The 47,917-nt window shown below is 40.3% G+C and carries 41 protein-coding genes and 2 pseudogenes; 33 read left to right on the forward strand and 10 right to left on the reverse strand.

Annotation, left to right across the window (positions count from 1 at the left end):
• Positions 1–179: 179 nt before the first annotated feature.
• A complete protein-coding gene (locus HYG88_RS11310; RefSeq protein ID WP_081399880.1) occupies positions 180–695 on the forward strand; it encodes a DUF2238 domain-containing protein in 516 nt (171 codons plus the stop codon).
• 25 nt (positions 696–720) lie between these two features.
• Here HYG88_RS11310 and HYG88_RS11315 read toward each other — a convergent pair whose 3' ends face one another.
• Positions 721–1,923, reverse strand: a complete 1,203-nt coding sequence (locus HYG88_RS11315; protein WP_005160478.1) for an MFS transporter — start codon at positions 1,921–1,923, stop codon at positions 721–723.
• A 121-nt stretch (positions 1,924–2,044) separates the two neighbouring features.
• Between HYG88_RS11315 and HYG88_RS11320 the strand changes: the two are divergent.
• Together HYG88_RS11320 and HYG88_RS11325 are read left to right on the forward strand one after the other, a co-directional pair.
• Positions 2,045–2,227, forward strand: a pseudogene (locus HYG88_RS11320) (transposase); the annotation flags it as partial.
• Positions 2,228–2,316: 89 nt separating this feature from the next.
• Positions 2,317–2,451 (forward strand): annotated as a pseudogene (locus HYG88_RS11325) (IS5/IS1182 family transposase); the annotation flags it as partial.
• Between the two features lie 105 nt (positions 2,452–2,556).
• On the opposite strand, the gene HYG88_RS11330 reads toward HYG88_RS11325, so the two are convergent.
• Positions 2,557–3,717 (reverse strand): cupin domain-containing protein, encoded by a 1,161-nt coding sequence (locus HYG88_RS11330; protein ID WP_005160475.1) that lies wholly within the window; start codon positions 3,715–3,717, stop codon positions 2,557–2,559.
• A gap of 203 nt (positions 3,718–3,920) precedes the next feature.
• Here HYG88_RS11330 and dnaX point away from each other — a divergent pair, with 203 nt between their 5' ends.
• The 19 genes from dnaX (at position 3,921) to HYG88_RS11425 (ending at position 24,203) form a co-directional block, all read left to right on the forward strand.
• On the forward strand, positions 3,921–6,005 hold the full coding sequence (dnaX, locus tag HYG88_RS11335) for a DNA polymerase III subunit gamma/tau (protein ID WP_178883127.1): 2,085 nt from the start codon (positions 3,921–3,923) through the stop codon (positions 6,003–6,005).
• Positions 6,006–6,193: 188 nt separating this feature from the next.
• Positions 6,194–6,832, forward strand: a complete 639-nt coding sequence (locus HYG88_RS11340) for a VWA domain-containing protein (protein WP_005160472.1) — start codon at positions 6,194–6,196, stop codon at positions 6,830–6,832.
• 30 nt (positions 6,833–6,862) lie between these two features.
• Positions 6,863–7,504, forward strand: a complete 642-nt coding sequence (locus tag HYG88_RS11345; RefSeq protein WP_005160471.1) for a TerD family protein — start codon at positions 6,863–6,865, stop codon at positions 7,502–7,504.
• A gap of 29 nt (positions 7,505–7,533) precedes the next feature.
• Positions 7,534–8,169 (forward strand): VWA domain-containing protein, encoded by a 636-nt coding sequence (locus HYG88_RS11350; protein ID WP_004799339.1) that lies wholly within the window; start codon positions 7,534–7,536, stop codon positions 8,167–8,169.
• 34 nt (positions 8,170–8,203) lie between these two features.
• On the forward strand, positions 8,204–9,259 hold the full coding sequence (locus HYG88_RS11355) for a TerY-C metal binding domain-containing protein (protein ID WP_005160469.1): 1,056 nt from the start codon (positions 8,204–8,206) through the stop codon (positions 9,257–9,259).
• A 35-nt stretch (positions 9,260–9,294) separates the two neighbouring features.
• Positions 9,295–11,133 (forward strand): PP2C family serine/threonine-protein phosphatase, encoded by a 1,839-nt coding sequence (locus HYG88_RS11360; RefSeq protein WP_005160468.1) that lies wholly within the window; start codon positions 9,295–9,297, stop codon positions 11,131–11,133.
• Positions 11,126–12,655 carry a helix-hairpin-helix domain-containing protein gene (locus HYG88_RS11365; RefSeq protein ID WP_005160466.1) on the forward strand — a complete coding sequence of 510 codons (1,530 nt, stop codon included), beginning with the start codon at positions 11,126–11,128 and terminating at the stop codon, positions 12,653–12,655. Before HYG88_RS11360 ends, HYG88_RS11365 begins: the two co-directional genes overlap by 8 nt.
• The gene (locus HYG88_RS11370; protein ID WP_005160465.1) at positions 12,652–13,713 is read left to right on the forward strand and encodes an ATP-grasp domain-containing protein; all 1,062 of its coding nucleotides are present in this window, start codon (positions 12,652–12,654) and stop codon (positions 13,711–13,713) included. The genes HYG88_RS11365 and HYG88_RS11370 overlap by 4 nt, the downstream gene beginning before the upstream one ends.
• Positions 13,714–13,756: 43 nt before the next feature.
• A complete protein-coding gene (locus HYG88_RS11375; RefSeq protein ID WP_004682417.1) occupies positions 13,757–14,896 on the forward strand; it encodes a phosphoribosyltransferase domain-containing protein in 1,140 nt (379 codons plus the stop codon).
• Positions 14,889–15,710 (forward strand): HAD family hydrolase, encoded by an 822-nt coding sequence (locus HYG88_RS11380; protein ID WP_004682412.1) that lies wholly within the window; start codon positions 14,889–14,891, stop codon positions 15,708–15,710. Before HYG88_RS11375 ends, HYG88_RS11380 begins: the two co-directional genes overlap by 8 nt.
• Positions 15,694–16,860, forward strand: coding sequence for a cysteine protease StiP (stiP, locus tag HYG88_RS11385; protein ID WP_004682411.1), 1,167 nt, complete (start codon positions 15,694–15,696; stop codon positions 16,858–16,860). Before HYG88_RS11380 ends, stiP begins: the two co-directional genes overlap by 17 nt.
• Positions 16,860–17,744, forward strand: a complete 885-nt coding sequence (locus HYG88_RS11390) for an HpcH/HpaI aldolase/citrate lyase family protein (protein ID WP_004682410.1) — start codon at positions 16,860–16,862, stop codon at positions 17,742–17,744. The genes stiP and HYG88_RS11390 overlap by 1 nt, the downstream gene beginning before the upstream one ends.
• Before the next feature lie 25 nt (positions 17,745–17,769).
• Positions 17,770–18,981: a TerD family protein gene (locus HYG88_RS15390; protein ID WP_005160462.1), complete on the forward strand. Its 1,212-nt coding sequence runs from the start codon at positions 17,770–17,772 to the stop codon at positions 18,979–18,981.
• An 80-nt stretch (positions 18,982–19,061) separates the two neighbouring features.
• Positions 19,062–19,640: a TerD family protein gene (locus HYG88_RS11400; RefSeq protein ID WP_005160461.1), complete on the forward strand. Its 579-nt coding sequence runs from the start codon at positions 19,062–19,064 to the stop codon at positions 19,638–19,640.
• 58 nt (positions 19,641–19,698) lie between these two features.
• Entirely contained in the window at positions 19,699–20,778 is a 1,080-nt protein-coding gene (locus HYG88_RS11405) for a DUF475 domain-containing protein (RefSeq protein ID WP_005160459.1), read from the forward strand.
• A 73-nt stretch (positions 20,779–20,851) separates the two neighbouring features.
• The gene (locus tag HYG88_RS11410) at positions 20,852–21,427 is read left to right on the forward strand and encodes a TerD family protein (protein ID WP_004682404.1); all 576 of its coding nucleotides are present in this window, start codon (positions 20,852–20,854) and stop codon (positions 21,425–21,427) included.
• 87 nt (positions 21,428–21,514) lie between these two features.
• Positions 21,515–22,834: a VWA domain-containing protein gene (locus HYG88_RS11415; protein WP_005160455.1), complete on the forward strand. Its 1,320-nt coding sequence runs from the start codon at positions 21,515–21,517 to the stop codon at positions 22,832–22,834.
• 12 nt (positions 22,835–22,846) lie between these two features.
• Positions 22,847–23,563 (forward strand): TIGR00266 family protein, encoded by a 717-nt coding sequence (locus tag HYG88_RS11420; protein ID WP_004682400.1) that lies wholly within the window; start codon positions 22,847–22,849, stop codon positions 23,561–23,563.
• Positions 23,564–23,621: 58 nt separating this feature from the next.
• Positions 23,622–24,203 (forward strand): TerD family protein, encoded by a 582-nt coding sequence (locus HYG88_RS11425; protein WP_005160453.1) that lies wholly within the window; start codon positions 23,622–23,624, stop codon positions 24,201–24,203.
• Between the two features lie 51 nt (positions 24,204–24,254).
• Here HYG88_RS11425 and HYG88_RS11430 read toward each other — a convergent pair whose 3' ends face one another.
• Entirely contained in the window at positions 24,255–24,695 is a 441-nt protein-coding gene (locus HYG88_RS11430; RefSeq protein WP_004682398.1) for a thioesterase family protein, read from the reverse strand.
• Positions 24,692–25,852: an iron-containing alcohol dehydrogenase gene (locus HYG88_RS11435; protein WP_034602699.1), complete on the reverse strand. Its 1,161-nt coding sequence runs from the start codon at positions 25,850–25,852 to the stop codon at positions 24,692–24,694. The genes HYG88_RS11430 and HYG88_RS11435 overlap by 4 nt, the downstream gene beginning before the upstream one ends.
• A gap of 181 nt (positions 25,853–26,033) precedes the next feature.
• Here HYG88_RS11435 and HYG88_RS11440 point away from each other — a divergent pair, with 181 nt between their 5' ends.
• From HYG88_RS11440 to HYG88_RS11460, 5 genes are all read left to right on the forward strand, one after another.
• On the forward strand, positions 26,034–26,546 hold the full coding sequence (locus HYG88_RS11440) for a low molecular weight protein-tyrosine-phosphatase (protein WP_005160449.1): 513 nt from the start codon (positions 26,034–26,036) through the stop codon (positions 26,544–26,546).
• A 16-nt stretch (positions 26,547–26,562) separates the two neighbouring features.
• Positions 26,563–27,597, forward strand: coding sequence for a UDP-N-acetylmuramate dehydrogenase (gene murB, locus HYG88_RS11445; RefSeq protein ID WP_005160447.1), 1,035 nt, complete (start codon positions 26,563–26,565; stop codon positions 27,595–27,597).
• A gap of 8 nt (positions 27,598–27,605) precedes the next feature.
• A complete protein-coding gene (locus HYG88_RS11450) occupies positions 27,606–28,739 on the forward strand; it encodes a YdcF family protein (protein WP_178883128.1) in 1,134 nt (377 codons plus the stop codon).
• A 1-nt stretch (position 28,740) separates the two neighbouring features.
• Entirely contained in the window at positions 28,741–29,769 is a 1,029-nt protein-coding gene (locus HYG88_RS11455) for an alpha/beta hydrolase (protein WP_005160442.1), read from the forward strand.
• 228 nt (positions 29,770–29,997) lie between these two features.
• Positions 29,998–31,170, forward strand: a complete 1,173-nt coding sequence (locus HYG88_RS11460) for an MFS transporter (protein ID WP_178883129.1) — start codon at positions 29,998–30,000, stop codon at positions 31,168–31,170.
• Position 31,171: 1 nt separating this feature from the next.
• Here the strand turns inward: HYG88_RS11460 and HYG88_RS11465 are convergent, their stop codons facing one another.
• Positions 31,172–32,662 carry an amidase gene (locus tag HYG88_RS11465; protein ID WP_005160436.1) on the reverse strand — a complete coding sequence of 497 codons (1,491 nt, stop codon included), beginning with the start codon at positions 32,660–32,662 and terminating at the stop codon, positions 31,172–31,174.
• Positions 32,663–32,866: 204 nt separating this feature from the next.
• Here HYG88_RS11465 and HYG88_RS11470 point away from each other — a divergent pair, with 204 nt between their 5' ends.
• Positions 32,867–33,343: a hypothetical protein gene (locus HYG88_RS11470; protein ID WP_005160433.1), complete on the forward strand. Its 477-nt coding sequence runs from the start codon at positions 32,867–32,869 to the stop codon at positions 33,341–33,343.
• A gap of 46 nt (positions 33,344–33,389) precedes the next feature.
• Here the strand turns inward: HYG88_RS11470 and accC are convergent, their stop codons facing one another.
• The 5 genes from accC to HYG88_RS11495 form a co-directional block, all read right to left on the reverse strand.
• Positions 33,390–34,754, reverse strand: coding sequence for an acetyl-CoA carboxylase biotin carboxylase subunit (accC, locus tag HYG88_RS11475; protein WP_005160431.1), 1,365 nt, complete (start codon positions 34,752–34,754; stop codon positions 33,390–33,392).
• A 17-nt stretch (positions 34,755–34,771) separates the two neighbouring features.
• Entirely contained in the window at positions 34,772–35,194 is a 423-nt protein-coding gene (accB, locus tag HYG88_RS11480) for an acetyl-CoA carboxylase biotin carboxyl carrier protein (RefSeq protein WP_005160413.1), read from the reverse strand.
• Positions 35,195–35,220: 26 nt separating this feature from the next.
• Positions 35,221–35,670: a type II 3-dehydroquinate dehydratase gene (gene aroQ / locus HYG88_RS11485; protein WP_005160410.1), complete on the reverse strand. Its 450-nt coding sequence runs from the start codon at positions 35,668–35,670 to the stop codon at positions 35,221–35,223.
• A 745-nt stretch (positions 35,671–36,415) separates the two neighbouring features.
• The gene (locus HYG88_RS11490; protein WP_178883130.1) at positions 36,416–37,426 is read right to left on the reverse strand and encodes an ABC transporter substrate-binding protein; all 1,011 of its coding nucleotides are present in this window, start codon (positions 37,424–37,426) and stop codon (positions 36,416–36,418) included.
• Positions 37,427–38,017, reverse strand: coding sequence for an ANTAR domain-containing response regulator (locus HYG88_RS11495; RefSeq protein WP_178883131.1), 591 nt, complete (start codon positions 38,015–38,017; stop codon positions 37,427–37,429).
• A gap of 526 nt (positions 38,018–38,543) precedes the next feature.
• Here HYG88_RS11495 and HYG88_RS11500 point away from each other — a divergent pair.
• From HYG88_RS11500 to HYG88_RS11520, 5 genes are all read left to right on the forward strand, one after another.
• The gene (locus tag HYG88_RS11500) at positions 38,544–39,896 is read left to right on the forward strand and encodes an MFS transporter (RefSeq protein WP_004915549.1); all 1,353 of its coding nucleotides are present in this window, start codon (positions 38,544–38,546) and stop codon (positions 39,894–39,896) included.
• Between the two features lie 28 nt (positions 39,897–39,924).
• Positions 39,925–42,471 carry a nitrite reductase large subunit NirB gene (nirB, locus tag HYG88_RS11505; protein ID WP_218647880.1) on the forward strand — a complete coding sequence of 849 codons (2,547 nt, stop codon included), beginning with the start codon at positions 39,925–39,927 and terminating at the stop codon, positions 42,469–42,471.
• A gap of 11 nt (positions 42,472–42,482) precedes the next feature.
• A complete protein-coding gene (nirD, locus tag HYG88_RS11510) occupies positions 42,483–44,102 on the forward strand; it encodes a nitrite reductase small subunit NirD (protein ID WP_005160400.1) in 1,620 nt (539 codons plus the stop codon).
• Positions 44,103–44,294: 192 nt separating this feature from the next.
• Positions 44,295–47,075, forward strand: a complete 2,781-nt coding sequence (locus HYG88_RS11515) for a nitrate reductase (protein ID WP_005160397.1) — start codon at positions 44,295–44,297, stop codon at positions 47,073–47,075.
• Positions 47,072–47,695, forward strand: coding sequence for a molybdenum cofactor guanylyltransferase (locus HYG88_RS11520; protein WP_005160395.1), 624 nt, complete (start codon positions 47,072–47,074; stop codon positions 47,693–47,695). The genes HYG88_RS11515 and HYG88_RS11520 overlap by 4 nt, the downstream gene beginning before the upstream one ends.
• Positions 47,696–47,917 lie beyond the last annotated feature (222 nt).

Here is a 47,917-nt window from a genome sequence, read left to right on the forward strand (position 1 = left end):
TGTTCAGATGGCTATTCTACGTTTGATTGGTTTTGGAAAAAAAGAAGAATTTAAGAAAGTGCTCGCAATTTTAAGAAAGAAAAAGCCTGATAGGACAAGGGCTCTATGAAATTTGTCGTGTACAGAGGTTGATTTTAATCATTTCAGGTATTCATCCATTTGACCGTGGTACATGGGTGATGGAGGTTTTGCCTGTCTTAATTATTGTTCCATTATTGATTTACACCTATAAAACATTTCCACTCACTAATCTCTTGTATAGCCTAATTTTTTTGCATGCAATGGTATTAATCGTCGGTGGGGCATATACCTATGCACGTGTACCTTTAGGTTTTGAGATCGCTCAATGGTTCAGTTTAGATCGAAATCCTTATGACAAGATTGGACATTTTATGCAAGGTTTTGTGCCTGCCATTGCTGCACGGGAAATTTTGATTCGACATCAGATTTTAGCCAAAGGGAAAATGCTTAGTTTTATTGTGATCTGTATTGTACTGGCCATTAGTGCGACTTATGAATTGATTGAATGGGCAGCTGCATTAGCGCTTGGACAAGGTGCGCAAGAGTTTCTTGGTACACAAGGATATGAATGGGACACTCAATCTGATATGTTTTTTGCCTTAATTGGAGTAATAACTGCCTTGCTATTGCTGTCCAAATGGCATGACCGACAAATTGCAAAGCTGATGAATTGATCTTAATCAATGCATGAATCTGTCATTAAGAAACGACAGATTCATTTTTCTGTGAGTATTTTGCATACGCCAGTGCAATGAGCAGAATTGCCAAACCACCCAGGCTTAAAACAAAACCCACCCAGATCGGTGCTAACCAACCCATATTATGGCTAAGTACCCATCCTCCAAGAAATGCGCCTAAGGCATTGGCTAAATTAAATGCGGAATGATTTAATGATGCCGCTAATGTTTGTGCATCGCCTGCGATGTCCATTAAATGTGTTTGTAATGCGCCACCTAATCCAATCACAGTGAAACCAATCAGAAATAAGGCTGTAATCGCAGTATAGAGATTAGACATCATAAAACTTGCAAGTACAAAGGCGAGTGCAGAACTCACCAAAATTCCAATCATCGTTCTAAATAGGCTTTTATCTGCTAGCCAGCCTGAAACGAGACCTCCAATCACCATACCAACACCCCAAATGGCTAGCGCAATCGGGACGATACGAATATCGGCGTGTGTATATTCAGTTAAAATTGGAGATACATAACTATAAATAGAGAACATGCCGCCAAAACCAACTGCACCCACTGCAAGCGTTAGCCACATATTGATGTTTTTTAGACCTGCCAATTCCGCTCTAATACTGGCTGACTTTTGTAGTGGAATATTGGGAACGAAAAGGCTGACACCGATTAAAGTAATAAAGGCAATCACGGCAGAAAACTCAAAACCAGATTTCCAACCAAATTGCTGACCAAGCCAAGTTGCAATAGGAACCCCAATCACATTTGCAAGGGTGAGTCCCATCATGACTTGTGCAATCGCAGTTGCTCTACGTTGTTTTCCTGCCAATTCGGCTGCAACTAATGCGGCTACACCCAAATAAGCACCATGAGGAAAGCCTGCAATAAAACGCGATATCAGCATAGCTTCAGATGTTGTTGCGAAGGCAGTGGCGGCATTGGCTAAACCATAAAATAACATCAAGCTGAGTAATAGCGTTTTACGCGGTACTTTAGCTCCTAAAATTGCAATAATCGGTGCGCCAACCATAACACCAAGCGCATAGGCGCTAATGAAATAGCCTGCATGTGGAACACTGACATTTAAATCAGTAGCGATTTCTTGAATCAACCCCATAGCAACAAATTCAGTCGTTCCAATACAGAAACTACCAACTGCCAAGGAGAAAATCACTAGAAAAAGAGAGAAATTAGGTTGAGGAGATAAATTTAACAACTGTTTTAATCAGAACATAGAGAGATCTAAATTATAACCATCAAGATACTTTAGATCTTAAGCTTATCGTATTGATTGTGCATATTTATCAGATTTCGTAGAGCCTTTTGGCTATACCTTGGCAATTCATAGAAGTAAAAAGATGGCTGATTACAGAGAACTACTTAAAACTAATTTTTCGACGAATCTGTATTTTATTCCAGCTTATAGGCCTGAGTTAAATCGAATCGAGATGGTATGGAAGCAAATGAAATATGATTGGCGAGATTTTCAAGTCATGACAGCTGATAAAATAGAGCAATGAATGCAGAAAGTATAAAACCAATTCGGAAAAGAATACATGTTTACTTTTTAATGACAACTTATAATCAGTAAATCAATAAAAGAAGAATGGGTATTGAGCATGTATTTGGCAGCCTGAAAACCTTCAAGATCCTTGCCGAATGTTATCGAAATAGAGGCAAAAGACTCGGTTTGAGATTCAATTTAATTGCTGGAATCTATAACTTGGAGCTGAGTAAAAAATGATTTATGAAAGAAGTCTATTATAAAAAAGTTTTAATTATTTATGTCAAATCATAAAAGTAGAAATAGTCGCAACTACTTCTACTTTAATTAGAGGATGTATCAGGCTTAATGAGGTGGTAGCAACATAATAACTGCTTGATTCAGTAACAAGACGATATCTTCTAAAATATCTGTATGATTAAATTCTTCATCAAATGTTAAGCTTGCACCATCTGCAATTTGTTTCAGTTGTGCTTGGAAAGATTGAGAAATACAGATATTTTCCCCATTTGCCCAAAAGTCTAATAATTGATCTTGTTGTCTATAGAGCAATCTTGATGCAGGTTCTAGAATAAGTTGATAGCCGCTATTAATAACTTCAAGTAAATCATCTACCACAATTTCATCTGGCTCAGGAATGCTATTGGGATATTTAGACTCACTCATGTATGCCATGATCGCAGCATCAAATTCTGGTGCTTGAGTGAGATAATCAAGTAATTGAGTCTTGAGATAAGAAAATTCGGAATTATTTATCTCTCCAATAGCATTTGTTTTTATGCGAGTAATATCCACGAGAGGATTTGTTAAGACTGAGTTTTTTGCGAATTGTTCACTGAGTCGATCTGTCATTTCAGCTAAATTTGGCATACGGAAGCCAAATGAGAAAGTTAAACAATCATCCTCGGCAACGCCATAATGAGCAAGACCAGGCGGTACATATAATAGATCGCCAGGTGCAAGTACCTCATCAAAATTTACACTCATTTGAGAAAGGAGTTTTAATGGTTGATCTGCAACAAACTCTGTTGATTCATCACACATTTGACCGAGTTGCCAACGGCGATGACCATGCCCTTGTACAAGGAATACATCATAGAAATCGAAGTGCTTACCAACAGAGCCACCTTTAGGTGCATAAGAGACCATGATGTCATCGCGGCGCCATTGAGGAATAAATGGAAATTTTTTCCAGAGCTCAGCAATATCAAAAGAATAATGGTCCACTGCTTGAACTAGTATAGTCCAAAGATTCGGTAACTTTTGGAAATCGCCTTTAGTGAGTGGTGATGATTTTACATGCCATTCATTTGGATTTTTATTTTTTTGACGAATCAAGCGAGCACTGACATCTTCTTCTAGCGCTAGTTCCTTGACATCTTCGGGTTCTAATAAACCCATAATTTCAGGCATTGCATTGCGAACTAACAATGGTTTTTTTTGCCAATATTCATTCAAGAATTGTTCTGCGGTAATACCGCCGAGTACCGCTAAGGATTCAGACATGTCAAAGAGACCAGCAACTTAAAAATTATGGTGTATTCTCTATTGAGTTGAATATCGGTGCAAGTCTTGTGATGATTGTAAGTAAATCTATAAGAAATTCGGTTTAAAAGCTTCAGAAAGTATTTAATCTTGATCAATTAGAAGTGGACTCGTTCACAGCCTTTCAAAAAAACAGTATGCTTAAGATGCAGAAAGGAGCATACATGTATCAAGTACTGGCAAGAAAATACCGTCCTCGTAATTTCAATGAGTTAGTTGGGCAAAACCATGTTTCTCGTGCTTTAACCAGCGCATTAGAACGTGGGCGTTTGCATCATGCTTATTTGTTTACAGGAACGCGCGGTGTCGGTAAAACCACAATTGCCCGTATTTTAGCCAAATGTTTGAACTGCGAGACAGGTGTGACCTCAACCCCATGTGAAGTCTGTGCAACCTGTAAGGCCGTAAATGAAGGTCGTTTTATTGATTTAATTGAGATCGATGCGGCATCACGGACCAAGGTTGAAGATACCCGCGAGTTACTCGACAATGTGCCTTATGCGCCGACGCAGGGTCGCTTCAAGGTCTATCTGATCGATGAAGTGCATATGCTTTCAACGCATTCATTTAATGCCTTGCTCAAAACTCTGGAAGAACCACCAGAGCATGTGAAGTTCCTCTTTGCAACGACAGATCCACAGAAATTGCCGATCACCGTCATCTCGCGCTGTTTGCAATTTACGTTACGTCCTTTGGCTGTTGATGAAATTACGGAACATTTGACAGCAATTTTAAATAAAGAGCATATCGAAGCCGATCAAGATGCGATTTGGCAAATTGCAGAATCTGCACAAGGTTCATTACGTGATGCTTTGTCTTTAACAGACCAAGCAATTGCTTATGGTCAAGGTGCAGTCCATCATCAAGATGTTAAAGATATGCTCGGTTTGATTGACCGAACCATTATTTATGATTTGATTTTGGCAATTCATCAAAATCAGCAAGCACGGGTAAGTCAGCTACTTCTACAATTTAGACAGCAAGCTTTAGATGTGTCCTTGGTTTTAGACCAATTGGTTTCTACCTTGCATGAATTGGCATTGTTGCAATATTTACCTGATCTTGCACTGAAATATAGTGAAGAAATTAACCAGAAGATTCTACAATTGTCGAAACTCATTTCTGCCCAAGATTTGCAGTTGTATTATCAAATTGCCTGTAAAGGTCGAGCTGAGTTGCAACTTGCGGTGACGCAAGAGCAAGGCTTTGAAATGACGGTGTTGCGTTTACTAGCGTTTAGGCCTTTGACTTTGAATGAAGTTACTGTAACTGCAACACCTGTTACGCAAATTACAGCGCCTGAAGCGCATCAGCCTGTACAGGATTCAAGTACAGAAAATCAGTTTGCAGTTCAGCAAGAAGCGGTTAGCGTTGAACCTGAACCTGAACCTGAACCTGAACCTGAACCTGAACCTGAACCTGAACCTGAACCTGAACCTGAACCTGAACCTGAACCTGAACCTGAACCTGAACCTGAACCTGAACCTGAACCTGAACCTGAACGCATCATTCAGAATGAAAATGTTATGGTTTTTGATGCAGCGGATGGGCAACTGATTGGGTTGGATCATTCAGCTATCCATCAGCAAAATGCTCATTCCAGTGAATTCAAAGAATCAGATGAGGTATTGATTTTTCCCGTAGAGGAACAAACTGAAGTTACACAAATCATCAATCAAGCACCTGAGCCAAACGTTAAGGCTGAACCTGAATTGTTTGAAGAAACATTTATTGCTACGGAACAGCAAATTGACAACCAATTTGCCATGCCTGTGGTTGATGTAGTTCAACAGGTTGAAACGATGCATTTGGCAGACCAAGCTAATCTCATGCCTCAAGATATTCTTAAACTTCGTGAACAGGTTTTGGAGGGTGAGTGGAATCTGGATAAATGGGAATACTGGTTTAGAAATAGTGAACTTTCGCCAGCCGTCCAGGAGTTGGCACAGCATGGCATCATGCAGGGGCATATTAATGGCTCATCTGTGTTTCATATTCCGCAGAAATACGAGGGCATGTTGTCACAATTAAGGCAGGCGTTGGAAGATGCACTTAAGTCACAGTGGCCGAATACGCAGTTTAATGTGCAATATCAAGATATTGATTCGATAACACCTTTTACCATGCAGGTCATGCGTAAGGAAAAGGCGTTTCATCGGGCTGTTGAGTTATTACAGCAGGAACCTGCCATTAAAAGTTTAATTGAAACCTTTGATGGTGAGTTACAGAATATTCAACTCAAGTCCTGATGCTTGAGTCCCCCCTAAATTTAATATTTGGCTTGTGGTTTCTATCTAACTGCTTGTTGCAAATACTTATTAAACATACAGAATTGTCTATTTATTTTAAGTAATTAAGGGCTGGTGCATAGTAGAACCAAAAAAATTATGTTAAAAAAAGAAAGCGAATAATATACTGAAAATAAGGAAAAATAATAATGCGCCGTTTGCCTGTTTATATTTTATTGGACACCTCAGGTTCGATGCATGGAGAGCCGATTGAAGCGGTCAAGAATGGGATGCAAATTTTACTTTCAACCTTGCGTCAAGATCCCTATGCGCTGGAAACAGCTTATCTTTCTTTAATCGCTTTTGATAGCCACGCTAAACAACTGGTTCCTTTAACTGAATTGGCTGCATTTCAAGTACCTGATTTGCAGGTAACAGGAACTACTGCTTTAGGCGAGGCCTTAGCCTTGTTGGCTGAGAAGATTGAACAGGAGGTGGTGAAAACAACGGCTGAAATTAAAGGGGATTGGAAGCCGCTTATTTTTATAATGACTGATGGCGTACCCACTGATGACTGGCGTAAAGGTTTACAACGTTTACAACAAGTCAAAACAGGCGTGATTGTGGCATGTGCCGCAGGGCATGGGGCAGATACATCCATTTTAAAACAAATCACGGAAGTGGTTGTTGAGTTGGCAACCGCAGATTCCAACACAATCAAGGCATTCTTCAAATGGGTGTCTGCAAGTATTTCCACAGGTAGTCAGAAAGTAGATGCAGCCCAAAAAGAAGTGAAAGGCTTGGGTGATTTGCCACCGCCACCACCCGAAGTCAATATCGTATTATAAAACAAATATTAAAATCAAAAGGAGATCAAAATGGCTGTAAGTTTAGGAAAAGGTCAGGGCATTAGTCTAAAGAAAACGGAAAATAATCTGTCACAGGTGACCATTGGCTTGGGGTGGGATATTCAGGAGCAGAAAAAAGGTTTTCTGGGAGGCTTGTTTGGCGGAAAAAATGCCGATTATGATCTTGATGTTGTTGCTTTTTTAGTGGGGCAAAATGGCAAGGTCAATAATTTAGGGCGTGATACTCAAGGCAATGTGACTTTGCAGAATGGGGATGTAGTTTTTTTTAATAATCAGCGTCATTCATCAGGACATATCTGGTTGACAGGTGACAACCGCACTGGTGCAGGTGATGGGGATGATGAGCAGATTGTGGTTAAACTGAATGATCTTGGGCAGCAATACCATAAAGTGGTGTTTGTGGTGCAAATCTATAATGGGGCCAGCAATCAGCAACATTTTGGTCAGGTTAAAAATGCTTTTATTCGGGCGGTGGATACCACAGGCAAAGAGATGGTGCGTTTCGATTTATCAGGTATGGGACAATATGACCAGCAACGTTCGTTGCTCTTTGCCGAGCTGGTTCGGGAGCCTACAGGCTGGAAGTTTAATGCAGTCGGGCAGCCATCAAGTTCTGATTCATTTGTGGAATGGTTGAAACAATACGCTTAATTGATGATTTGTATAAGGGTTTTTACACAATGCGCCGTTTGCCTGTTTATATTTTATTGGATACTTCGGGGTCAATGCGAGGAGAGCCAATTCATTCCGTGAATGTTGGATTGCAGTCGATGCTTAGTGCATTACGGCAAGACCCTTATGCACTGGAAAGTGTGCATTTAAGTATCATTACCTTTGATTTAGAGGCAAAGGTCTATTTGCCACTGACCCCACTCGATCAGGTTCAATTGAACAATATTGATGTGCCAAGTGCAGGGGCAACCTTTATGGGCGCTGCTCTGGAGTTGTTGGCAGAACAAGTGAGCCATCAAATTCAAAAAAGTAGCGATGAAATTAAAGGGGACTGGAGACCTTTATTATTTGTCATGACAGATGGCTCACCCTCAGATGTGTATGCATATCAGCAAGCAGTTTCTGTGATTCAGCAATTAAACTTTGCCAGTATTGTTGCCTGTGCGGCAGGGCCCAAAGCCAAAACTGAACATTTATTGCAACTGACAGATAAAGTTGTGGTATTGGATACCATGGATGCTGCATCATTTTCAGGATTCTTTAAATGGGTATCGGCAAGTGTGGTGGCAGGCAGCAGCAGTGCAGGCATTTCAAGCTCGATTTCATTGCCACCACCACCGCCTGAAGTGCAACTGGTTTTATAAATAACGGTATAAATTATTAAGGATATTCAGCTAGATGCGACGTTTACCTGTTTTTTTTGTGTTGGATTGTTCTGAATCCATGGTGGGGAAAAATATTGAGCAGATGCAGCAGGGTATCCAGCTTATCATGCAGCAATTACGCAAAGACCCTTATGCGCTGGAAACGGTATATGTATCAGTGATTGCCTTTGCAGGAATTGTCCGAACCCTTGTGCCTTTGGTGGAAGTGTTTGCTTATTATCCAGTGAAATTACCTTTAGGTGGTGGTACACATTTAGGTAAGGCATTGGAACATTTAATGAATGAGTTTGATCGTCATTTGATCAAGACGACAACGGAAACCAAAGGTGACTGGAAGCCAGTCGTATATTTATTTACAGATGGGCGACCAACCGATGAATGCAAGGATGCCATTTATCGCTGGCAAAAAAAGTATGCTCGCCGTTGTACACTGATTGCACTGGGAATGGGGAAAAATGTCGATTATCACACCCTAAAGCAACTGACAGAACACTGCATAGCCTTTGATGAGTTGAATGAAAAGGATTTCCAAAGGTTTTTCCAATGGATCAGTGCCTCAGTCGTTGCACAAAGTAAAAGTGTGGGGGATGGTGAACAGCAGCAACATCTACCGCCTTTGGATGAACGCTATATGCGGCTGATTAAAGATGTTCAGCCACGAACTTTGCTGGATGAGCAGTGTGCAACTTTTGTTGGGCGTTGTGGAAAGTTAAATCGCCCTTATTTGATGAAATTTGAACGTGAAATTCAGTATCAGGCCCCTAAAGACTTAGATATTAACCTCAATTTGTATCACTACCAACTGAAAGAGTGCTGCAAAATTGATGAGGATTATTTTACCTGGTCAGATCAAAGCCAACACCAACAGCAAATCAATACCACTTTGCTTGAAGGCACGCCTGAGTGCCCACATTGTTTGGCAGAAACGGCATTTGCCATGTGTGGCTGTGGTCAATTAATGTGTTATGACGGTTTTAGTGAAGAAGTTAGTTGTCCGTGGTGCCGCCGTCAGGTGAGTTTTGGCTATGGCGGTTCGGATGGGTTTGATGTGCAGCGTGGTCGAGGCTAAGACATCTGTCTTAAAGGTAAAAGGAAATTTTGTTTATGCTTCAGCCATTAACACCAGAATTACAACAGGCTTTTGCTGATACATTGGCACAACTTTTAAGCAATACAACCCAGCCATCGACTCAGATGCAAGATCAGGAGTGGTGGCAGAAATGTGTGCAAAATAAGCGTCTTTATAATGCCTACCATGATTTGGCAGAACAGCTTTATGATGTGCTGGGGTTCCAACTGGAACAATTGCCAGACTTTCAGGGATGTTTGTTACAACAGATATTGCAACAGGGGCGCTTGGCGATTTATGCTCCTGTGCAAAATAGCCTATGTGAAAAGCATGGGGTGTCAAAAAATGCTGTAGAATATCTGGGCTTTTATCCACAGCCTGAGACCGTTCAAGCAGAATCTGTGCACCTTGAATCAGAACAGAAACAACCTTTGACACCACCAAATAATGACAATCAATCCATATTATCCGAAATCACAGATTTGTCTGACTCTAATTCGGTTGTGCCTACACATTTACCGTTGGTTGTAACGACTCCAATCATTGAAAAACAATCCAGCCCTATTCCAGACAATACCTCAACACCCCTGCAAACTGGGGTAAAAACGGTGAAAAAGATGCCTCACTTTCAGATTCCCAACGCTAGAGTGGGACAGGACTATCAAGCCAGCATTCAAATGCAATATCCCGTGAAACAGGATGTGCAGATTCATCATGAAAGTGTCAGGATTCCTGAAAATCTGGGTATTTGTTTTGATGCAGTGACACAGCAACTTTCAGGCATACCCACACAGGCAGGTGAATTTAAACTCATTTTTCAATATAAAACGGCAAATGAGCAGGCAGGATGGTTGTCAGGGGAAGTCACGTTTATTGTCACGGCTGACCCGCGTAGTTTATGGCAGGTGAATGAGCCTGATCCAAATGCGATGTATTGGAAAGCAAATAATCGTTGTCAATTGATTAAGGCGGCAGATTTTAATATTGCTGCGTGTAGTCAGCGAGGACGTTCACATGAACATGCAGGAACATTCCGTGATGATGATTTTTTTGTTGCTCAGGTCGCGGATAGTAATTGGTCGGTATTGGTTGTGGCAGATGGTGCAGGAAGTGCCGAATTTTCCCGTGAGGGGTCGAGGGTTGCGGTGAATACTGTTGGTGAGTATTTAAAAGCTTTCATGCAAAAACAATCAGGTGAATCTGACCGATTGCTGGCACAGTGGCAAATCGGAGCCAATGATGATCCTGAAACCAAAAATGCAGCGCATCAGTTAGGCAATCAATTTAGTGATGCGTTTTATTCAGCCGCAACACAAGCCATTGACCAAATTGAACATGAAGCCACTCGACAAGGCGTTGCCTCTAAATTGTTTGCTACAACATTATTGTTTGCAGTGGTACGGCAACAAGACAATAAAACCTTTATAAGTAGTTTTTGGGTCGGTGATGGAGCGATTGCAGTTTATGGTAAGGACCGCGTGCGGTTAATGGGTAAACCTGATGGGGGGGAATTTGCAGGACAAACCCGCTTTTTAGATTATGGTTGTTTGCTGCGAGATTTTAAACAGCGAGTCCATATTGGCTATTTTGATGACGCTCAGGCAGTAATTCTCATGACTGATGGGATTTCTGATCCGCGTTTTGAAACGGATGCAGGGCTGGAAAATCAACAAAAATGGCAGGCACTTTGGCAAGAAATTGAACCACACTTACAACAGGAAAAACCTGAACAGGCTTTACTGGAATGGTCAAAATTCTTTAGTGCAGGACATCATGATGATCGAACATTGGCGATTTTATGGCAAATGCTACAAGATGATCAAATAAGTAATATGACTGTACCAGATGACTCAGTAGGGGTGGTAGATGAGTAAAGTCATTCAATGTCAAACGCTCGATGGCCGTCCAATCGCTTTTGTAGATGAAGTGATTGGTTCGGGTGCGATGAAAGATGTCTATTTTTCGCCTGATAAATCTTACGTTATATGTTTTTTTAGCAAGGAAAAAAACCATTTTTATCAGTCTCAGGCTGAACTGGAACAGCAGAAAGATCGGTTAAAAGAAATTGTGGGCAATAAATGGCAAGGTATTTTTAACGGTGCGGGTGGTGATTACTGGAAAAATGTGTTTTGCTGGCCTGATGGCTTGGTGGAATACAATGGTTTGCTTGGGATTACAGCACCTACCTATCAAAAACCATTTTTCTTTGAGTTTGGTTCTAAAAATAATGATTTTTTGGGGATTAAAGGGAAAGAAAAAGAGGGAAAATGGTTTGCCAGTGCCAATAACCAGAACCGTTTTCTGGATGAACGTGAAAAAGGCACATGGCTAAACTATCTCAAGATTTGTATTTTAATTGCGCGTGCAGTGCGCCGTATGCATGCGGCTGGTTTGGCCCACTCCGATTTGTCCTATAAAAATATTTTGATTGACCCTGTCATGGGGCGTGCTTGCGTTATTGATGTTGATGGTTTGGTTGTGCCAGGCAAATATCCGCCTGATGTGGTGGGAACACCAGATTTTATTGCGCCTGAAGTGGTGATGACCAACCATCTTAAAAAAGATGATCCCCAACGGCATTTGCCCAATATCATGACGGATCGTCATGCTTTGGCTGTGCTGATTTATATGTATTTGCTCTATCGCCATCCATTACGTGGTGGTAAAGTACATGATCTCAATGACCCACAAAAAGATGAAAATCTGGCAATGGGTGAAAAAGCATTATTTATTGAACACCCAACGGATGCAGGTAATCGGGTTAAAGTGGCGCAGGTTCGTCCGAGTGCATTACCGTGGGCAGATCCCGAAAAAATTCCATTTACGGTGACAGGGCCGTATTTAAAGGAACTCTTTCTACAGAGTTTTGTTACAGGTTTACATCAACCGCAGCAGCGTCCATCTGCCAATGACTGGGAAACGGCGTTGGTGAAAACGGTTGATTTAATGCAGCCGTGCCTAAATTCAGATTGTGGTCAAAAATGGTATGTATTTGACAACAGCACCAAACCTGTATGCCCATTTTGTGGCACGGCATTTCACGGCAAATTGCCTGTATTAAACCTATATTCGGCACGCAGAGAGGGTAACTTTAGGCCTGATAATCATCGTTTGATGGTCTGGACAGGGCAATCAATTTATCAATGGCATGCCAATAACTTAATTGCGCCAAATGAACGTTTAAGTGCAGAACAAACCAAAAGGGTGGGTTATTTTATTTTCCATCAACAGCAATGGTGGCTGGTTAATGAAAATTTACCTGAACTGATGGACGTGGCAAGCAAAGAGGTAATTCCGATAGGTGGAAAAATTGAATTGACCGATGGCAAGCAGATTTTATTGTCACGCCAAGATGGCGGACGCTTAGTGGTTGTACAAATGGTGGAATGTGAATGAATGCAACTTTACAAGTGATGGGAACAAATACAGAAATGAATATCGTTGAAAACTCTATTGGAATCTGGTTTACCCAGGCCCATTCCTGTCAGCGAGATTTAATTTTGGCAGCAAAACATACACCTTTTAATCTGCCTATTCATGTGGTGGCCTCCCATCCCGATTGGCGGCCTGAAATCACGTCTGTTGCAGATATTGCGTTACAGGAACCTGCTTTAGCTGAGCGAGTGGAATGGGTGCTACAACAGGCACAGCGCCTAAAGGTAAAGCTAATTATTGCAGGGCGTTTTGGACGAATTTATCTGGAACAGAAACACCGTTTTGAGGCTTTGGGCATTCGGATTATGGCTGGCTGCGATCACATGGAGCAGATTGCCCAATTACATGATAAATCAGTATTTACCCGAACCTGTTTAGACCATCAGATTGCGGTTGTCCCTGCCACCACTGTATATCATGCTGAAGAGTTGCAAGCCGCCTATGAAAGCTGGTCGAAGAAAGGTGAAGTCTGTGTAAAGCCCGTGACAGGTGTATTTGCATCAGGTTTTTGGCATCTGGATACAAAGGCGACATCATTTGATATGTTTGCCAATAGTCAGAATTTTAGGGCACATCCACAAACATTTATTGAAAGTTATCGACAATCGCCGAATCCGCCTGCCTATTTGGTGATGCCATTTTTATCGGGTCAGGAATGTTCAGTGGATATGTTTTGTGTGCATGGGCAAGTCCGATGTGCGGTTGTCCGTTGTAAACAGCGCGGTGGTTACCAGCAACTGAAACTCGAAGGTGAGGCCATTGAACTGGCCAGACAGGTTGCTGAATTGTTTGGTTGTGATGGTTTGGTGAATATGCAGGCCCGTTATAATGATCATGGACAATTATTTATTTTGGAAGTTAATCCTCGCCCTTCGGGTGGAATAGGGCACACATTTTATAGTGGTGTCAATCTGGTCCACGCTGCTATTGCAGAAACATTCGGATTGGATTATCAGCCTGAAAAAATTGAAAATACTGTTATGGTTCGACATATTAGCCAAAGTGTTTGTGTGGTATAAAAAACGGTATAAATATAATTTTTAAGTTAGATTTAAGATATATATGATTGAGATTGAATTACAGAGGGGAGTATTAAGCTTACAACCCAATGACAATAGCCACTGGAAATGGCAGGATTTATTGGGTTTTGCCGAACGCATTAATCCAAAGCGTGCATTTTTATTTGTATCGAAAGTATTAGGGCGGCATATTCCCGTCAGTCCCCACATTATGCGCCATGCCTTTACTGATTTGGCTGAGCTGGTTCCTGATGATTTACCTGAACCTGTGTTGGTTATTGGCATGGCGGAAACGGCGGTTGGGCTGGGCGCAGGCGTTCATCAGGTGTTGCAGCAACGTTATCCTGAAGCGATTTATGTGACAACAACACGCCATCCAGTACATGGTGCGCCATTACTGGCACGTTTTTTAGAAGAACATAGCCATGCACAGGATCAATTGTTATATGGTTCACCCGATGCAGAGCTTCAACAACAGATTCTAAACAGCAAAAGCATTGTACTGGTAGACGATGAAGCATCAACTGGCAAGACCTTTGTCAATTTAATCCATGCTTTACAACAGGCAGGGCTGAATCGAATTTCTCATGTGGTGACTGCCACGCTGGCAGATTGGTCATCAGGCATTCATATTGCCGATCTAAACTGTCAGTCTGTAGCATTAATGACAGGCAAATGGCAATGGCGTGATGCTGAGAATCCAATCCAGATCAATATGCCAAAGGTGGATACAGTCGCCTTTGGCGCGTTTGATACTTTAGCACAGCCGACCTGGGGGCGTTTACCCATTCAGGACAGTGGTGCGCATATTCGGTTGGCGGTACAACCTGATGAACGTATTCTGGTGTTGGGCAGTGGCGAGTATGTCTGGTCTTCTTTCCTGTTGGCAGAGTATTTGCAGCAGCAAGGCGCAGATGTGAGGTTCAGTGCAATTACCCGTTCACCGATTGCTGTTGGACATGCCATTCAGTCTGCCTTGGCATTTGCGGATAACTATGGGCTAGGTATTCAAAATTTTGTCTACAACATCAATCCACAGGATTATGACCGAGTCTTGATTACTGTCGAAACCGCAACACATTCAGTCGCGAAAAGCCTGCTTGAAGCGTTGCCAAATGCTGAAGTGATCAGTGCTGTGGACTATCCTCATCAAAATTTTAACTTGTGTGTTGTAAATGACTGATTTTTTATTTGACTCCAGTGAAATTCGTACACCCTTAATGTTGGTGGATCTGGATGACACGTTGTTCCAGACCCATCGCCGCATTACACCTGAAGCTGACTTTAAAATGGTCACCACTGATAAGCAGGGACAAGCTCTGGCCTATATGAACCCGATACAACAGCATTTTGTACAGTGGTTATTGCATAGTACCCATGTGATTCCAGTGACTGCACGCTGTGCCGAGGCTTTATCCCGAGTTCATTTACCCTTTCAGTATGGGGCGGTCTGTTCTCATGGTGGAACGGTGCTGAATGCGGACCTTAGTGTCAATGCTGAATGGCATGGACAGATGCAACAGGCATTACAACCCTATCAGACACGTCAGGAAGCCCTGATTGAAGCTGTGCAGCAGCATTCCAGACATTTTGGTTCAATTCGGACATGGGTGGTTGAAGAACAGGGATTGGGTTTGTATGTTGTGGCAAAGCAAAATACAGAAAATGACAATCCTTATGCGCCGAATTTTTTGCCCCAGTTGCTCAATAGTCTTGATGTGAATTTATTGTCAGGTTTTTACTTCCATTTAAATGGTAATAATCTGGCACTGATTCCACAGCCTGTGAGTAAGGCCAATGCGGCCAGATTTCTTTTGCAGCAACTTAGCGCACAACAACGCCCAATTTTAGGCTATGGCGACAGTTTGTCGGATGTTGAGTTTTTGAATTTATGTCACTGGTGGGGAATGCCAAACCATAGCCAGTTGAATCGTTGGGTAAAACACAATCTGACGCAGCAGTACAAACAAGAAGGATATTATGGCGATTACCAGTAAACAAAAAATTAGTAGAGAAAAAGCATCAGAACTTATTTTAACACAGGGATTTAGTGGAAGTTATCAAGCTGGGCAAGTGACGTTCCTGTTAAATCGCATCCAGATTCAACCAACAGACACATTGGAAAAGGAACGCCTCATTCAATCAGGTGAAAAACATTATTCACAAATGATCAGTCAGGAGCAGGCACCCACGGAGCGTCATTTGCAGCTATTTGAACAAGCAATGCAGCACGGGCAGCAACGTTTGGCAAAAGAGGTGCAACAACTGGCACAAACACTCTCAACAGAGTTTGCTGAACCGATTGTATTGGTCAGTTTTGTACGTGCTGGTGTGCCATTAGGGGTGTTGCTTTATCATGCATTGCAAGATTTGGGGCATGATTGTGTACATTATGGCATCAGCATTATCAGGGATCGTGGTATTGATTTTGCTGCTCTGGAAACAATTATTGCCAAACATGGCCATCAATCTTTAGTGTTTGTAGATGGCTGGACTGGTAAAGGCGCGATTCAAAAGGAATTGCAACGGAGTCTAGCCAATGACCCCCGTTTTGCTGATCGACCTTTGCCCTTGGTAGTGTTGTCAGATATTGGTGGTTGTGCTTGGTTGGCAGCCAGTGGTGAGGATTGGTTGATTCCATCAGGTGTTTTAGGCTCAACCATTTCAGGATTAATTTCTCGTAGTATTTGCGAAAATGAGCCTTTGCAATTCAACGAGATTGAGGAAAGCAATCTCGGTCAGTGGCATGGCTGTGTTGAATATAATCATTTAAAAGCTTTTGATATGTCACAGTCATTTATTAAACAAATCAATCAGATACGCCGAGAACTTCCGTCAGAAAAAAATGCCGTTTGGACAAGCGCTCAACAGCAATTACAAAGACAGCGAAGTCAGGCTGTGGTTAAACAATTAGCAGAACATTATCAAATTACCAATATCAATCGGATCAAGCCAAGCATTGCCGAAGCAACACGGGCAATTTTAAGGCGTGTGCCTGATCTGGTTCTGCTCAGGGATGCGAATGATGCCGACACGGCATTGTTACGTCATTTAACCGAAATAACCCAGACACCAGTCCAGATAGTGGGTGACCAGATCGCACCTTATCGCGCAATTACCCTCATTCAGAAATTGGGAGCAGGTTGATGTTATCGGCATTATCTTTAGGTGCAACACTCTATATGCCAGCGACCAGACCTGATTTATGGCAAGTGGTGAATGGGGAAAAGTACCCTGAGTTACGTTCTCTGGTCATCTGTCTGGAAGATGCAGTTTCCGAGCATGAGCTGGAAGCGGCAAAAGTCAATTTAAAGCATTTGTTGCAACAGGTTCAGGATCAACCACGTCAAGCACAACATCCTAAAATCTTCATACGCCCTCGCCATATTGCAATGGCGGAAGAGTTGGCGCAGTGGCAGGAACTGATTGCGGTTGATGGCATGGTGCTGCCTAAATTCTGCTTAAATCAATTACGACAATGGCAGCAGATATTACCTGACTTTATTCAGGTGATGCCAACACTTGAAGATGCAGAAGCCTTTGATATGGGCGCTATGCGTGAATTACGTCAGGCATTGCAACAGGACTTTCGTCAGGTTCTGGTGCTGCGAATAGGCGGCAATGATTTACTCAACTGTCTGGCTGTGCGCCGTCCAAGTGATTTGACCCTGTATCAAACGCCTATTGGGGCATTAATTGCAAATCTGGCGGGGCAGTTTTTACCTTATGGCTTTGCACTGAGTGCGCCTGTCTGTGAGCATTTTACTCAGGTGAAGTTATTGCAGGACGAGTTATATCTGGATTTACAACATGGTTTATCTGGAAAAACCATTATTCACCCTGCACAGATTGCGATTGTGCATCAGGCCTATCAAGTCAATGATATTGAATTGAAACAAGCTCAGGATATTTTAAGAGATTCTGGTCAGGCTGTATTCGCCTGTCATGGAAGTATGTTGGAACCTGCCACACATCGCCGTTGGGCAGAACGTATATTAGAGCGATCACAAATATTTGGCATGAAGCAATAACACTAAAAAAAGAGGATAATGAATAATGCAACAATTGACTGCGGGTGCAAATTTGGTACTGGCACAACCTCAGTGTCAGATTAAAATCAAAACTGCATTACCTGCACATATTGATTTAGATGTAAGTGCATATTTACTCAATGCCCAAAACAAAGTTCGTGGTGATGCGGACATGATTTTTTATGGACAGAAACACACTCTAAACCGTAGTGTTGAGTTAATTGAGGCAAATGGTAAAACGCCTTATTTGGCGCAATTCAATTTAAATACCCAATTGCTGGATCTGGAACGGAATAAGATCGCTTTGTGTGCCACCATTGATGGACAGAGTGCAATCAATGCGATTCAGAATATTGAGGTTGAGTTATGGCAAAATGGACAGTTAAGTGCTACGGCTATAGTCAATAGTGCTGAAAAGACTGAAAAAGCCCTCATTTTGGCAGAAGTATATCGTTATAAGGATCAATGGAAATTCCGCTTTGTCAATCAAGGCTTTAATGGTGGACTAAAACCATTGTCTGAATATTTTGGTATAGAAATTAGTGATGAGCAACCTATTCCAAATATAGAGATTGCACCTATTCAACCTAAGCCGTTAAATTTATCCAAAATTAGTTTGGACAAGGCTGGGCAGACACATCGTATTGATTTAACGAAAAAAGAAGCACAATTATTAACGGTTGAAGCCACATGGGTGGATAATGGTGATGACTGTGACAATAATGACGACTTGGATTTAAGGGTTGGTTTACTGATTTATGGTGAAAAAGAAATGCAATATATTTTTGCACCGCATCAGCAAGGATCATTAGATCATTTTCCATATATTCGACATTTGGGCGATGTCACATCGGCAACGATAAATCAGCCTGCTACTGAGCGAGTTGAAGTTAATATTGATATTGCCAAGAAAATAGGGCGTAAAGTGGGATTGGTATTTTCAGTATATTCTGCAATCTCAAATGGTGTGGTTTCTATTGCCTCATTACAACCTAGAATGAAGATGCAATATGGGGAACAAGTGGTGGAATGTATCTTCAATCCATCCGTTTCACCAGCCGCTAAAAGTCGATTTATTTACACCTATGTGATTGGTCTTGCAATCATTGATGAAACTGGTGTGACGTTACAATATTCTGGTATGACCTCAAGCCGTTTTAGTGAAAGCACACCACGTTTAATATGGAAAGATCATCAACTTAGTGTTAAGGTCGATGGTGAGCCATTTTTCAAATAATTTTTGTTTAACTTGAATAATTAATATTTACTTTGAGTTGAAACACTAATGTCAATCTAACAAAAAGGAGTCATCCAAACATGGCAATTAGCTTAAATAAAGGGGGAAATCTTTCCCTAAGTAAAACAGATCCAACTTTAGTTCGTATTTTAATTGGTTTGGGGTGGGACGAACGTGCAACTGATGGCGCATCTTTTGACTTGGATGCCAGTGCGTTTTTATTAACCGCCTCAGGCAAGGTGCGTGGCGACCATGATTTTATTTTCTACAACCAGTTAAAATCACAGGATGGCTCGGTTGAGCATACGGGTGACAACCGTTCAGGTCAGGGCGATGGTGATGATGAGTCTTTAGTGGTGGATTTATCTAAGGTTTCACCTGAAATTGAAAAGGTTGCCGTTACGGTCACCATTCATGATGCCCAAAGTCGTGGACAGAATTTTGGACAAATTGCCAACGCTTTTATCCGTGTCGTCAATCAGGATTCAGGTATAGAAATTGTGCGTTTTGATTTAGCAGAGGATTATTCAACCGAAACCGCCATGGTATTTGGTGAGGTCTATCGTCATAATGGCGAATGGAAATTTAGAGCAGTCGGTCAGGGCTATGCGGGCGGACTTGCTGCAATGTGTCAACAATATGGTATTCAAGTTGGCTAAAACCGATCTCTCAAAACAGACAAGATGTATGTTTTGAGATTTTTTTGAAAGGGTAACAATGAAACATTTTCGTTTCTCAATTATTTTTACCGTGATCTGTCTGGCATTATCTGCATGGTGGGGCTTCAGTCATGGACCAGAGGCAGGCGTGCAGGCAATGCTTCGTGTATTGCTGATCACTGCAATTCTGGCGGTGATGGAAGTGTCGCTATCTTTTGATAATGCCGTGGTCAACGCATCAATATTGCGTCACTGGGACGAATTCTGGAAAAAAATCTTTTTAACTGTCGGGATTCTAATTGCCGTTTTTGGTATGCGCCTGATTTTCCCAATTGTCATTGTAGCTGTAACTGCAGATATGGGAATGGTTGAAGTTGTCAGGATGGCACTCAACGATCCAGTTCAGTATTCTGAAAAGTTATTGGCACATCACGCGGAAATTGCTGCCTTTGGGGGCATGTTCCTACTTTTGGTTTTCCTTAACTTCCTGTTTGATGATGGTAAGGACACGCATTGGTTTCATTGGCTGGAATCACGTTTAGCAAATTTAGCGAATGTTCCTGCCATGTCAGTTTTCGTTGCAATGATCGCCCTTCTCATTATGGTGGGTTTTGTTGCGCCAGAGACGAAATTGGTGGTGGCGATTGCAGGCATCTGGGGTATTGTGGTTTATGTGGGTGTTCAGGCACTGGGTCATTTACTTGAAAGCAGCCAGTCAGAAGATGAAGAAAGCGAAGCTTCAGAAAGCGTTACCAAAGGTGCATCAAGCACAATTGTGAAAGCAGGTATTGGGGGTTTCCTTTATCTGGAAGTGCTGGATGCATCATTCAGTTTTGATGGTGTGATTGGTGCTTTTGCAATTACAACTGATGTTGTTGTGATTATGCTTGGTCTTGCGATTGGTGCAATGTTTGTACGTTCCATGACCATTTATCTGGTGGAAAAAGGCACATTGGAAGCATTTATTTATCTGGAGCATGGTGCAATGTATGCAATTGGAATGCTGGCAGCAATTATGCTATACACAGGTACAGGTGGGCATGTGCCAGAAGTGGTAACAGGCCTGATTGGGGTGGCGTTCATTATATGGGCGATTTTCTCATCAATCGCCTATGAAAAACGACAATCACAATCTTGATAAAATCCAGGGATATAACAAAACTGTTATATCCATAAAATATAATTTAGCAATGAGATAAGGAGAATAACTCATGGCAATTAGCTTAACCAAAGGTGGCAATGTTAGCTTGACCAAAGAAGCGCCGGGAATCACTAAAACAACAGTCGGTTTAGGCTGGAACCCTCGTGTGACAGATGGTCAGGCTTTTGACCTTGATGCGATTGCATTCCTTGTTGGAGAAAACGGTAAAGTACGTGCAGACAATGACTTTATTTTCTTCAATAATTTGACTTCATCTGATGGTTCAGTCAAACACAATGGTGACAACCGCACAGGTGAAGGTGCTGGCGATGATGAAACTTTAAGCGTTGATTTAAGCAAAGTTCCTGCTGATGTGAGCAAAGTGATTTTTGCAGTGACGATTTATGATGGTCAGACACGCAACCAAAACTTTGGTCAGGTTGGTAATGCTTATATCCGTGTGATCAATGACGCAGGCGGTAGCGAAATTGCACGTTATGACTTATCGGAAGACAGCAGCACAGAAACGGCAATGATCTTTGGTGAGCTGTATAAAAATGGCAGCGAATGGAAATTCCGTGCTATTGGTCAAGGCTTTGCAGGCGGTTTAGGGCCTTTGGCAGCCTCTTATGGTGTAGCGGTTTAAGTAAGCAAACAAGCTTGGGAAAAATAGTGTTTAGGCACTATTTTTCTTCACTTGAAGAAATAATGATAAAATAGGCTATTAAAAGAAATGTTGAATTTAATTCGTGGACAAAAAATAAAATTAAATGATGTTTTACAGGGGCAAAACGCTTTTTATATCCAGATTCAATATCAAGCCAATTTTACCCTCGACTTGGCGAGCTTTGGACTGGATGCACAATATAAATTAAGTGATGAACGTTATATGACGTTTTATAATCAGCCTAAAACACCATGCCAAGCCGTTCAGTTACTCGATAATCAGCCACAACAGAGTCGTTTCTTGGTCAATCTTGATCAGTTACCAAACACAATCCAATATCTCGTTTTAACTGCTGCGATTGATGGTCAGGCAGTGATGTCACAGTTGCAACATGCCACGATTCAAATTTTAAATTTACAATTACAGCCGATTGCTGAATTGAAATTAGAGGGGCAGCTCTTTGCTCAGGAACGAGCCACGATGTTGGTTGAAATTTATCGTAAAGATAATATTTGGCGTTTGGCTGCCATTGGGCAAGGATTCAATGCAGGTTTGGCGGCATTGATTCAACATTTTGGTGGTGAAGTTGCAGAGGAATCAGCTCCAGCGCCAATATCACAAACACAAGCTTCCCTAAATGTGACACCTGTAGCATCAAGACTTGATTTAAAGAAAAAACTTTCGCTGGAAAAAGCCGAAAAAACAGGTAATGCCTCAATTGTTGACCTGACCAAAAAATCCTTGGTTCAATTAGAAAAGAAAAATTTATTGGGTGTGACAGCACGAGTGGCGTTGGTACTCGATGCATCAGGTTCGATGGATGGACAATATCGCCGTGGTGATGTACAAAAAGTGGTGAATCGTTTAATGCCACTGGCAATTCATTTTGATGATGATGGCAGTTTTGAATGTTGGGCATTTGCACAAAAAACCACACAACTGGATGATGTCACCCTAAATAATGTTAATGACTTTATCAACACCACCCAGCGTGGCTGGAAAAACTGGCAGGTCGGTGCCCGTTATAATGAGGAAATTCCTGCCATTGAGGCCGTCATTGACTATTATCAAAGATTTAAGGATAAAACTCCGACTTATGTATTATTTATTTCTGATGGTGGCGTGGGAAATCGCAGACAAATGCAAAAAGTACTGACCAAAGCCGCAGAATTGCCTATATTTTGGCAGTTTGTGGGAGTGGATGGGCGTGACTACGGAGCTTTGGAAAAACTGGATGAAATGTCTGGACGTATTGTGGACAACTGCAATTTCTTTAGTCTGGATCGAATTGAAAGTGTTTCTGACGAGCGTTTATATGAATTGTTATTGGAAGAATTTCCCGATTGGCTCAAAGTAGCTCAGCAAAAAAATATTGTTCAGAACTGAAGGAATAGAGAAATGGCACAATTTAGTCTGGTTGGTTCACCTGAACCATTTTTACATGTATCTATGCGCCGTGGCGATAAAATTTACTGTGAAAGTAATGCGATGGTCATGATGGAAGCTCCTTTAGAGCTGAAAGGACGTTTACAAGGTGGCTTAATGCAGTCATTGTTGCGCCGTTTTGCCAATGAAGAATCTTTATTTCAACAACATATCGAAGCTGTACGTGGTGATGGGGATTGTTTACTTTCTGCTGCACTGGATGGAGATATGCAGATTTTAGATGTAGGTGCAACCCAGTACATTTTAAGTGATGGGGCATTTGTCGCAGCACATGATTCCGTGGAAATCAAGGCACGTTTAAACAGCAGTATTGGCGGCGCCTTTTTCGGAAACACGGGTGGATTTCTTGTCATGGAAACCAGCGGACACGGGCAGGTGGTGGTTGCGGGTTGCGGTACATTGTTTGAACTGGAAGTGGAACCAAATAAAGAGGTTGTGATTGATAATGGACATGTGGTGTGTTGGGACTCACGCTTAAATTATAACTTATCTGTTTCAACCTCACAAAGTAGTGGTCTGTTGGGAAACCTGATGAATAGCGTCATGAGTGGCGAGGGAATGGTGTTACGTTTTTCAGGTAAGGGAAAAGTCATTATCTGTTCACGTAATCGTCAGAACTTTCTGGCATGGTTACAAAGCAAGCTAGGCCCATCACGTTCAGGTCAGTAATTTTTTATAATGAATGATAAATCATTGAAAACGTTTATTTCACAAAGAGGAGAAAACAATGGCGATTAATCTGGAAAAAGGTCAGAAAATTAATCTTGAAAAAGCGGATGGAAGCAGCTTACAACAAATTTTTCTGGGTGTAGGCTGGGATGTTGCCAAAAGCAAGGGTTTATTTGGCTTTGGTGGTGGCAGTGGAGATATTGATTTAGATGCGTCCGTCATTCTGTTTGATGAAAATAAACAGGTTGTAGATGTGGTTTATTTTGGGCAGTTACGCAGTAAGGATGGCAGTATCGTACACTCAGGTGATAACCTGACTGGTGCAGGCGATGGTGATGATGAACTGATTCGTGTGAATTTGAATCAAGTGCCAAGCCATGTCAAGTCATTGGCCTTTACTGTCAGTAGCTTCCGTGGACAGACTTTTGAAAAAGTTGAAAATGCGTTCTGCCGTCTGGTTGATCAAAACAGTAATCAGGTGATCGCGAGTTATAAACTGTCTTCGCAAGGTGCACATACTGGCCTGATTATTGCCAAAATTTACCGCCATAATGGCGCCTGGAAAATGCATGCGATTGGTGAAAATGTGCATGGTCGTACTTTCCAGGATATTGTTCCGCATGTGTTACCGTATGTTTAATAATTAAGCAGCCCACTTTTCCGAGTCATAATCTGGAAAAGTGGGTTTGATTTAATCCATGAGCATATAGGCGTGTAACACTTCACGCATATATTGTGGAATTGCTCTACTTTTTCTGGTTTGTCGATCTACAAACACATGCACAAAATGCCCTTGAGCTGCTGCTTGTGTTTGATCTTGCTTAAAAATTGCCAGCTCATAACGCAGTGAGGAGTTACCAATCTTTCCAATGGCGACACCCACCTCAACCATTTCAGGAAAGGAGAGTTCCTGTAAGAAACTACAGGCTGAATCTACCACCAAACCAATGATCTCACTGTTGTGAATGTTAAATCCCGTTTTTTGGATCAGTAATGAATTGGCTGCGGTATCAAAGTAACTGTAGTAGGTTACATTGTTGATATGCCCGTAAATATCATTGTCTGCCCATCGGGTCTGAATTGGTAAAAAGAACTTAAACTGTTCGCGTGTTTTTAAAGTGGGTTTACTCATGCATAAATCGCCTGATAAATCTGTAAAGCATCTTGTTCGGTCATTTCTCTTGGATTGTTCTGCAACAGTCGGGTTTGCAGCATGGCATCCTTTGCCAATTGCGGCAATTTTGCCTCGGCAATATCCAGTTCCTTGAGTTCCAGGGTAAGACCACTTTGATCCAGATGGTTTTGCATGTGGTCAATAAATAAATCACATAGTCCATCGATACAGCCTGTACTACGAGGGTCCAGCCATTGCATCAGTTCAGCATAATATTGTTTGGCTTTTGGTGCATTGAATTTTAGAACTTCAACCAAAACCAGTGCATTGCTATGTCCATGTGATAGATGGAAATGTCCACCCAGTGGATAGGCTAGTGCATGAACCGCACCGACAGGTGCATTGGCAAAAGCCTGACCTGCCAGCATTGAACCTACCAGCATATTTTGGCGAGCTTCTAAATCAGCCCCATTTTTCAATACTTTAGTTAAATTATGATTTAATAATTTCAGTGCATTTTGGGCTAACATATCTGCATAGAAGTTTTTTTTAACATTTGAAGTATAGGCTTCAATTGCATGTACCATCGCGTCAATACCTGTTGCAGCCGTGATATGCGCAGGTAAGCCTTGTGTAAAAGTTGCATCTAAAATGGCCACATCGGCATATAAAATTGGTGCTACCACACCCATTTTAGTGGTTGCACCTGTTGTAACAATTGAGATTGGTGTGACTTCTGAACCTGTTCCCGCTGTTGTTGGAATAAGAATGAGTGGCAAACGAGGGGATGTGGCTTGGTTTACACCATAGATTTCACTCAGTTTTTGCTGTTGTTTAGGGTGTGCGAGCAAGGCAATGATTTTAGCCACGTCCATGGAACTACCACCACCAAAACCGATGATCACATCAATTTGCTCTTGTGTCGCAAAATCAACAGCTTCTAAAACAATATGTTCAGGTGGGTCGGCCTGAATATCAGAATAAATGATAGTCTCAAGACCTATCTGATCCAGAATGTCTAGAATGGGTAAATGAAGCTGCTGCTTAATCATGCCAGCATCAGTGACCAGAAGCGCTTTTCGATAATCATGTTGTGACAAGATGGTTCTAAGTTCCTGTATTGAACCTAAACCTGCAATAATGTTGGGAACGGTCTGGAACTGAAACTGGTTCATACGTACATCCTTATTTCTATCTTTTGACAAATCATCGTCCATACCTGACCTATGTCGCAATCATAGACAAAATGCCAACAAATTCTAATAAATACAACATTTTTATATAAGGCAACTATAGGTTTCACTGCCCAAATAAATTACCATAAGATGTTCTAAAAAGTGTAGTTTTGAGGTGATTATGCCATCCCCAATACCGTACAAGGTATTATGTGTCTGTTTAGGAAATATATGCCGTTCACCCACAGCGGAAGCAATTCTCAGACATTATTGTGATGCGCATGGTTTAAATGTATCTGTCGATTCGGCGGGTACGAGCAATTACCACCCAAACAAGGCACCTGATGCGCGAAGCCAGAAACATGCGCTACAGCGTGGCTATGATTTATCGGGCTTACGTGCCAGACAAATTCGTCTTGAGGATTTTATTGAGTTTGATCTGATTCTGGCGATGGACCATGAGAATTTTGAAGATATTCAGTCCCTCATGTCGAAAGCGGTACGCCAGTTTGGTGCGGAACAGATTCGCGCCAAAATCGCATTGATGAGTGAGCATGATCCTCATTTTAACCAGCAGGCAGTGCCTGATCCTTACTATGGTGGATCGGATGGATTTGATCGAGTACTTGATCAATGTGAATCTAGCAGCCAAGCATGGGTTAACGTTTTTAAAAAGCAAATGAAAGTAGGGTAATAGGATTTAATTTAATATGCAGGTACAAGCACAAGTTCAGCTTAAAAACTTAAATACATTAAATTTGAGTGCTATTGCTTCGCATTATGTTCAAATCAATCATCCTGATGATGTGATCGAGGCATTAAACTTTGCTGAGCAACACAATTTGAATGCTTTGATTTTATCTGGTGGAAGTAATGTGTTATTACCCCAACAGATTCAAGCTTTGGTGTTGCATTTAAATATACAAGGGATAAATGTTCTCGCTGAAGATGAAAATACCATCACAGTTAAAGTGGGTGCTGGGCAAGTATGGCATGACTTTGTGTTGTACAGCACTCAACAACAATGGTTTGGTTTGCAAAACCTCGCACTCATTCCCGGCTTAGTGGGTGCATCACCTGTGCAGAATATTGGTGCCTATGGTGTTGAAGTTGGTGAGTTTATCGATTCTGTTCAAGTCTATGATCGTCAACTAAAAGTATTTGATTCTATTTCAGGTTCGGACTGTCACTTTGCTTATCGCCATAGTATTTTCAAAGACTATCCAAACCGCTACATCATCGTCAGTGTTACTTTCAAACTATTAAAAAAAGCTGATTTGAAGTTGAGTTATGGTGATCTTAAACAAGCTGTTGGAGAGGAATTCACAGCTGAAAATTTACAAAATCAGGTGATTCATATTCGTCAAAGTAAATTGCCTGATCCAAAAGAATTTCCAAATGTTGGAAGCTTTTTTAAGAATCCAATCTTGACTGAAGCTGAATTTGGCAAAATTGCTCAACATTTTCCAAATATTCCCCATTATCCTCAAACACATAGCAATGTTAAAGTTGCAGCGGGTTGGTTGATTGATCAAGCAGGTTGGAAAGGTAAACAACTTGGTTCTGTTGGAATGTTTGATAAACAGGCATTGGTGTTAGTGAATTATGCAGATGCGACATTAGCTGATGTTAAAAATACCTATCAAACTGTACAAAGTGATGTAAAACAGAAATTTAATATTCAATTAGAACCTGAACCAGTGCTGTATAGTGAGCAAGGCTTAATCGAAGCGCATCATGTATAAGGAATTTTATGGGTAAAGTACATTGGATGATTGGCTTAGTACGAATCATAACTATATTTTTCGTGCTATTAGGCTGCTATGTACTTTTTTTATATTCGCCATTTTATTCGCAATTGGTTGTAAAGGGGCTAAACCGATTTGTACCTGTTGATGTGAATGAAGTTGCTGCACAAAGTCAGAAACCAGCTGCATTAAGCGAGCATGAAACTTTGGAGCCGGGGTCTAATTTGTGGATTGCGCGCCAAGCTTATCTCAAGTTAATGGAAAAAACATTTCGGTCTGAAAAACCTGAAGATTTAAGATTAATTCAAGCACGTTATAAATTATTACAACAACTGATTACCGAAGAGCAAGAACGTGAAAATGTAGAAGAAAACCAGCAGACCAATATTCCATTAATGGCGGAGAAATCAGAACAGGAACAAGAGAGTTCTGCTGTAGCAGCAAGTACGCCAATGGATTTTTTACAGTGGAATACGCCTGATAATCAGGCTTTAATGGGAAAATATATTGCTTTTTTAGAAACATATCCTGTTGAGTTACCTGTTTATTCAGATGAAAAAGACGAGACAAATAAAGATTTAGTTGATCTGAAGAAGAACAAGGATGGAATGAACGAGTCGCAAGGATTGTCTCAGCCATATGCAATTGTTGTTTTAGGCGGTGGCTTGACACTTGGTGCAAATGGTAAAGATATTGTTGTAAATAACTATACACGTCTTCGTTTGGAAAAAACTTTGCAAGTCGAAAAGCAATATCCTCTTCCTATTGTTTTAAGTGGTGTTGAAGCACCTTATATGCAAGCTTGGCTTAAAGAACGAGGTATAGAAGCGAAGCTTCTAGAAAATAGAAGTATGAATACCTGTGAAAACTCCAGATTTAGTTCATTATTACTGCAAAAGAAAGGTGGCGCACCGACAGTCATTCTCATCACAGATGAATATCATATGCCACGAACAAGACGTTTATTTGCACTCAATGGAATTGAAACTGTTCCTGTGATCGCACCGATGCCAACACCATTGACAGACTGGCGACCAAGTGAACAAAACTATGATCACAGTCGTCGTGCTAACTATGAATTGCTAGCAACGATTCGTGATACGCTTTTTGGCTCAAGTCATTGTCGAGAGATACCATAATATGTCCAATATTCCATTTTTAAATCCGACAATACTTAAACAATTGGATTTACCTATCCCTAATAGAGAAACAACGCCTCAGCTTTTAGAGCCGCTTGATTTATCAAAAATAATAGAACCTTCAAAAGCACTACAAGCCTATAGAAAGCTTTATGGTTTAGATTTACTTGAATGCGAACACTGGCAAGGCTATGTTGAAATGCCATTATTTCGTTTACATGTACAAGTATTTCAACCTCAACGCGAAAAGATTTTAGGTACGGTATGCTTATTACATGGATACTTAGAACATAGTGGTATTTATCAACCCATTATAAAAGAAATTCTTGATCAAGGATTCAGTGTTATTACATACGATTTGCCCGGTCATGGATTAAGTAATGGTTCACCAGCAAGTATTCAGAATTTTGACCATTACCAGCAAGTATTGCATGCAGTTTATGATGTTGTTCGTAGTGCTAAACAACTACCAAAACCATGGTTAGGAATAGGGCAAAGTACTGGTGGTGCGATTTGGATGCATCATTTACTTGAATTTGCAGAGCGTAGAGAGGATCCGATCGTTAATCGAGTGTTGCTCTTATCGCCATTGATTCGACCCGCAAAAACAGCTTGGTGGCATAATTCTGTTGGCTTAGGAATTATTCGTCGTATAAAGAGCCAAGTACCACGACATTTCCGTCGTAATAATCATAATCCTGAGTTTTTAAGATTTATTCGCCTAACTGATCCGTTACAGCCTCGAATGATGGGTATGGATTGGATTTTAGCAATGTCCAAATGGATGTTAGAAATGGAACATCGACCTGCATGTCGTATTCCCGTATGGCTTGCTCAAGGTGCACTCGATCAAACGGTAGATTGGCGTTATAACATTGAATATATTCGCCGAAAATTTAGATTACAGACCTTGTTGATGTTGGAAGAGGGTTCACATCAATTGATTAATGAGCGTGCAGATATTCGAGCTGCTTTGACTGGATTGATTCCTGCATTTTTACATGCAAAACCAAATCACCACTATTACTAGTGGTGATTTTTTATAATCTACTGGCAATGAGCTTGTGCAGGGCTAGCCATAGGCAGGAGATTCCTATTATTCAGCAATAGAGAAACCTTGCCAAGAACCGTGATTTACCACAAGTAATGAATTGTTAGACTTGAGAATTATTCTCTTAAATCAGCTAAAATTCACTTCAACCTATCTTGATAAATTTTCCGATTTTTTCAGTCTACATTTGTTGATAAGGCTCTTAATTTGTTGCATTCCCTGAATATCCAGACCCGCTTGGGTGGTTTCTACCTATTCTACTATTCCATAGTGGGTACATTCATGCCTTATTGGAACTTGTATCTACAAGATCAAGGTTTCAATTATCAAGAAATTGGTATTTTGTCTTCAATTGCGATTATTACTCGTTTTTTTGCACCGCTGATTTGGGGCTGGATTGCTGATAAATCAGGCAAACGAATGTTGCTAGTGCGTATTGCAACATGGATGGAAGCCTGCATCTGGTTTGCCATCTTTGTCATCCCGAATAGCTTTCAATCTGTTGCACTACTTATGCTGATCTTTAGTTTCTTTCAAAATGCAATTTTGGCGCAATTTGAAGGCGTTACTTTATTCTGGTTGGGGGATAAACGCGCAGAGCTTTATGGAAAAGTTAGAAAGTGGGGATCTGTTGGCTTCATATTAGGCGTATTCATTATCGGAGCTTTATTAGAAATTATTCAAATTTCAATGCTACCCATTTTACTTCTAGCTGTTTCTTTTTTAGCTTTTTTGTGGTCATTTAGCATTAAAGAACCTGAACATGCGCCTAGCTCGCAAAAAAAACTAGAATCTATATTACCTATTTTTAAACGACCTACTGTGGCTGCATTTTTTGCGATTGAATTTGTTTTATTATTCTCACAAGCGCCATTTTATAGTTTTTATAGTAATTTTTTAAAAGAGATTGGGTTTAGTACGACACAAATTGGAACGCTGTGGGCAACAGGCGTAATTGCAGAAATTATCATGTTTGCCATAGCGCAAAAAGTTTTCTTTACTCGTTTCTCTTGGCGGACACTAGTTGCAGTATGCTTGATTTTGACAAGTTTACGCTGGTTTTTGGTTAGTATATTAAACACACATTTTTTGGGCCAGTTATTTGCTCAATGTTTACATGCCTTTAGTTTTGGATTATTTCACTTAATTGCAATGAAAGTGATTTTTCAAAATTTTTCAGCTGAGCAACAAGGGCGGGGACAAGCACTTTACAGCACCATGTGGGGGTTAGGGGTCGCATCTGGAAGTCTATTAGCTGGGCATTATTGGCAAGTATTTTCAGGCGCAACAATTTTCTTATATGCAAGCGGTATTGTACTCGTCGGTTTGTTTTTAGTATTTTGGCTGCCGAATCAATTGGAAACGGCAACTAAAACTTAGGTTAGAGTTGAATATTCTGATATTGAGACATCCATGGTTGTGTCTGTTCTAATTGTGCTGCAAGTTGCAATAAACGATCTTCACGTCCAAAAGGTGCAATAAACTGGCTGCCTAAAGGTAAGCCATTTTTGTTCCAATATAATGGGACTGACATGGCAGGTAGACCTGTAACATTTGCTAACTGCGTAAAAGGTACCCAACTTAAATTATCCTGTACCATTTTTTCAACTAATTTACCTTGTGCAAGATAGTGCGCTTTTCCTACTTTTAACAGTCCTTTCAAGATTGGTTTTTGCCAATTAGGTGTCGCAACTTCCCCATTCTTTGGGGCGACTGATGCTGTTGTTGGGGTTAAATAAAGGTCATATTTTTCAAAGAAAATGTTCATTTGAGTGCTATAAAGCCCCCAATTATTAAGCGTATGAATATATTCTGTTGCGGTTGTCTTAGCCCCAAAAGCAGCGAGAGCAATAGAATCTAATTCGAAATCATGATCAGTTGCACCTGCCATTTGTTTAATTTGTGCCTGCATATACGAGAACTGGCTGAACCAAGTCGTTATAAAGTCTTTTCCTAATGCTAAACCATCTATTTTTGGACGATCTTCTACAACAATATGCCCTAAAGACTCCAGTAACTTAGCGGTTTGTTGAACAGCTTGAATCGCGTCTTTAGAAATTTTTGTTCCAATCGGTGATTGAGTATTAAAAGCAATTTTGAGTTTTCTTGGAGCCTGTTGAATGATATCTAAATATTTCTTTTCAGGTGCTTCTATTCTAAAAAGTGAAGTTTGTTCTGGGCCTTGAACTGCATCGAGCATGGCAGCACTATCGCGAACTGTTTTGCAGAGAACATGTTGCATGGCAGCACCATGCATTGCTTCACTGTATTGTGGCCCCCAAGGTGTACGACCACGACTCGGCTTTAATCCAAATAAACCACAATAAGAAGCGGGGATACGAATTGAACCGCCACCGTCACCTGCGCCAGCAATCGGGACGATTCCACCTGCAACTGCAGAGCCTGATCCACCAGAAGAACCACCGCTATTGTGTTTTAAATTCCACGGATTGTGGCAAGCTCCCCAAGCATCAGGTTCTGTAATTCCTTTGATACCAAACTCAGGCGTGTTCGTACGACCAAAAGTGATAATCCCTGTTTGTTCCCAGCGGTTTACGATTTCAGCATTAAAATCAGGTGTATAGTTAATTTTTTTTAGCGCTTGGCTACCATAAGAGGTTGGAATACCTTGATATTCTTGGAATAAGTCTTTGACTAGAAAAGGAACGCCTGCAAATAACCCAGAGGATTTTTGCTGTGTGCGCTGCTTCGCTTGCTCATACATTGGAATAATAATGGCATTTAGCTTTGGATTGACTTTATCTGTTCGTTCTAATGCAATTTTTAATAATTCTGAAGGATGAACTTGTTTGCTTTTGACCAATTCTGCTAATCCTAAACCATCATATTGCACATATTCAGAAAATTTCATGGCTTTTATCCCTAAAGCTAAATCTTTATAAAGTAAATAAAAAAACTATAAATCTAGAACTAGCATACCTGAAAAAATGCCATAACAATCAAATAAAATTCAAGCTAAAAATATTGTGTTTATATGGTTATGAATGCATGTTTTTCTCAAAAAATATGCTAATTTAAAGCCTTGCACCGTTTAAATTACGACTTAATTAAATCTATGAAAAATATTTATATTATTGGATTATTATGGGCTTGCTCAACATGGACTATGGCAGACACGGTCGTAAATGAAAAAGCAGTAACAGCACAACAATTGGCTAAAGCAAATGCGATTCGGGTGATAACTCGTCCTGAAATCATGGGGCTATGGGGAATGGAAATTCCTAATAATAAGAAGTGTGTCGAATACTATAATTTTCGTGGAATGAATGAGGTCGTAATTAAGAGTAACCAAGAATGGTCTTATGGTTTATATGATTATCAACCTTCAGAAGATCATAAAGAGCGTTTACCTGCATTAGTTTTACAGATTAAGTATGACAATAATCAAATGGATTGCTCAGGTCAAACACTAGACCAAACTGGTGAAGTTTCGCAATATTTTGTGAAATGGGAAAATGATCACACCATTAATTTTTGCGCCAATGAAAAAGGCGAAAAATGTTTTGCGACATTACGCCGTGTCCTACCTTAGAAAGATTGAATAATAAAAAAGCCTCTTAACTTAGAGGCTATTTTATTTATGCTTTTTCAGCTTTCGGTTCAAGCTGTTTTAGCAGATGTTTTTCTAGATAGTGAATATCCATAGCCTGTTCACAGAAGTTTCTGTCCTGCAAGATAAGATCTTTGTGCAATGGAATGTTGGTTTTAATTCCAGTCAGAATCATTTCATCTAAAGCTTGACGCATACGAGCTAAAGATGTTTGACGGTCTTTACCATGAGCAATGAGTTTTGCAATCATCGAATCATAATACGGCGGAATACTATAGCCTTGATAAATATGAGAATCTAAACGAATACCTGCGCCGCCTGGTGCATAGAAGTTTTCTATTTTACCAGGAGAAGGTAAGAAGGTGGTCGGATCTTCAGCATTGATACGGCATTCAATCGCATGACCTTTTACTTCGACTTCATGCTGTTCAATATTTAAACCTAAACCAGCCGCAATCCGCAGTTGTTGTTCAATAATATCAATGCCAGTAACCATTTCAGTTACAGGATGCTCAACTTGAACACGAGTATTCATTTCGATAAAGAAGAATTCTCCTTCTTCAAATAAAAACTCAAAAGTTCCAGCACCACGGTATTGCATCAACTTACAAGCATTGACACATGCTTCTAAAATATCAGCACGTGCTTGTTCTGGTAGATTTGGAGCAGGGGCTTCTTCTAACACCTTTTGATGACGACGTTGTAAAGAACAGTCTCGGTCATATAAATGGATTGCATGACCGTTACCATCACCTAACACTTGAACTTCTACATGTCGAGGTTTCTGTAAGAAGCGCTCCATGTATACAGTATCATCACCAAACCACATCTCAGCATCACGTTGTGCAGCTTGAACTGATTCAAGTAATGTGTCGACACGTTCAACGATACGCATACCACGACCGCCGCCGCCTGATGCTGCTTTGACGATCAACGGGAAGCCAATTTCTTTTGCTTCAGCAAGTGCATTGTTAATCGTTACAGCATGGTCACATCCAGGGACGGTGGGTACGCCAGCCTTTTTCATGGCAATAATCGCGGATACCTTGTTACCCATAAGACGAATGTGTTCAGGGCGAGGACCAATAAAAATAAAACCTGAGCTTTCTACAATTTCAGCAAATTCAGCATTTTCAGACAAAAAGCCGTATCCAGGATGGATGGCATCCGCACCTGTAATTTCTGCAGCAGTAATAATTGCAGGAATATTTAAATAACTTTCACTTGTGGTACCCGGCCCAATACAGACAGCTTCATCAACGAAGCGTAAATGCATTAAGTCTTTGTCAGCATCAGAATAAATACCAACTGTTTTAATGCCAAGCGTTTTACAAGCTCGCGTAATTCGTAAGGCGATTTCACCGCGATTTGCAATTAATACTTTTTGCAACATTAGAATCCCCAAATTAATTAGGCGCGGTAGCGGAAAAGTGGTTGACCAAATTGGATCACTTCACCATTTTTTACCAAGATTTCTTCAATCACGCCGCTTTTAGTCGCCTCAATTGGGTTCATGATTTTCATCGCTTCGATGATACCCAGTGTTTCACCTGCAGAAACTGTTTGACCTACATTTACGAATGGGCCTTCGCCTGGGCTTGGTGCAGAATAGAACACACCAACCATCGGTGACGTTTCTACGGCGCCACGAGGTGTTTTTGCTGCTGGAGCCGCAGGAGCAGAAGCACTAGGTGCTGCTGCCAAAGGTGCCGCTGCGTAAACTGGAGTAGGGCGAGTTAATGAGATGGATTGATCACCTTCCTTAACTTCAATCGCTTGTAAGTCAGATTCAATCATCAAATCGATGAGTTTCTTGATTTTACGGATATCCATGAGTGAGCATTCCTGAAATGTATAAATTAGTTAGAAGATTGAATTTTTTCGATTGCAAAATCGAGAGCAAAGGAGTAACCCTTCGCACCTAAGCCACAAATAACACCAATGGCTTTGTCTGATAAATATGAGTGATGACGGAATGATTCACGGGCGTGAACATTTGACAAATGAACCTCAATAAATGGAATCGCAACGCCAAGAAGGGCATCGCGTAGAGCAACTGAAGTATGAGTCAAGGCTGCAGGGTTAATAATGATAAATTTAACCCCTTCAGTTTGTGCTTGATGAATGCGATCGACAATCGCACCTTCCCAGTTGCTTTGAAATGTATCTAGTGTAAATGATGCTTGTTGGGCTTGAGTGGTGAGTTGCTGGTTAATATCATCTAAGGTGAGATAACCATAAACCTCTGGTTCGCGTTTTCCTAGCAAGTTCAAATTCGGTCCGTGAATTACCAAAATGGTTGAGCTCATTCAGCCTGCTCCAGTTCTAAATCTGCAAATGTTTTTTGCAAGATGTCTGCAAAGTTTGCTTATTATGGCACAAAATTCTGCATTTTTTCTTATAATTTCTTTTAATGGATGAAGAAAATTGCATACCAAGCATGCTGCATATAATGAAAACTTTGCAAGGAAATGGCAATGTTAAAATATGACAAATTTCAGGCTTATTTATTTTTCACTATTTTAAACTGAATTACCTTATTTCGTTCATGTAATTTGTGTAACTCGAAGGTCATGTAATTCATTGATTTGCTTTTTTGAAACTTAAATTGAGTTCTAATTAGTTCATATGTTTATTTCAAACTATGAATATTTTTTTATTCTAAACTTTTGAAAAATATTTGTTTTAATTCTAATGGATTTTTTAAAATTAGTATAAACATACTTCTAAAGAGAGCAGTGGATGAAGCGTCGTGATACTGAATTATAAAAATATGCTAGTTTAGATTGATAATAAGCATTAGCTTTAATTTGACATTGGGTTCAAGCTCGTGGGTAGGGGGTTGATTAAATCGACGAAAGTGGCTTATTGGCAAAAAAGATGAATTGTGAAGTTTTGTATGGCTGCTAATGACATGAAAATGTCCGAAAAAGATAAATTGAATATAGATAGTATACCTATTACATAAGAGATCGCTCTCGATTGGCAGAATCTCTTATGGGTCTTTTCAAAGCTGTCTTTTTCACAAGACAGCTTTTTTTATCACGAGTTCTCTTATTTTGATGCTGCTAAATAAGTATCTAATAGTAGAAAACTTTGCGCTTTATTTTCGTAATCTATAGAACCTACAGGCAAATTGTTCCATTTTTGCATTTGCTGAAATAACCATTCAAAATCTGTACTTTTAGGTATAGCGCTACTTTTAACGAAGTTCCGAATTATATCTTGGATCGTATAGTATTTTTCAACATGAATGCTTGGCGAACATTCAAACTGGATGACATCAAAATCAATTAAAAGTTGCCAGGCAGGTTCAAAATCTTCTAACACACGTAACTCTTGTTGAGCCTGCAAGATTGCGCGAGTTAAGGCAATTAATGTATTTGGATGCTGTTGAGCCCACTCTTGCGTTACAGCTAGAACTTTATCCGCAACATTGGGAATGATGTCTTGGCTCGAACCGACAATTTGCGCTAATCCCGCCAATTCTGCCTGAGTATTCCATGGCTCGCCAACACAAAAACCATCAATTAAATGGTTATTTAGCGCTTCTACCATATATGGAGGTGGTAAGGTTTTGAGTTGTATTGAATGTGCCAGTTCAGAATCTGCTAATGCTAGCCATTCTCTTAAGCAATAATGATGGATGGAATGCTGGAAAACATGTCCTAAAGAGACCACGTGATTTTTTTTCATGTGTTCTACTAATTTTTTAGCTGATAGCTCTACAGCATCATATTTCTTTATATCTAACTGATAACACAGTTTTTGACTTAAACTTATAAAAGCTCGATTTTCACTGAGAACGAGCGGCGTTTGTAATGGAATACCAATTTGATCAGCACCTATTGCGGCTGCAGGTAACATGGCAGATAAGCAATGTGCAGCATCTAAAAGACCAAAAGCCAGTCGATCACGTAGGCTTGCCCAAGAAGCTTCTTTGGTTAAAGTAACGTTTAGACCTACTGCTTCAAACAAACCACGCTGTTTTGCCCATAATAAGGTAATACAATCGAGCAAAGGGATGTAGCCAAGTTGCAATTCACTTTTTTCTAAACTGCTCATTTATTCATCCTTTAATTGGTTGTTCAAAAGTTGTTGTGCATCGAGCAAGCGACGTGACATTTCACCAATGGTCATACGATGGCTCATGGCATTTTTTCTAAGCAGTTGAAATGCTTTGTCTTCGGTTAATCCGTGTAATTGCATGAGTAGGACTTTAGCTTTCTCAACATCCTTACGATCCGCTAGTTTGGTCTTTGCATCTTTGAGATCACCTTCCAACTTTTTATGTTTTTTGTATTGTTGAATCGAAATGTCTAAAATGGTGTGTAATCGGTTTGGATCGATACCATCAACGATATAGGCGGTAATCCCTGCATCAATCGCCTGTTTAATCATATCTCGGTCAGTGTTCTTGGTGAATAATACCGTTGGTAAGTCAAAATTGCTTACGCAACTCTCAATTACATCACGATGAGGGTGATCCATATCAAGCAAAATAACATCTGCTTGAAGATGTTCTAATTTAAAAACATTGAGGTGATCTAAAGTCAAACTAGCAACGACATCAAAGTCATGTTGAATTAAACATGTTTTAATGTATTCAGCTCGAGCCTGATCATCATCTATGAGTGCGATTTTGAGTTTCGGCATAAATATAAAGTCAAATTCTAAGTCAATGCACATTTAGCATAATGCGCTTTAAGTATTTTTTTGAAGCAAAATTAATGCCATGAGGAGTGATCTATTCAGTGCAGGCATTACTTTAGCCTCGATTTTGTGCGCTTTATTGTATCGTTGCAGCTAAGGGAAACAAATAACAAATGGATGTGATCTTTGTTAAAAATAATTAATGTTCATTGTTGGTGCATAAAAAGAATTATTTTGAAGCATGTTTAATTGTGCTTTAAAACAGTTCATTGATGTATTCGGCATTTATTCAATCAATTAAAAGATATTTAAAACGCTATTTATTTTATAAAAAATCATTATTAAACAATGGTTAATATTGTTTTTGATTTTTAATTTATTAATTGGCATAACATTTGCATTTTCTTTATTGAGTCAATGAAGACTTTTTAAAAAATTTTAAGACGGCCAACGATGTCCGATCTGATCGGTTTGTTTACACAGCGACATGTGTCAACAAAGCAGTATACGTTCAGTATAGGAGATGGCAATGTCTTTAGATTTATCGGCGAAAAAAGCCACATCAATAAAGTTATTTAACTTTTCTGCACCAGCGATGCGGGCATTCCACATGAGTTGGCTTGCTTTCTTCGTTTGTTTCTTTGCTTGGTTTGCATGTGCACCTTTAATGCCAGTCATTGCAGGTGAATTTCATCTGACTAAAGATCAAATTGCAAATATCAATATCGCAGCAGTCGCAATCACCATCTTAGTCCGTTTGATTGTTGGTCCTTTATGTGACAAGTACGGACCACGTAAAACATATACCGCTTTGTTGATTATCGGCAGTATCCCCGTTTTTGGTGTCGCATCTGCAAATAGTTATGAATCATTTCTGTTCTTTCGCTTATTAATTGGTGCAATTGGTGCGAGTTTTGTAATTACGCAATACCACACTAGCATCATGTTTGCTCCAAATGTCGTGGGAACTGCAAACGCAGCCTCTGCTGGCTGGGGTAATGCTGGTGGTGGGGCAACACAAGCACTCATGCCGTTATTACTATCTGCATTGGTGATGTTTGGTGTTGAGCAAGCATTTGGTTGGAGACTCGCACTAATCGTTCCAGGTGTCATGATGGTGATCGTAGGTTTCCTTTACTGGAAGTTTACTCAAGATTGTCCTCAAGGTGATTTCAAAGAGTTACGTGCTCAAGGTGTGGTTGTTGGTAGCGATAAAAAAGGTGGTCTAGCAATCTTAATGCATGCTGCACGCAACTACCGCGTATGGATTCTCTTCTTCTCATATGCAGCTTGTTTCGGTATCGAAATCTTTATCCATAACATCATTGCGATGTACTACGTCGAACACTTTAGTTTCGGATTAAAAGAAGCTGGTTTAGCAGCAGGTATCTTTGGTTTGCTCGCATTATTTGCCCGTGCATTGGGTGGGATTCTTTCAGACAAAGTTGCACTCAAAAAAGGATTGGATGGTCGTACTAAAGTACTGTTTGGATTGATCCTTGGCGAAGGGCTTTTCTTAATGTTGTTCTCGCAAATGAATGGACCTGTACTCGCTATTCTCGTAATGACGGTATTTGCATTATTCACACACATGGCATGTGGTGCGACTTATGCGCTTGTTCCATTCATTGATCGCGAAGCGCTAGGTGGTGTTGCAGGCATCATCGGTGCAGGTGGAAACGTTGGTGCAGTGGCGGCAGGTTTCTTATTGAAAGGTATGTTGGATATTCAAACTTGTTTAATGGTTTTAGGTGGCTTAGTGGTCATTGCTGCGAGTTCGGTCATGCTTATCCGATTTTCGGTAGAGCATAAAGAAAAAGAACAACGTTTATTTGAACAAGCAATTTTAGAACGTGGCTCAGAACAAAACAGCGCAGCTTAATCTCAGATTAGATTTTAGGAGAAACACAATGAAATTAGTGATGATTGGTCACGGTATGGTGGGTCATAAATTCATCGAAGCCATCATAGAGAAAGCTGATGATGAATTAGAGATAACAATTCTTGCTGAAGAACCACGTATTGCATATGATCGTGTACATTTAACTGAATATTTTTCAGGAAAATCAGCAAAAGACTTATCACTTGCACGTTTTGATTTTGCAGATGCACATGGTATTGACTTACGCTTGAATACCAAAGCCATTGCAATCGATGCTGTCGAAAAAACAGTGACAACAAGTTTTGGTGATGTGATTCGCTACGACAAATTGGTATTGGCAACAGGCTCATATGCATTTGTTCCACCAATTTCAGGCAATGACCGTGAGAACTGTTTTGTTTATCGAACCATTGAAGATTTAGATGCGATTCGTGCTGCAAGCTTAAAGTCAAAGTCAGGTGTAGTGATTGGTGGTGGTTTATTAGGCTTAGAGGCTGCAAAAGCTTTACGTGATTTAAACCTAGAAACGCACGTTGTTGAGTTTGCACCACGCTTAATGGCGGTTCAAATTGATGACTTAGGTGGTAAAGTTTTACGCCGTAAAATCGAGAATCTGGGTGTAAAAGTTCATACTCAAAAAGCAACTTCATCTATTGAAGCGGGAGAAAGTGCAACGCATGTGATGAAGTTTGCGGATGGGAGCGAGCTTGAAACAGACATTATTCTATTCTCAGCAGGTATTCGCCCACGTGATGAGTTAGCACGTTCAAGTGGTTTAGCGCTTGGTGAGCGTGGTGGTATCAAGATCAATGATTACTGCCAAACCTCTGATGAAAATATTTACGCAATTGGTGAATGTGCGCTTTGGGACAATAAAATCTATGGTCTCGTTGCGCCGGGTTATGATATGGCGCGTATTGCAGCCAAGCATATCTTAGCTGAAGAAACACATTGTTTCGCTGGTGCTGATATGAGCACTAAGTTGAAATTGATGGGTGTAGATGTGGCATCGGTTGGTGACGCACATGGTATGACACCGAACTCACTTAGCTATTTCTATGCTGATGAAGATGCATTGGTTTATAAGAAAATCGTTGTCGATGCAGATAAAACCAAATTACTGGGTGCAGTACTGGTTGGCGATGCAAAAGAATATAACGATCTTCTGCAAATGATGCTGAATGGTATCGCATTGCCAGAAACACCTGAAAGTTTAATCATGCCAGGATTTGCTGATTCTGGTGCGAAGGCGGGCGGTAGCGGTGTTGATTTACTTCCAGACAGTGCAACGATTTGTTCATGTAACAATGTATCGAAAGCAGATATTTGCCAAGCTATTTGTGATGGTTCCACCTCTTTAGGTGCTTTAAAGAAATGTACTAAAGCAGCAACGGCATGTGGTGGTTGCGCGCCATTAGTTACTCAGGTTTTAAAGTCTGAGTTACAACGTCAAGGTGTAACGGTTAATAACCATGTATGCGAACACTTCCCATACTCACGTCAAGAGATCTATCACTTGGTGCGTGTCAATGAAATCAAAACATTTGATGATTTGATTCAACAACATGGTCATGGTTTAGGTTGTGATATCTGTAAACCAATGACAGCAAACATTTTGGCATCGTGCTGGAATGACTTTGTATTGGAACCAACGCATGCAGGTCTACAAGACAGTAATGACTACTACTTAGGAAATATCCAAAAGGATGGTTCATACTCAGTTGTACCACGAATGGCAGGTGGTGAAGTCACGCCAGATGGTTTGATTGCTGTAGGTCAAATTGCTAAAAAATATAACCTGTATACCAAAATTACAGGTGGTCAACGTGTTGACTTATTTGGTGCGCAACTGCACGAGCTACCATTTATTTGGGAAGAGTTGAATGCAGCAGGCTTCGAGTCAGGTCATGCTTATGGTAAATCATTGCGTACAGTGAAATCATGTGTAGGTAGCACGTGGTGCCGTTATGGCGTAGATGATTCTGTTGGTTTAGCGATTGAATTAGAAAATCGCTACAAAGGCTTACGCTCACCGCACAAACTAAAAATGGCTGTGTCGGGTTGTACGCGTGAGTGTGCTGAAGCACAAGGCAAAGATGTTGGTGTAATTGCGACAGAAAAAGGCTGGAACCTATATGTGTGTGGTAATGGTGGAATGAAACCACGCCATGCAGAGCTTTTAGCTTCTGATCTAGATACTGAAACTTTGATTCGTTATATCGATCGCTTCTTTATGTTCTATATCCAAACTGCTGATCGTTTACAACGTACGAGTGTATGGCGTGACAACATGGAAGGTGGTTTAGATTATCTCAAAGCTGTAATTGTCGATGATTCGCTTGGTCTTGCAGAAGAACTTGAAAATCGCATGGCACATGTCATTGGAACTTATCAAGACGAATGGCGTACTGCGGTAGAGAATCCTGAGATTCGTAAACGCTTCCAAACTTACATTAATGCAAGCGCTGAAGAGCAAGCTGATCCATATATTCAATTTACTGAAGTGCGTGATCAGATCCGTCCATTAAATGAAGCTGAACGTTCAGTTGATCGTATCCCGATGGTAGAAGCATAAGGAGAATGAAAATGACAAATTTAAAAGACATGAGTATGCTTCCAGAAAATCAATGGGTCGATGTATGTAACCTTGATGACATCACGCCAAATACAGGTGTAGGAGCACTTATTGCGGGTCAATCCGTTGCTTTATTCCGCGTAGGGAGCGAAAAACGTATTTATGCATTAAGCAATAAAGATCCATTCAGCCAAGCGAATGTTATGGCGCGCGGTATTATTGGTGATTTGCAAGGTGAACGCGTGATTGCATCACCGATTTACAAACAACATTTTAGTTTGGCGACTGGACGCTGCTTAGAAGATAAAGATCAAAAACTATTGGTTTTCCCGACTAAAATTGAAAATGGTCGTGTCTGGGTCGGAGCCGTACCACAAAAAACTTATATTACCAATAATGGAATTTCACAAGAGAAGTTAAAGCTTGTTCTGATTGGTAATGGTTTGGCTGGGATGCGTTGCCTAGAAGATTTGCTTGATATGGCGCCAGATCGTTATGAAGTGACAGTCATTGGTGAAGAACCTTGGGGTAACTATAACCGTATCATGCTGTCACCAGTGCTTTCGGGTGAGAAAACGATCGAAGATATTATGTTGCATCCTCATGCTTGGTATCGCGATAAAGGGATTAAGTTTATTGCTGATGATCCTGCGATAAAAATTGATCGTACTCGCAAGACAGTCCGTACAGAAAAAGGTGAAACTGTTGATTATGACCGTTTAATTATTGCCACAGGTTCTAAGCCGTTTATTCCACCAGTACAAGGTGTAGATTTGAAAGGTGTGATTAGTTTCCGTGATATTTATGATGTGAATAGCATGATTAAATATTGCGAAACGAAGAAAAATGCAGTTGTGATTGGCGGTGGTTTACTTGGCCTAGAAGCAGCGTATGGTCTGAAGCAACGTGGCATGAATGTAACAGTGCTGCATCTAATGGATCGTATCATGGAGCGTCAATTAGATGGTCGAGCAAGCCGTATGCTACGTCATAGCATTGAAGAGAAAGGCATCAAGATTATCACTGAAGCCAATACTGAAGCTTTAATTGGTAAAAATGGTCATGTCAGTCAGATCCGTTTAAAAGATGGTACTTTATTAGATGCTGATTTGGTGGTCTTTGCTGTAGGTATTCGTCCAAATATTGCTTTGGCTCAAAGTGCTGGTTTACGTTGTAATCGTGGTATTTTGGTCAATGATACGATGCAAACATTTGACCCAAGTATTTATGCAGTAGGTGAATGTATTGAGCATCGTAATCAGACTTTTGGTCTTGTAGAGCCATTGTGGGGACAAGCATTTATTTGCGCAACCCATTTGGCTGAACATGGTAGCTTAACGTTTAAGTCTCCAACGGTACCAACTCAGCTTAAAGTGAGTGGTGTCGATGTCTTTTCAGCAGGTATTTTTGAGCCTAAAGAAGATTATGAAGACATCATTCTAAATGATGAAAAACGCCATATTTACAAGCGTATTATTATCCAAAAAGATAAAGTGATTGGCGCTGTTTTATTCGGTGATACCGAAGATGGTATGTGGTATGCCGAGTTAATTGCGGATCAAACACCTGTTTCGACATTTAGAAATAAATTGTTATTTGGTAAAGATTTTGCATTGAAAAAAGCAGGTTAATCTTACTTTGGTTTAGGAGAAATTTCTCCTAAACCAAAAACTCAGTCATTTAACTACTTTATGGTAGTCAACCAAAGATTCACAATAAAAGTTAAGGCGTAGATTATAAATTGGCTATTGATCACGGATCATACAATTTAAAGCGATCGAAACTTTAGTTAGGGCAAAGATGGAATAGGTAAAGGAGCAGTCATGAACAGTATTCAAAATTTAGAACACAGTCGCTCCGATCATGCACAAACACTCATTACAAAAACAACTTGTCCATATTGTGGCGTTGGATGTGGTGTTAATGTTGAAGTTCAACATAAAACACAAGGTTCAAATATTAAAGTTTCAGGAGATACAGAACACCCTGCAAATTTTGGGCGACTCTGTATTAAAGGGAGCAATTTAGCAGATACCTTAGGGTTGGAAACCCGTGTTTTAAATCCGATGTTGGGACGCAAAAATCACCGTAATGTGACAACATGGGATGTTGCAATTGACAAAATTGCAACTCAATTTCAGGCATGTATTGAGCAATATGGACCCGAAAGTGTGGCATTTTATGTTTCGGGCCAGTTATTAACTGAAGATTATTATGTGGTGAATAAATTCGTAAAGGGTTATTTAGGCACAGCCAATATTGATACCAATTCACGTCTGTGCATGTCTTCAGCAGTTGCCGCACATAAACGTAGCTTTGGTGAAGATATTGTACCTGCAAGTTATGAAGACTTTGAACATGCTGATATGGTGGTATTGGTTGGTTCAAATACAGCATGGTGTCATCCAGTTTTGTATCAACGGATTATGCAAGCGAAGAGTCAAAATCCAGATTTGTTTGTTGTCGTTGTTGATCCACGATTTACGAGCACTTGTGAGCAAGCAGATTTACATTTGCCAATCTTGCCAGGTCAAGATGTGGCTTTGTTTAACGGCTTATTTCAGTATTTATATAAAAATAATTGTGTAGATCATCACTTTGTTAAAAGCTATACCGAAGGTTTGGCCGCACTTTTAGATGCGAGTAAAACAGAAGCCGACTTCAATGCATTGGTGAAGCGCACAGGTATTTCAGAAGAAAAATTACAATTGTTTTTTGATAAATTTGCCACAACTGAAAAAGTAGTGACTCTTTTTTCAATGGGAGTTAATCAATCATCTCAAGGGGTGAATAAAGCCAATAGTATTATCAACTGTCATTTGCTGACGGGTAAAATTGGTAAACTGGGTGCTGCTCCATTTTCAATGACTGGACAACCCAACGCGATGGGTGGTCGTGAGGTTGGTGGACTGGCCAATATGTTGGCAGCACACTTAGACATTGATAATGCAACGCATCAAAATTTGGTGCAAAGTTTTTGGAATAGCCCGACCATTGCGACACAAGCTGGACTTAAAGCAGTTGATTTGTTTAAAGCGGTTGAAAGTGGAAAAATTAAAGCAATCTGGATTATGGCGACCAATCCTGTGGTAAGTCTGCCTGATGCTGATCAAGTGAAACGAGCATTGGATAAATGTGAATTTGTCGTTGTTTCAGATATTTGTTCCGATACCGATACCACGGCTTATGCTGATATTTTGCTACCAGCATTAGGTTGGGGTGAAAAAGATGGAACGGTAACTAACTCAGAACGTCGAATTTCACGTCAACGCGCATTTTTAGCTTCACCAAAACAAGCCAAAGCAGATTGGTGGGCTGTTGCTGAAGTTGCAAAAAAACTTGGTTTTTCTGGTTTTGATTTTAGCAATGCGTGTGACATCTTTAATGAGCATGCTGCATTGTCTGCATATCAAAATGCAAGTTTAGCTGAACGTGATCAGGTAGAAAATTTTCGTTATTTTAATTTAAAAGGTTTAACCAATCTAAGCCTTGAAGAATATAACGAGCTAAAACCAACGCAATGGCCTGTGTGGGAAAAAGGTCAGACGACATCGGTTAAGCAACTTTTTGGTCAAGGCGAGTTTAGTTATGCTTCTCGTAAAGCAAAACTTATTCCAACGATCGCAATCGATCCCGTACACTCAGTTTCTGAAGATTATCCGTTAATTCTGAATACGGGGCGTATTCGGGATCAATGGCATACCATGACACGTACAGGTTTATCAGCAAATTTGACCACACATCGTGCTGAACCATTTTGTGAGATTCATCCAAACGATGCGCTTAAATTTGGTATTCGCGATAAAGGATTGGTCGAGATTCGTTCGGCATGGGGAAGTTGTGTATTACGCGTGACATTGGCTCAAGGTGTTCGTCGTGGACAAATCTTTGCGCCGATTCATTGGACAGAACAAGTTGCCTCAGATGCTCGGATTGGTAAAGTAGTTAACCCTGTTGTGGATGCAATTTCAGGTGAACCTGAGTTTAAGCATACGCCAGTATCAATACAGCCTTTCCATACAACTTGGCAGGGTGTTTTATATGTTCGAGAAGGGTTCGAACATCAAATTAAACCATCTTTACAGACTTGTGCTTGGTGGACAAAAATCAAAACTGCAAAAGCAATGCGTTATGAGCTTGCCGATCGACACAGTATTGATCAAACTCAAAAAAACTTAAAAACCTTTTTGCCTTTTGTCGATGAAACATATGAATGGTTAAGTATTGAAGATATTTCATCACAATTGAGTCATAGTATTGTACTCAAAGATGGGATTTTAATCGCAAGTCTTTATATTGCACCTGCTGAGTTATTACCTGATCGTGATTGGGTTGCAAGTTTATTTAAGCGTGAGCGATTAAGTGCCTTGCACCGTAAAGCATTGTTGGCAGGTATGCCAATGTCTGCTGCTAATAACGATGGTCCATTGGTGTGTAGTTGTTTCAAAGTAGGAAAAAACAAGATTATTGAAGCGATCAAAAGTCAAAATATCACACATGAAAAGCAAGTCACAGCATGTTTAAAAGCGGGTGGTAACTGTGGTTCATGTTTACCAGAAATTCGTGGTTTGATTAAGACTTGTCAGTTGGAGGCAGAAGCATGACTATGCAAATTCCCGCTACAGATCTCGTGATCTTGGCGGGAGGACAAGCACGCCGTATGAATGGCATGAATAAATTACTTCAACAATTTGATGATCAAATTCAACTATCTAAAATTTGTCAGAAATTTAAATCAGAAGTGCAAAGCATTTGGGTAAACAGTCATCGAGATAGTTCGATTTACAAGCAGATTGAACCGAATATCTATTGTTATTCAGATGATCAAACAGGTTTTTTAGGTCCATTAATGGGGATGAAAAGTGCGTGGTCCCATCTGCAATCAGACTATGCTTTGTTTATTCCGTGCGATGTTACGTATATACCCAATCAAGTTTTAATTAAGTTGCATCGCGCACTACAAAAAAATCCACAAGCACTAGTGGCTTATGTTGCAATTAATGGAGATGCTTTATATCCATTTTGTTTATTAAAAAGAGAGAGTTTACCCATTTTAAAACAACAAATTTCCGCTGGTAAATTGAGCTTGCGTGAATGTTTTAAACAGCTAAATTCTCAGCAAGTTATTTTGCAAAAGCAAAGTCTGTTTTGTCATAGCATCAATTCGCTAGATGAATTGCAGCAGTACCAGCAGATGAAATTTTTTAAACAATTGTTTATTTAAAATTTTAGCTTTAAGTTAATCGCACCAAAATATTTCAAAAAATACAAAATTGCTTTTAATTGGTGCGAATGGTTTTCGGTTGTATATTGAAATTTCTCTGTACACGACAAATTTCATAGAGCCCTTGTCCTATCAGGCTTTTTCTTTCTTAAAATTGCGAGCACTTTCTTAAATTCTTCTTTTTTTCCAAAACCAATCAAACGTAGAATAGCCATCTGAACA

Source organism: Acinetobacter sp. SwsAc4 (assembly GCF_013391535.1).
GTDB lineage: Bacteria > Pseudomonadota > Gammaproteobacteria > Pseudomonadales > Moraxellaceae > Acinetobacter.

Bases quoted from the DNA above. Each gene is read 5' to 3' on its own strand.
- HYG88_RS11365 (WP_005160466.1), top strand. From the start codon at position 11,126: ATGAGTAAAGTCATTCAATGTCAAACGCTCGATGGCCGTCCAATCGCT.
- HYG88_RS11515 (WP_005160397.1), top strand. From the start codon at position 44,295: ATGAACAGTATTCAAAATTTAGAACACAGTCGCTCCGATCATGCACAA.
- HYG88_RS11455 (WP_005160442.1), top strand. From the start codon at position 28,741: ATGTCCAATATTCCATTTTTAAATCCGACAATACTTAAACAATTGGAT.
- HYG88_RS11415 (WP_005160455.1), top strand. From the start codon at position 21,515: ATGTTGAATTTAATTCGTGGACAAAAAATAAAATTAAATGATGTTTTA.
- HYG88_RS11310 (WP_081399880.1), top strand. From the start codon at position 180: ATGGAGGTTTTGCCTGTCTTAATTATTGTTCCATTATTGATTTACACC.
- dnaX (WP_178883127.1), top strand. From the start codon at position 3,921: ATGTATCAAGTACTGGCAAGAAAATACCGTCCTCGTAATTTCAATGAG.
- HYG88_RS11490 (WP_178883130.1), bottom strand. From the start codon at position 37,426: ATGAGCAGTTTAGAAAAAAGTGAATTGCAACTTGGCTACATCCCTTTG.
- HYG88_RS11425 (WP_005160453.1), top strand. From the start codon at position 23,622: ATGGCGATTAATCTGGAAAAAGGTCAGAAAATTAATCTTGAAAAAGCG.
- HYG88_RS11420 (WP_004682400.1), top strand. From the start codon at position 22,847: ATGGCACAATTTAGTCTGGTTGGTTCACCTGAACCATTTTTACATGTA.
- HYG88_RS11380 (WP_004682412.1), top strand. From the start codon at position 14,889: ATGACTGATTTTTTATTTGACTCCAGTGAAATTCGTACACCCTTAATG.
- HYG88_RS11330 (WP_005160475.1), bottom strand. From the start codon at position 3,717: ATGTCTGAATCCTTAGCGGTACTCGGCGGTATTACCGCAGAACAATTC.
- accC (WP_005160431.1), bottom strand. From the start codon at position 34,754: ATGTTGCAAAAAGTATTAATTGCAAATCGCGGTGAAATCGCCTTACGA.
- HYG88_RS11400 (WP_005160461.1), top strand. From the start codon at position 19,062: ATGGCAATTAGCTTAAATAAAGGGGGAAATCTTTCCCTAAGTAAAACA.
- stiP (WP_004682411.1), top strand. From the start codon at position 15,694: ATGGCGATTACCAGTAAACAAAAAATTAGTAGAGAAAAAGCATCAGAA.
- HYG88_RS11370 (WP_005160465.1), top strand. From the start codon at position 12,652: ATGAATGCAACTTTACAAGTGATGGGAACAAATACAGAAATGAATATC.
- HYG88_RS11450 (WP_178883128.1), top strand. From the start codon at position 27,606: ATGGGTAAAGTACATTGGATGATTGGCTTAGTACGAATCATAACTATA.
- HYG88_RS11360 (WP_005160468.1), top strand. From the start codon at position 9,295: ATGCTTCAGCCATTAACACCAGAATTACAACAGGCTTTTGCTGATACA.
- HYG88_RS11430 (WP_004682398.1), bottom strand. From the start codon at position 24,695: ATGAGTAAACCCACTTTAAAAACACGCGAACAGTTTAAGTTCTTTTTA.
- HYG88_RS11465 (WP_005160436.1), bottom strand. From the start codon at position 32,662: ATGAAATTTTCTGAATATGTGCAATATGATGGTTTAGGATTAGCAGAA.
- HYG88_RS11355 (WP_005160469.1), top strand. From the start codon at position 8,204: ATGCGACGTTTACCTGTTTTTTTTGTGTTGGATTGTTCTGAATCCATG.
- accB (WP_005160413.1), bottom strand. From the start codon at position 35,194: ATGGATATCCGTAAAATCAAGAAACTCATCGATTTGATGATTGAATCT.
- HYG88_RS11435 (WP_034602699.1), bottom strand. From the start codon at position 25,852: ATGAACCAGTTTCAGTTCCAGACCGTTCCCAACATTATTGCAGGTTTA.
- HYG88_RS11405 (WP_005160459.1), top strand. From the start codon at position 19,699: ATGAAACATTTTCGTTTCTCAATTATTTTTACCGTGATCTGTCTGGCA.
- HYG88_RS11340 (WP_005160472.1), top strand. From the start codon at position 6,194: ATGCGCCGTTTGCCTGTTTATATTTTATTGGACACCTCAGGTTCGATG.
- aroQ (WP_005160410.1), bottom strand. From the start codon at position 35,670: ATGAGCTCAACCATTTTGGTAATTCACGGACCGAATTTGAACTTGCTA.
- nirB (WP_218647880.1), top strand. From the start codon at position 39,925: ATGAAATTAGTGATGATTGGTCACGGTATGGTGGGTCATAAATTCATC.
- HYG88_RS11500 (WP_004915549.1), top strand. From the start codon at position 38,544: ATGTCTTTAGATTTATCGGCGAAAAAAGCCACATCAATAAAGTTATTT.
- murB (WP_005160447.1), top strand. From the start codon at position 26,563: ATGCAGGTACAAGCACAAGTTCAGCTTAAAAACTTAAATACATTAAAT.
- HYG88_RS11470 (WP_005160433.1), top strand. From the start codon at position 32,867: ATGAAAAATATTTATATTATTGGATTATTATGGGCTTGCTCAACATGG.
- HYG88_RS15390 (WP_005160462.1), top strand. From the start codon at position 17,770: ATGCAACAATTGACTGCGGGTGCAAATTTGGTACTGGCACAACCTCAG.
- HYG88_RS11345 (WP_005160471.1), top strand. From the start codon at position 6,863: ATGGCTGTAAGTTTAGGAAAAGGTCAGGGCATTAGTCTAAAGAAAACG.
- HYG88_RS11440 (WP_005160449.1), top strand. From the start codon at position 26,034: ATGCCATCCCCAATACCGTACAAGGTATTATGTGTCTGTTTAGGAAAT.
- HYG88_RS11495 (WP_178883131.1), bottom strand. From the start codon at position 38,017: ATGCCGAAACTCAAAATCGCACTCATAGATGATGATCAGGCTCGAGCT.
- HYG88_RS11375 (WP_004682417.1), top strand. From the start codon at position 13,757: ATGATTGAGATTGAATTACAGAGGGGAGTATTAAGCTTACAACCCAAT.
- HYG88_RS11390 (WP_004682410.1), top strand. From the start codon at position 16,860: ATGTTATCGGCATTATCTTTAGGTGCAACACTCTATATGCCAGCGACC.
- nirD (WP_005160400.1), top strand. From the start codon at position 42,483: ATGACAAATTTAAAAGACATGAGTATGCTTCCAGAAAATCAATGGGTC.
- HYG88_RS11350 (WP_004799339.1), top strand. From the start codon at position 7,534: ATGCGCCGTTTGCCTGTTTATATTTTATTGGATACTTCGGGGTCAATG.
- HYG88_RS11410 (WP_004682404.1), top strand. From the start codon at position 20,852: ATGGCAATTAGCTTAACCAAAGGTGGCAATGTTAGCTTGACCAAAGAA.
- HYG88_RS11520 (WP_005160395.1), top strand. From the start codon at position 47,072: ATGACTATGCAAATTCCCGCTACAGATCTCGTGATCTTGGCGGGAGGA.